This is a genomic window from Streptomyces sp. NPDC046203 (assembly GCF_040646255.1).
In the GTDB taxonomy this organism is placed as follows: Bacteria; Actinomycetota; Actinomycetes; order Streptomycetales; family Streptomycetaceae; genus Streptomyces.
The window spans coordinates 1-44568 of sequence record NZ_JBEYZX010000053.1 but is presented as its reverse complement, the minus strand read 5'-3'; the positions used below and the strand labels follow the sequence as shown (position 1 = coordinate 44568).

Genomic DNA, 44568 nt, shown 5'->3' with positions numbered 1-44568 from the left:
GTCCATGGGCGCGTGGCCGGGGCCGGAACCGGGAGGGGCGTGGCGTGTGCCGTACCCCCGGTGTCCGCCGGCCGCCCATGGGCGGGCGCCGGACCCGCGGGCGCCTGCGGCCAGCCCGGCGGTTCGTGCGGAGGCAACGGAGCCCTCATCGCGTGCTGCATCCGGTGCCCCACTCCGTCCCGTCGCGCCGAAACTTCCGCTGTTGCCGGAACGTTACCGCCCCCGGCTCCCTCTGGGGAAACGGCCGGGGGCGGTCCGACGTGCCCGGATGCGCGGCCGGCGGGGCGGCCGCGCGCCGCCGTCAGCCGTCGAGTTCCTCGGCGAGCGCGCGCAGCGCGAGCCGGTAGGAACCGATGCCGAAGCCCGCGACGGTCCCGGTGGCCACCCCGGCGACGACCGAGGTGTGGCGGAACTCCTCGCGGGTGTACGGGTTGGAGATGTGCACCTCGATCAGCGGCGCGGTGCGCTGGGCGGCCGCGTCGCGCATCCCGTACGAGTAGTGGGTGAAGGCGCCCGGGTTGAGGACGACCGGGAGCCTGCCGTCGGCGGCCTCGTGCAGCCAGCGGATCAGTTCGCCCTCGTCGTTGGTCTCGCGGACCTCGACGTCGAAGCCCAGCTTCCCGCCGAGGTCCCGGCAGGCGGCGACGAGGCCCTCGTAGGAGGTGGCGCCGTAGACGTCGGGCTCGCGCGAGCCGAGCCGGCCCAGGTTCGGGCCGTTCAGTACGAGCACCCGGCGGGGCCCGCTCACGCGGACACCTCGCCGTACGCCGCGAAGAGGACGGCCGGGTCGGGGCCCTCCAGGACGGTCGGCTTGCCGAGCCCGTCGAGGACGATGAAGCGCAGGAGGTCGCCGCGCGACTTCTTGTCGACCTTCATGGTCTCCAGGAGCTTCGGCCACTGGTCGCCGCGGTAGGTGAGCGGCAGGCCGACGGACTCCAGGACGGTGCGGTGCCGGTCGGCGGTGGCGTCGTCGAGACGGCCGGCGAGCCGGCCGAGTTCGGCGGCGAAGACCATGCCGACGGAGACGGCGGCGCCGTGCCGCCACTTGTACCGCTCGTTCTTCTCGATGGCGTGCGCGAGGGTGTGGCCGTAGTTGAGGATCTCGCGCCGGCCGGCCTCCTTGAGGTCGCCGGAGACGACATCGGCCTTGACCCGGATCGACCGCTCCAGGAGTTCGGCGGTGTGCGGGCCGTCCGGGGTGCGGGCGGCGGCCGGGTCGGCCTCGATCAGGTCGAGGATGGCCGGGTCGGCGATGAAACCGGCCTTGATGATCTCGGCGAGACCGCTGACGTAGTCGTGCACCGGCAGCGAGTCCAGCGCGGCCAGGTCGCACAGCACCCCGGCGGGCGGGTGGAAGGCGCCGACGAGGTTCTTGCCCTCGGCGGTGTTGATGCCGGTCTTGCCGCCGACGGCGGCGTCGACCATGCCGAGCACGGTGGTCGGCACGGCGATCCAGCGCACCCCGCGCAGCCAGGTCGCGGCGACGAAGCCGGCCAGGTCGGTGGTGGCCCCGCCGCCGACGCCGACGATCACGTCGCTGCGGGTGAAGCCGGTCTGGCCGAGCGCCTTCCAGCAGTACGCGGCGACCTCGACGGTCTTCGCCTCCTCGGCGTTCGGCACCTGGATGGCGACCGCCTCGTAGCCCTGGTCGGCGAGGTCGGCGCGCAGCGCCTCGCCGGTCTCGGCCAGCGCCTCGGGGTGGATCACGGCCACCCGCTTGGCGCCGGAGCCGATGAGGCCGCCGAGTTCGCCGAGCAGCTGCCGGCCGACCAGCACCTCGTACGGGTCGGTGCCCGCGGAACCCGCGATGGTGATCCGGGTGATGTCCTGGTCCGTCATACGTCCTTCAGCTCCAGTGCGTCGAGGACCGCCTGGGCGACCTCTTCGGGCGTGCGGTCGTCGGTGGCGACGACGGCGCTCGCGACTTCTTCGTACAGATGGCGGCGCGCGTCCATCAGCTCGCGCCACTGGCGGCGCGGGTTGACGGCGAGCAGGGGCCGGGCGGCGCCGAGGCCGGAGCGGCGGACCGCGGCCTCGACGTCCATGGAGAGATAGGCGACCGGCAGCGACGCGAGCAGGGCACGGGTGCCCGCGTCGAGCACGGCGCCACCGCCGAGCGCGAGCACACCCCGGTGCCCGGCGACGGCAGCGCGCACGGCGGCGCGCTCCAGGTCGCGGAAGTGGTCCTCGCCGTCCTCGACGAAGATGTCCGCGATCTCGCGTCCCTCGGCGGCGACGATGTCCGCGTCGGTGTCCCGGAAGGGAGCGCCGAGCCGTTCGGCGAGCAGGGCGCCCACCGTCGACTTGCCGGAGCCCATGGGCCCGACCAGGACGACGACCGGCCGGCCCGGGCCGCCGCTGTCCGGAGCCGTCACCGGATGCGGAGGTTGTCGAGGTAGGAACGCACGTTGCGGCGGGTCTCGGGGACGCTGTCGCCGCCGAACTTCTCCACGACGGCGTCCGCGAGGACGAGCGCGACCATGGCCTCGGCCACGATGCCGGCGGCCGGGACGGCGCAGACGTCGGAGCGCTGGTGGTGGGCGGCGGCGACCTCGCCGGTGGCGACGTCGACGGTGGCCAGGGCGCGCGGGACGGTCGCGATCGGCTTCATCGCGGCGCGGACGCGCAGCAGTTCGCCAGTGGAAAGACCGCCCTCGGTGCCGCCGGCGCGGCCGGTGGACCGGGTGATGCCGTCGGGGCCCTGGACGATCTCGTCGTGGGCCTGGGAACCCGGCACCCGGGCGAGGTCGAAGCCGTCGCCGACCTCGACGCCCTTGATGGCCTGGATGCCCATGAGCGCGGCGGCGAGCCGGGCGTCGAGCCGGCGGTCCCAGTGCACATGCGAACCGAGGCCGACGGGCACGCCGTACGCGAGGACCTCGACGACACCGCCGAGGGTGTCGCCGTCCTTGTGGGCCTGGTCGATCTCGGCGACCATCGCCTTCGACGCCTCGGCGTCGAGGCAGCGCACCGGGTCGGCGTCGAGCTTCTCGACGTCGGCGGGGGTCGGGAGGACTCCGTAGGGGGCCTTCGCGGCGGCCAGCTCGACCACGTGCGACACGATCTCGATGCCGGCCGCCTCCTTCAGGAAGGAGCGGGCCACGGCGCCGAGGGCGACGCGGGCCGCGGTCTCCCGGGCGCTGGCGCGCTCCAGGATCGGCCGGGCCTCGTCGAAGCCGTACTTCTGCATGCCCGCCAGGTCGGCGTGGCCGGGGCGCGGGCGGGTCAGCGGCGCGTTGCGCGCGGACCCGGCCAGCTCGTCGGGGTCGACCGGGTCGGCCGACATGACCTTCTCCCACTTGGGCCACTCGGTGTTGCCGACCATGACCGCGATCGGGGAGCCGAGCGAGAGACCGTGGCGGACACCGCCGAGGAAGGTGACCTCGTCCCGCTCGAACTTCATCCGCGCGCCGCGCCCGTAGCCGAGCCGGCGCCGGGCGAGATGGTCCGCCACCAGTTCGGTGGTGACCGGAACGCCTGCCGGAAGTCCTTCAAGAGTCGCGACCAGCGCGGGGCCGTGCGACTCCCCCGCCGTCAGCCAACGCAACCTGCTCAACGATGCTCCTCATGCTCGCGCCTGGCACTGGGGCGCGACCTGGGTGCGCGGTCCCGGTCCGCCGGGAACGATCCTCCCATGCCCGGCCGACCGGTCGATCTCCGGTCCACAGGACGGGACGGTCGTCTCACGTGTCGAGTGAGCTCTTGACTTCCCCGCGAACGGTCTCCGGCGGCTTCCGTTCCTCGCCCCGGTCGCGCCGTTCCCGCCGCTCGCGCAGCTTGTCCCGGCAGGTGGTCACGCCGATCCAGGCGGCCCCGGCGGCGATCAGCACGAGCAGCGGATAGCGGGCCCAGTCCGGCAGATGCCCGAACGCGACCCGCAGCCCGCTCACCAGCAGGCGCAGCAGGTCCACTGCCGGCTCCCACCGGGACGCGAGCAGCACGTCTCCCCCCATGTCTCCCCCTTGTTCCCCGGTTTCCCGGTTCCCCGGTTTCCCGAGGCCCCCGGCTTCCCCGCCGGTCCCGCCGTCCGTCTCGCCCCGGCCCTCGCGTCAGCGCTGAGCGAGCGCGCCCTCCCCCGCCGCCCGCATCGCCGCGAGCGGCCCGGGCGCCCGCCCGGTCATCTGCTCGACCTGGAGGACGGCCTGGTGGACGAGCAGGTCGAGCCCGCCCACCACCTTGCCGCCGCGCGCCGACCAGGCGGCGGCGATCCGGGTGGGCCAGGGGTCGTACAGGACATCGAAGAGTGTGCCGGGAGCGTCGGGGACCGCCGCCGCGAGCGCGTCCGTGGTCCCGGCCGGCGTGGTGGCCACGACCAGCGGTGCGGCGAACGCCTCCGCCGCGTCGTCCCAGGCCGAGGTGCGGACGTCGACGCCGAGGCGCTCGCCCCAGCCGCGCATCTCCGCGGCGCGCGCCTCGCTGCGGACGTACGCGGTGACGGGACCCGAACAGATCCGGGCGAGGGCGGCCAGCGCCGAGGACGCGGTGGCACCCGCGCCGAGCACCGCCGCCGCCTCCACCTTCTCGACGCCCCGCTCGCGCAGGGCGGCGACCATGCCGGGGATGTCGGTGTTGTCGCCGGTCAGACGGCCGTCCTCGGTGCGAACGACCGTGTTGACCGCCTCGACGGCGGCGGCGGTGTCCGTGATCTCGTCGAGCAGCGGGATGACCGCCCGCTTGAGCGGCATCGTGAGCGAGAGCCCCGCCCACGACGCGTCGAGCCCGTCCACGAAACCGGGCAGCGCGAGCTCGTCGACGTCGAAGCGGTCGTACGACCAGGTGTCGAGCCCGAGCTCCCGGTACGCGGCCCGGTGCAGGACCGGGGAGAGCGAGTGGGCGATGGGCGAGCCGAGGACGGCCGCCCGCCGCCGCTCAGTTGCCGGCATTGAACTTGTCCTTCAGTGTCAGGAACTCGTCGTGCGTCTTGGCGAACTCGGTCTTGTTCTTGCCGTCCGTCGCGACGAAGTACTTCCAGCCGTCGTGGGTCGGGTCGAGCATGGCGGCCAGGGCCTTGTCGCCCGGGTTGCCGATCGGTCCCGGCGGCAGCCCCGGGTGCTTGTACGTGTTGTACGGGTCCTGCTCGTTCTTGACCTCCTGCTCGGAGATCTTGATCTCGCTCTGCCCCTTCAGATAGTTGTACGTCGAGTCGAACTGGAGGAAGTAGTACGTCTCCTTGGGGTCGGAGAGACGGTTGTAGAGGACCTCCGCCATCTTGCGGAAGTCGTCGTCCGTCTTGCCCTCCGCCTGGACCATGCTCGCGATCGTCAGGAGCTCCCAGGGACCCTTGACGCCCAGCGCGGTCGCCTTGTGGTCGAGGTCGAGCTTGGTGTACTCGCCGTTCGCGTGCCCGACCATCCGGCGCAGCACGTCCTCCGGCTTGGCGCCCTTGGCCACCGGATAGCTCGACGGGAAGAGGAAGCCCTCCAGCGGGTCCTTGGTCTTGGGACGGTTCTTGGCCCAGTCGGGCAGACCGAGCTTGTTCGCGTCCTTGAAGGCGATGTTCTTGGTGGTGCCGGGTTCGAGGTCGAGGCGCTTGTCGATCTGGGCGTACACCCAGGAGTTGCGCTTGCCCTCGGGGATGATGAAGTTGCTCTGGCTCGCCGGGTCGAGCATGAGCGCGACCGCGCTCTGCGCCGACATCTCCTTCTTCATCGTGTAGACGCCGGCCTGGATCGAGATGCCCCGGGGGTTCTTCGTCTGGGCGGCGACGAAGGCGTCGACGCTCTTGACGACACCGGCCTTCTTGAGGATGTTGCCGATCTGGGAGCCGCTCGCCTGGCCCGGGATCTCGACCTGGACGCTGCCGCTGCCCTCGCCCACGTAGTCGGGCGCCGCCGCGAACCGGCCCTGGTAGAACTTGTAGCCGAAGTAGCCGATGCCTCCGACGCCGCCGAGGATCACCACGGCGACGACCATGCAGGCCATTCCGTTTTTGGCCTTGCGGTTCTTGCCGCCCTTGCCGCCGCGCCCCGAACGGGAGCCCCGGCCTCGGCCCGGCTCCTCGTCGAGGTCCTCGTCCTCGTCGTACTCGCCCTCGGATCCGCCCTGGTCGTCCCGGCCGTCCCGGTCGTCCCCGCGGCCCCGGCGGCCTCCGCGCCGTGCGCGGCCGGCCCGGCCGTCCTCGCCGTCGCCGTCCTCGCCGCCGGTGAAGAAAGGATGCTTCTCGTCCTGCGGGTCGGATTCCGCTTCCCACTCGGCGGCGGCCGGCTCCTGGGGAGCCTGGCGCCGGCCGGGGGGCTCGGGCGGGGGGTACGCCTCGGGCGTCCCGTAGAGGTCGGGCTGCCCGCCGCCGTACGGATCGGCGGGAGCGGCGTTGTACGGCATCGCCGCCTGGCCCGTCTCCCAGTGGCCGTCGTACTGCGGTGCGGGATACCCGTTCGCGTCGTAGCCGCTCTGGTCCCCGTAGCCCTGCTGCCCGCCGTAGGTCTGCTCCTGCGGATACTGCGGCTGGGGCTGCTGCGGGTGCTGTCCCTGCTGGGGATGCCCAGGCTGCTGCGGGTGCTGGGGCTGCTGTCCCTGCTGCCCGTGCTGCGCCTGCTGAGGGTGCTGCGGGTACTGCTGCTCCGGCTGATGCTGCGGATACTGCTGCTGTTGCGCGTACTGCTGGTGCTGCTGGTCCTGCTGCTGTTGCGGGTACTGCTGATGCTGCTGGTCCTGCTGCGGGTACTGCGGATGCTGTGGGTGCTGATACGCGCCGCCCGCGTACGGATCCGTCTGGCCGTACGTCGCCTGCTGCGGGTACTGCTGCTGTTGCTGGCCCTCCCACCCCTGGTCCCCGTACAGGGGATCCTCGGGGTGCCACGGTTCGGAGCCGGGGCTCCGGCCATACTCAGTCATCGTTCCCCAAACAGCCGCGAGGCTTCCGGACGTTCAGCCTCTACGTCGTGCGGCGGTGTTCGAACACCGCCGCAACGCGCGGAACGTTACCGTATCGCGATCAGAGCACCGCCTCGACGCCCTCGCCGGGAGGATTACCTGATACCCGTTCGGACTCAAGAGCGTTCTGAAGGATGATCACAGCGGCGGCCTGATCGATGACGGAGCGGCCCTTCTTGGCCTTGACGCCCGAGGCCCGCAACCCGTGGGTGGCCGACACCGTCGTCATCCGTTCGTCGACGAGCCGCACCGGAATCGGGGCGATGCCCTTGGCCAGCTCCCGGGCGAAGGCCCGGACCTTGGTCGCGGCCGGGCCCTCCCGCCCGCTGAGCGAGCGGGGCAGACCCACGACGACCTCGATGGGCTCGTATTCCTCGACGATCAGGCGCAGCCGCCGGTGGGCGGCCGGGACGTCACGTCCCGGCACGGTCTCCACCGGCGTGGCCAGGACCCCGTCGGGGTCGCACGAGGCGACCCCGATCCGGGCGTCCCCGACGTCGACGGCGATCCGACGTCCTCGGCGCATCGTCACGCCGTCTCCGTCACCAGGTGCTCGACGGCGGCCATGGCCTCGCCGATCGCCTGCGGGTTCTGGCCACCGCCCTGGGCGACGTCCGGCTTGCCACCGCCACCGCCACCGAGGGTCTTGGCGGCGGTACGGACCAGCTCGCCGGCCTTGAAGCCGCGCTCACGGGCGGCCTCGTTGGTGGCGATGACCGTCAGCGGCTTGCCGCCGACGGTGGTGAACAGGGCGACGACGGCCGGACGGTCCGAGGGAATGCGACCGCGGACGTCGAGGACCAGGCGGCGCAGGTCGTCGGCGCCGGTGCCGTCCGGCACCTGGCCGGTGACCAGGGCGACGCCCCGGATGTCCCGGGCGGAGTCGACCAGACCGGCGGCGGCCTGGAGGACCTTCTCCGCACGGAACTTCTCGATCTCCTTCTCGGCGTCCTTCAGCTTGCCGAGCATCGAGGAGATCTTCTCCGGCAGCTCCTCCGGACGGCCCTTGACCAGCTCCTGGAGCTGGGCGACGACCGTGTGCTCACGGGCCAGGAAGTTGTACGCGTCGACGCCGACGAGGGCCTCGATACGGCGCACGCCCGAGCCGATGGAGGACTCGCCGAGCAGCTTCACCAGACCCAGCTGGGCGGTGTTGTGCACGTGCGTACCGCCGCACAGCTCCTTGGAGAAGTCGCCGATGGTGACGACCCGGACCTGCTCGCCGTACTTCTCGCCGAACTCGGCGATGGCGCCCTGACGCTTGGCCTCGTCGATCGGCATGACCTCGGCGTGCACCTCCAGCTCGCGCGAGAGCACCTCGTTGATCTTCTGCTCGACGTCCGTGAGGACGGTGCCGGGGACGGCGTTCGGCGAGCCGAAGTCGAAGCGGAAGCGGCCCGGGGAGTTCTCCGAACCGGCCTGGGCGGCGGTCGGGCCGAGGGCGTCGCGCAGCGCCTGGTGGGTCAGGTGGGTGGCGCTGTGGGCGCGGGCGATGGCCCGGCGGCGGCGCACGTCGATGGCGGCGTAGGCGGAGGCGCCCACGGTCACCTCGCCGACCTGCACCGATCCCTTGTGCACATAGACGCCGGGGACCGGCTGCTGGACGTCGCGGATCTCGATGACCGCGCCGGAGTGCAGCTTGATCCGGCCCTGGTCGGCGAGCTGGCCGCCGCCCTCGGCGTAGAACGGGGTGCGGTCGAGGACGACCTCGACCTCGTCGCCCTCGGAGGCGGCCGGGGACGGGGCGCCGTTGGCGATGAGGCCGACGACCGTGGTCTCGCCCTCGGTGTTGGTGTAGCCGGTGAACTTCGTGGCGCCGGAGGAGTCGGCGATCTCGCGGTACGAGCTGAGGTCGGCGTGGCCGGTCTTCTTGGCCATGGCGTCGGCCTTGGCCCGGTCCCGCTGCTCCTTCATCAGGCGGCGGAAGCCGGTCTCGTCCACGGACAGGCCCTGCTCGGCGGCCATCTCCAGGGTGAGGTCGATCGGGAAGCCCCAGGTGTCGTGGAGCAGGAACGCCTTCTCGCCGGCGAGGACCGTGCCGCCGGCGGCCTTGGTCTCGGTGACGGCGGTGTCGAGGATGTTGGTGCCGCCCTTGATGGCCTTGAGGAACGCGGCCTCCTCGGCGAGGGCGACCGTCTCGATGCGCTTGCGGTCGGTCTCCAGCTCCGGGTACTGCTCGCCCATGGTCTTGATGACCGTGTCGACGAGCTCGCCGACGACCGGGCCGGTGGCGCCGAGCAGGCGCATGTTGCGGACGGCGCGGCGCATGATGCGGCGCAGCACGTAGCCGCGGCCCTCGTTGCCGGGGGTGACGCCGTCGCCGATGAGCATGACGGAGGTGCGCATGTGGTCGGCGACCACGCGCAGCGAGACGTCGCTGTCGTGGGTCTTGCCGTAGGCGACGCCGGTGAGCTCGGTGGCCTTGTCGATGACGACCTTGAGGGTGTCCGTCTCGTACATGTTCTGGACGCCCTGGAGGATCATCGCCAGGCGCTCCAGGCCGAGGCCCGTGTCGATGTTCTTCGACGGCAGGTCGCCGAGGATCTCGAAGTCGTCCTTGCCGGTGCCCTCGCCCCGCTCGTACTGCATGAAGACGAGGTTCCAGATCTCGACGTACCGCTCGTCGTTGACGGCGGGGCCGCCCTCGACGCCGAACTCGGGGCCGCGGTCGTAGTTGATCTCGGAGCAGGGGCCGCAGGGGCCGGGGACGCCCATCGACCAGAAGTTGTCCTTCTTGCCGAGGCGCTGGATGCGCTCGGCGGGGACGCCGACGACGTCGCGCCAGATCTGCTCGGCCTCGTCGTCGTCCTGGTAGACGGTGATCCAGAGCTTCTCCGGCTCCAGCCCGTAGCCGCCGTGCTCCACCGGGGTGGTCAGCAGCTCCCAGGCGAGCTTGATGGCGCCTTCCTTGAAGTAGTCGCCGAAGGAGAAGTTGCCGCACATCTGGAAGAACGTGCCGTGGCGGGTGGTCTTGCCGACCTCTTCGATGTCGGGCGTGCGCACGCACTTCTGCACGCTGGAAGCGCGCGAGAACGGCGGCTTGACCTCACCCAGGAAGTAGGGCTTGAACGGCACCATGCCGGCCGGGACGAGCAGCAGAGTCGGGTCGTCCGCGATGAGCGACGCCGAAGGGACGACGGTGTGCCCGCGCTCCTCGAAGAAGCTCAGCCAGCGGCGGCGGATTTCAGCCGACTCCATCAGTGGTCCTCATTCCGGTTGTACGAGATCGAATACGGGGTGGTACGGGGGGTGGCGGGGCGCGGTCCGAGCTCCGCCGGGGGGTGCACGGCCGGCAGCTCGCGGGCGGAGTCCGGGGGCGCCGGCGCGTCCAGGCCGAGCGCCTCGCCGAGTTCGGCCTCCCGCTGCTGCATGTTCGCCCGCACGTCGAGGGCGAAGTCCTTCAGCCGGTGGCCCGCCTCGACGGCCTTGTCGGCCGCCTGCGCGGCCAGGCTCTCCGGGGCCAGCTGCTTGAGCTTCCGGTTGACCTTGGTGGTGGCCCAGACGCCGGCGGCCGCGCCGGCGGTGAACCAGAACGTACGGCGGAACATCTGTTCAGCCCTTCTGCTTCCGGCGCCGTGCGGTCGGCACGGTGCGGCCGACGAGTACGGTGCGCCGCGCGGGCCCGGGCGCCGGCTCGGACCGGTCGCGGCCCAGCGCCCGGCGCACTCCGTAACCGAAGGCGGCGACCTTGACGAGCGGGCCGCCGAAGGTGGAGGCGACGGTGGAGGACAGCGCGGAGGCGTTGGAGGTGACTTCCTGGACGTCCGTGGCGATGGCGTCGACCCGGTCGAGCTGGGTCTGCGCCGAGCGCACGGCCGTGGAGGCGTCCGCGAGCAGCGGGACGGCCTGCTCGGTCACGTCCGCCACGAGCCGGGTGGTCGCCTTGAGCGTCTGCGCCAGCCTCACCAGCACCACGGCGAGGAAGGAGACGAGAATCGCCCAGAACACGGCCACCAGGATCCCGGCAACCTCACCACCGGTCACTGTGCACCGCTCTCTGCTGTCGTCGGGCGGGTGGACTGGCGTCCTCGCCCGGGTGGATAAGCGTGTTCCGACCCTATCGCGCCGGAGCTCCCCGCCCGTACCGGATTCCGGCCCGTCGCGGGGTGCACGGACGGCCGGTGCCGGGAGCGGGCGGACGGGATCGGCCGGGCGGACCGGCGGAGCGATCGCGCCGGCCGGGCCGGGCGGGCCCGGAGGTGCCGCAGACGCGGAAGCCCGCCGCTCCCCCGCCACGATGGGCGGGGAAGCGGCGGGCTGTGCACCGCGGAGGTGAGTACGGCGGCCGGCTGGATCAGCGGGCGTAGTACTCGACGACCAGCTGCTCGTCGCAGATGACCGGGATCTCCTTGCGGTTCGGGTCGCGGTCCAGGCGGAAGGCCAGGGCCTTCAGGTTCACCTGGAGGTAGCGCGGGGTCTCGCCGTCGGGGGCGAAGCCACCCTCGCGGGAGACCTGGAAGAGGGTCTTGTTGCGCGACTTCTCGCGGACCATCACGACGTCGTCGGGACGGACGCGGAAGGACGGCTTGTCGACCTTCTGACCGTTGACCTGGATGTGGCCGTGGACGACCATCTGGCGGGCCTGGTAGATGGTGCGGGCGATGCCCGAACGCAGGACCAGGGCGTCGAGGCGACGCTCGAGCTCGACGACCAGCGCCTCGCCCGTCTTGCCCTCGGCCTTCTTCGCGCGGTCGTAGGCGCGGGCCATCTGGCGCTCGCTGATGTCGTACTGGGCGCGCAGACGCTGCTTCTCGAGCAGACGGACCTTGTAGTCCGAGTTCTGCTTGCGGCCACGACCGTGCTCACCCGGCGGGTACGGGCGGGCCTCGAAGTACTTGACGGCCTTCGGGGTCAGCGCGATGCCGAGGGCACGCGACTTCTTGACCTTGGGACGGGACTGGTTCGGCATGAACCAACCTCTCTATCTCTTTCGAATACGGCTTCACCAGGGTTTAGGGAGGTCGCAATCCGCAGCCGGGAAGACCCGTCGGGTCCGGTCGAGGACCCGTTGGGCAGCCGCTCCCTGGTCTGGGCACATACGTGCAGCACGCGAACGACCCACCGCCGCTCCGGGGAATCCCGGTGGTGGTGGGTTGCCCGCGACACCTTCGAAGGTGCGCGACGCTCCTGGAGACCCGGCCCGAGGGCCGGTGCTCCGGCTGCCTGTCCCGTTCTGGTGATGCCGGCCGAAGCCGGACACGGGACGCAGCACTGTCGGTCAGTGTACCGGGTCCGCGGGACGCTCCGTACACCGAGGCTCCGGGGACCGCCCGCGTACGCCTCGGGGTACGTCGTCCGAGGTCAGGACTCGCCCCGCAGCCGCTCGCGCACCATGTCGGCCACGTCCGCGTACCGCGCCTCGGCGCCGTAGCGGGTCGGCTCGTAGTACCGCCGGCCGTGCACCGCGTCCGGGGCGTACTGCTGGGCGGCGATGGCGCCCGGCACGTCGTGCGGGTAGACGTACCCCTTGGCGTGGCCCAGCTTGGCGGCGCCCTTGTAGTGGCCGTCGCGCAGATGGGCCGGGACCGGGCCGGCGAGGCCGTTCCGTACGTCCGCGCGGGCCGCGAAGATCGCGTTCGTCGCCGCGTTCGACTTCGGGGCGAGCGCCAGGGCGATGGTGGCGTGGCTCAGGGTGAGCGCCGCCTCCGGGAAGCCGATCAGGGCGACCGCCTGGGCGGCGGCCACGGCCAGCGGCAGCGCGTTCGGGTCGGCGAGACCGATGTCCTCGCTCGCGGAGATCATCAGCCGCCGGGCGATGAACCGAGGGTCCTCCCCCGCCTCGATCATCCGCGCCAGATAGTGCAGCGCCGCGTCGACGTCCGAGCCCCGGATGGACTTGATGAGGGCGCTGGCCACGTCGTAGTGCTGGTCGCCGTCGCGGTCGTACTTCACGGCGGCCCGGTCGACGGTCTCCTCGACCGTCTCCAGGGTGATCTCCGGCTCCTTCTTGGCGAGGGCCGCGCCGGCCGCCGCCTCCAGGGCCGTCAGGGCGCGCCGGGCGTCGCCGCCGGCGATCCGCAGCAGATGCGTCTCGGCGTCCTCGGCGAGGGTCACCGCGCCGCCGAGCCCGCGCTCCTCCTCCAGCGCCCGGCGCAGCAGCCCGCGCAGGTCGTCGTCGGTGAGCGGCTCCAGGGTGAGCAGCAGCGAGCGGGACAGCAGCGGGGAGATCACCGAGAAGTACGGGTTCTCGGTGGTGGCGGCGATCAGCGTGACCCAGCGGTTCTCCACGGCGGGCAGCAGCGAGTCCTGCTGGGCCTTGGAGAAGCGGTGGATCTCGTCGAGGAAGAGGACGGTCTCCTTGCCGTAGCCGCCGACGGCCCGGCGGGCCCCGTCGATGACGGCGCGGACCTCCTTGACGCCCGCGGTGATCGCGGACAGCTCCACGAAGCGCTTGTTGGTGGCCTTGGAGACCACGTACGCGAGGGTCGTCTTGCCGATGCCGGGCGGGCCCCAGAGGATCACCGAGGAGGCGCCGGCCGGGCCGCCCGCGCCGTCGCCGACCAGCCGGCGCAGCGGCGAGCCCGGCTTGAGGAGATGGCGCTGGCCCACGACCTCGTCGAGGGTGCGCGGACGCATCCGGACGGCCAGCGGACTACCGGCCGGGTCCTTCTCCTGGCGTTCTTCGGCTGCTGCGGTGAAAAGGTCGGGCTCCACGGTCATGAAGCCTAAGGCAGGGCACCGACAACGCCGACAACGCTGGCAACGCCGCCAAGGCCGACAACGCGGTAAGGCCGGTCCGGGGGCGCGAGACGCCCCCGGACCGGCCTTACCGGTGTTCGTGTGACCGAATACCCCCGGTCAGCTGGTCCAGAAGTCCCACCAGCGGGTCAGGATCAGCATGCCGATGACCCCGATGTGCAGGGCCGGCAGCAGCCAGGTGAACTCGTCGAAGAAGGTACGCAGGGCGCCGGGTGCCGGGATCGTGCCGTTGCGGACGTTGAACGAGGTCGTGTACCAGAACATGATGATCGTGGCGATCCAGGCCAGGACGCACCACAGGCACAGGGCGTTGATCTCGTACAGCGCCTGGATCATGAGCCAGGTGCAGAAGGCGACGCCGAGGAACATGCCGGCGTTGAGGCCGAGCCAGTACCAGCGGCGGTAGCGGGCGCCCGCGAGGACGCCGACGCCGATGGCGATCACCACGGCGTACGCGGCGAGGCCCGCCATCGGGTTCGGGAAGCCGAACACGGAGGCCTGCGCGCTCTTCATCACGCTGCCGCAGGACACCACCGGGTTGAGGCTGCACCCGGGGACGAAGTTCGGGTCTTCCAGCAGCTTGAACTTGTCGATCGTGATCACCCAGGACGCCAGCAGTCCCGCGGCTCCGGTGATCACCAGAAGCCAGGCGAAGCCCCGGCCGGCCCCGAGCGTGCGGGAGTCCCCCCGCTCCGTGCTGTCGTGCGCGGCCGCTGTGTTCGTCATGTCGCCACCAGCTCTTCCTCGGTCTGCTGACCGAGCCCGGCGGTACCGGACCGGTCGTCTCTCCCCCCGCACAGGGTGACACGGGCCACGTCCGGAGATGCGGGCAGGGGCCCGGTCGCGCTCTTCGCGGACCGGGCCCCTGTCTTTCGTGCGTACGGCGGCTCGGCTCAGCCGAGCTTGGCGCGCACCGCGTCGACCAGCTCGTCCAGGGCGACGGCCTGCTGCTCGCCGGACTCCATGTCCTTGAGCTGGACCAGGCCCTCGGCGAGGTCGCGCTCGCCGGCGACCAGCGCGAGGCGGGCGCCGGAGCGGTTGGCGTCCTTCATGGCGCCCTTCAGGCCCTTGCCGCCGAAGGAGAAGTCCGCGGCGACGCCGGCCTTGCGCAGCTCGGTGATCTTGCCGAACAGCACCCGGCGGGCCTCCTCGCCGAGCGCGACGGCGAAGACGCTGGTGGCCGCCGGGAGGTCGAGGGTGATGCCCTCGGCCTCCAGGGCCAGGACCGTGCGGTCCACGCCGAGCGCCCAGCCGACGGACGGCAGCGCGGGGCCGCCGATCATCTCGGACAGACCGTCGTACCGGCCGCCGCCGCCGACCGCGGACTGCGAGCCCAGACCGTCGTGGACGAACTCGAAGGTGGTCCGGGTGTAGTAGTCCAGGCCGCGCACCAGCTTCAGGTCGTCCTCGAAGACCACGCCCGCCGCGGTGATCAGCGCGCGCACCTCCTCGTGGTACGCCTTGCACGCGTCGCACAGGTAGTCGCGCAGCAGCGGGGCGCCGGTGAGCTGCTGCTGCACCGACTCGCGCTTGTCGTCGAGGACGCGCAGCGGGTTGATCTCGGCGCGGCGCAGGGTGTCCTCGTCCAGGTCGAGACCGCGCAGGAAGGTCTGCAGGGCCTCGCGGTAGACGGGGCGGCACTCCTTGTCGCCGAGCGAGTTCAGCAGGATGCGGAAGTTCCGCAGGCCGAGCGAGCGGTATGCCTGGTCGGCCAGGATGATCAGCTCGGCGTCGAGCGCCGGGTCCTCGGAGCCGATGGCCTCGGCGCCGACCTGCGAGAAGTGGCGGTAGCGGCCCTTCTGCGGGCGCTCGTAGCGGTAGTACGAGCCCGAGTACCAGAGCTTGACCGGGAGGTTGCCCTGCTTGTGCAGGTTGGCCTCCAGGGCCGCGCGCAGCACGGAGGCGGTGCCCTCGGGGCGCAGGGCGAGCTGGTCGCCGCCCTTCGTGGTGAGGGTGTACATCTCCTTGGTGACGATGTCGGTGGACTCTCCGACACCGCGGGCGAACAGGTTGACGTCCTCGAAGCCGGGGGTCTCGACGTAGCCGTAGCCGGACGTACGCAGCGGCGCGGCGATGGCCTCGCGCACGGCCAGGTAGGTCGCGGAGTTCGACGGCAGCAGGTCGTACGTGCCCTTGGGGGCCTTGAAGGTGCTCACGTGGATTTCTCGTCACATTCCTCGTCGGGGAGCCCGGGTGGCGCTCCCGAGGCCGGAGGCCACCTGCCGTACGTACGGGTTGGTGGCGCGCTCCTGGCCGATGGTCGTCTGGGGACCGTGCCCCGACAGCACCACGGTCGAGTCGTCGAGCGGCAGGACCACGCGGGTCAGCGATTCGAGCATCTCGTCCATGTCACCGCCGGGCAGGTCGGTGCGTCCGATGGAGCCGGCGAAGAGCAGGTCTCCGGAGAAGAAGACGGAAGGGATCTCCGTGGTCTCCGGGGTCCTGAAGGTCACCGACCCCTTGGTATGCCCGGGCGCGTGCGCGACGGAGAAGTCGAGGCCCGCCAGCTTCACGGTGGCGCCGTCGGTGAGCTCGCGCACGTCGTCGGGCTCGCCCACGGTCAGCTCGCCCATGAGGGGCATCCCGATGGAGCGGCCGAGGGCCTTCTCCGGGTCGCTCATCATGTACCGGTCGGCGGGGTGGATCCACGCGGGTACGTCATGGGCGCCGCAGACCGGGACGACGGAGGCGACGTGGTCGATGTGTCCATGAGTGAGGATCACCGCGACGGGCTTGAGCCGATGCTTCCTCAGCGTCTCCTCGACTCCCTGGGCGGCCTGGTGGCCCGGGTCGATGACGACGCACTCCTCGCCTGCGGCGGGGGCGACCACGTAACAGTTGGTGCCCCAGGCCCCGGCGGGGAACCCGGCAATCAGCACGATCGTCCTTCTCGTCTCGTCCGGTGATGGCTGCGGCCGTGTGACATGCAGCGGATCAGAGTTTACTGGCGGTGTCTGTTCCACAGCCAACCCGTATACGGTACGGGCACACCCGGCCAGGACTGGACTGGCGATCGACGAAGGAGCGGAACCGGTGGTCAGCAGCGATCAGCGGCGGCGGCAGCTCGCCAGGGAGAAGTACCTGCGGCAGCAGCAGCGGCGCGTGGAGGCACGGCAGAAGGCACGGCGGAACACCGTCATCGCCTCCGCGCTCGCGGTGGTGCTCGCCGCCGGCGGAGCGGTCTGGGCCTCGGTGGCCCTGTCCGGGGACGACTCCCCGGCCTCCGACGCCGCACCGGCCGGCGGGTCGGCCACGCCGGCCCCGGAGAAGAGCGAGTCCGCCGAGCCCAAGCAGCCCGAGCCGGCGATGACGATCGACAAGAAGGCCGCGTACACCATGGCGCTGAAGACCAGCGCCGGTGACATCACGGTCACGATGGACGCGGCGAAGGCCCCGCACACCGTGAACTCCTTCAAACACCTCGCCGACAAGAAGTACTTCGACGGGACGAAGTGCCACCGGCTGACGACGGCGGGCATCTACGTCCTGCAGTGCGGCGACCCGGAGGGCACCGGCCGAGGCGGTCCCGGCTACGCGATCCCGGACGAGAACCTGACCGGCCTCGGCAAGGCCGGGGAAGACGGCTCGGTCACCTTCCCGAAGGGCACCGTGGCGATGGCCAACGCGGGCCCGGGCACCGGTGGCAGCCAGTTCTTCCTGGTCTACAAGGACACCCATCTGCCGCCGAACTACACGCCGTTCGGCACCTTCGACGCCGAGGGCGTCAAGGCCGTCGAGGACGTGGCGAAGGCCGGTGTGCAGGGCGGGGCGGACGACGGGGCTCCGAAGAAGGCGGTCACGATCGAGAAGGCCACCGTCACGAAGAAGTGAGCCCGCGTGTCGCGGCCGGAAGAGGCCCGGGGACCGTACGCGCGCGAGGCCGTGGAATTCGGTCGCGCTGAGTGCGGACAGCCGGGCCGCCGGTCGCCTAGATTGGCGTTGTGCAGCGCCGGCCGTCGGCCGGGCTGTGGAGGGCGGGCGAGACCCGCCGGGAATCCGTGGACGATGCCAGGGGGCGGGTCCCCCGTGACGGCATCATGGTGAGGAGGCGCTGTGAGCAGCGACCCGTGGGGCCGCGTCGACGAGACGGGCACCGTGTACGTGCGGACGGCCGAGGGCGAGAAGGTCGTCGGATCGTGGCAGGCCGGCAGCCCTGAGGAGGCGCTGGCCTACTTCGAGCGCAAGTACGAGGGCCTGGTGGTCGAGATCGGCCTCCTCGAGAAGCGGGTGAGGACCACCGACCTCTCGGCGAAGGACGCCACGACGGCGATCGAGCACATCCGCACCCAGGTCGACGAGCACCACGCGGTGGGCGACCTGGCGGCGCTGGCGGCCCGGCTCGACAAGCTGGTCGAGACGGTCGATTCGCGCCGCGAGGAGCGCAAGGCCGAGAAGGCGAAGCAGGCCGACGAGGCGCGGGTCGCCAAGGAGGGCCTGGTCGCCGAGGCCGAGGAGCTGGCGCAGAGCGAGCAGTGGCGCGCGGCCGGCGAGCGGCTGCGGGCGCTCGTGGACACCTGGAAGGGCCTGCCGCGGCTCGACCGGAAGTCCGACGACGAGCTGTGGCACCGCTTCTCGCACGCCCGCTCGGCCTTCAGCAAGCGCCGCAAGGCCCACTTCGCCGCGCTGGACGCCCAGCGCGAGGACGCCCGCAAGGTCAAGGAGCGGCTGGTCGCCGAGGCCGAGTCGCTGGCGAACTCGACGGACTGGGGTGGCACGGCCGCCCGCTACCGCGAGCTGATGTCGGAGTGGAAGGCGGCGGGCCGGGCCCAGCGCGAGCACGAGGACGACCTGTGGAACCGCTTCCGCGGCGCCCAGGACGTGTTCTTCGCGGCGCGTGGCGAGGTGTTCGCCGAGCGCGACGCCGAGTTCGGCGAGAACCTCAAGCTGAAGGAGGAGCTGGTCACCGAGGCGGAGAAGCTGGTGCCGGTGACGGATCTGAAGGCGGCCCGTGCCGCGTTCCGTGCCGTCAACGAGCGCTGGGAGGCCATCGGCCACGTCCCGCGTGACGCCCGTCCCCGTATCGAGGGCCGGATGCACGCGGTGGAGCGCGCGATCCAGGAGGCCGAGGAGGCCGAGTGGCGTCGCACCAACCCGGAGGCGCGGGCGCGTGCCGCGGGTCTGACGGGTCAGCTCCAGGACGCGGTCGACAAGCTGCGCGGCCAGATCGACACGGCTCGCGCGGCGGGCAACGACGCCCGGGCCGACAAGCTCTCCAAGGAGCTCGAGGGCCGTCAGGCGCTGCTCGACCAGGCGCTGAAGGGTCTGCAGGAGTTCGGCGGCTGACCCGCTGACCTCACGGACACGAGGGAAGGGCCCCCGGCACGTGCCGGGGGCCCTTCCTCGATGAACGGCGTGCCGGGGTTTTACGGCCTGCGGGCGCTGGTCACCCGGTAGACGTCGTACACGCCCTCCACGCTGCGGACCGCCTTCAGGACGTGCCCCAGGTGCTTGGGATCGCCCATCTCGAAGGTGAAGCGCGAGGTGGCCACCCGGTCGCGGGAGGTCTGGACGGCCGCCGACAGGATGTTGACGTGCTGGTCGGACAGGACGCGGGTGACGTCCGACAGGAGCCGCGACCGGTCCAGCGCCTCGACCTGGATGGCGACGAGGAAGACCGAGGACTGGGTGGGCGCCCACTCGACCTCCAGGATCCGCTCGGGCTCCCGGGACAGCGAGTCCACGTTGACGCAGTCGTTGCGGTGCACGGAGACGCCGCTGCCCCGGGTGACGAAGCCGATGATCGGGTCGCCGGGCACCGGGGTGCAGCAGCGGGCCAGCTTCACCCACACGTCGTCGACGCCCTTGACCACGACACCCGGGTCGGAGCTGGAGCGCCGCTTGGAGCGGCCGCGGGTGGGCGGGGCGGTCTCGGCGATGTCCTCGGTCGCGGCCTCCTCGCCGCCGAGGGCCTGGACCAGCTTCTGGACGATGGACTGGGCGGTGACATGGCCCTCGCCGATCGCCGCGTACAGCGAGGAGATGTCGCTGTAGCGCAGCTCGTGGGCGAGGGTGACCAGCGAGTCGCCGGTGAGGATGCGCTGGATCGGCAGGTTCTGCTTGCGCATGGCCCGCGCGATGGCGTCCTTGCCCTGCTCGATGGCCTCGTCGCGGCGCTCCTTGGAGAACCAGGCGCGGATCTTGTTGCGGGCGCGCGGCGATTTGACGAAGCCGAGCCAGTCGCGGGAGGGCCCGGCGCCGGCCGCCTTGGAGGTGAAGACCTCGACCAGGTCGCCGTTGTCGAGGGTGGACTCCAACGGTACGAGGCGGCCGTTGACGCGGGCGCCTATCGTGCGGTGGCCGACCTCGGTGTGCACGGCGTACGCGAAGTCGACCGGGGTGGCGCCGGCGGGCAGCGCTATGACGTCGCCCTTCGGGGTGAAGACGAAGACCTCGTTGCGGGACAGGTCGAAGCGCAGCGACTCCAGGAACTCCGAGGGGTCCTCGGTCTCCTTCTGCCAGTCGAGCAGCTGGCGCAGCCACGCCATGTCGTTGACGTGGTCGTCCTTGCCGGCCTTCTTCGGCACGTCGGTGCGCACCTTGGAGGCGCCGGCGACGGCCTCCTGCTTGTACTTCCAGTGCGCGGCGATGCCGTACTCGGCGCGGCGGTGCATGTCGAACGTACGGATCTGGAGTTCGACCGGCTTGCCGCTGGGCCCGATGACCGTCGTGTGCAGCGACTGGTACATGTTGAACTTCGGCATCGCGATGTAGTCCTTGAACCGGCCGGGGACCGGGTTCCAGCGCGCGTGGACGGTGCCGAGGGCCGCGTAGCAGTCCCGGACGGTGTCCACGAGGACACGGATGCCGACCAGGTCGTAGATCTCCGCGAAGTCCCGGCCGCGGACGATCATCTTCTGGTAGACGCTGTAGTAGTGCTTGGGCCGGCCGGTGACGGTGGCCTTGATCCGGGCGGCCCGCAGGTCGGCCTGGACCTCGTCGGTCACGACGGCCAGGTACTCGTCGCGCTTGGGGGCGCGCTCGGCGACGAGGCGGACGATCTCGTCGTACATCTTGGGGTAGAGGATCGCGAAGGCGAGGTCCTCCAGCTCCCACTTGATGGTGTTCATGCCCAGCCGGTGCGCCAGCGGGGCGTAGATCTCCAGGGTCTCGCGGGCCTTCTTCTCCTGCTTCTCCCGCTTGAGGTAGCGCATGGTGCGCATGTTGTGCAGGCGGTCGGCGAGCTTGATGACCAGGACCCGGGGGTCCTTGGCCATGGCGACGACCATCTTGCGGACGGTCTCGGCCTGCGCGGCCTCGCCGAACTTGACCTTGTCGAGCTTGGTGACGCCGTCGACGAGCAGGGCGACCTGGTCGCCGAAGTCGCGGCGCAGGTCGTCGAGGCCGTACTCGGTGTCCTCGACGGTGTCGTGCAGCAGCCCGGCCATCAGCGTCGCCGGGTCCATGCCCAGCTCGGCGAGGATGGTGGTGACGGCGAGCGGGTGCGTGATGTACGGATCGCCGCTCTTGCGCTTCTGGCCCCGGTGCCAGCGCTCGGCGACCTGGTAGGCGCGCTCGATCTGGCGCAGCGTGGCCGTCTCGATCTTCGGGTCGTTGGAGCGGACGATCCGCAGCAGCGGTTCGAGGACCGGGTTGTACGGGGAGGAGCGCTGGACGCCCAGGCGCGCGAGGCGGGCCCGGACGCGGCTGGAGGAGCCGCCCGAGCGGGCCGGCGACGCCGCGGCGGGCGCGGGCCGCGCGGGCTCGGTGCGGCCCTGTTCGGTCCTCGCGGGGGCGGGCCGGGCGGCGGAGGCGGGCGCGGGGCCTGCGGATCGGGGCCGGTTCTCCGCGGGCTCGTTACGGTGCGCGGCGGCCTCGGACGCGGGCTGCTGGGCCTGCTTGTCGGGCTGCGCGGCGGAGAGTGACTGGGCCTCGTCTGGCAAGAGCGCTCCTCGGGAGTCCCCCCGGACGGAGTCTGGGGGTGGTTCCGGGTCCCCGGTCAAGGCCCGGAAAGGCCATCGTATCGACCCGCAAGCGGCGGTGCTCGCGCGCCCGGGGCGGGAGGACGGCGACCGCTGCGCGCGGTGCGTGGGGGCCGCTCCTCGCGGTGCGCGAGGGCCTCGCCCGGAACGTTCCGGAATGTTCCCGGGTCTGTGGGAACAACGACGGGGGCGGTCCGGGGAATTCCCCGGACCGCCCCCGTGCCGTGCGGGACGACCGTCAGACGGTGATCAGCGCCGTGAGCGGAGCGTCGCCGAGGGCGGGCTCCAGACGGGCGCGGCCGGGCAGGAAGCCCAGCTCCATGAGGACCGCGACGCCGGCGACCTCGGCCCCGGCGCGCCGGATCAGTTCGAGGGACGCCTCGGCGGTGCCGCCGGTGGCGAGGACGTCGTCGATGACCATGACGCGGTCGCCCGCCGCCAGGTCCTCGGCGTGCACCTCGATCTCGGCGGTGCCGTACTCCAGCTCGTACGCCTGGCTCAGGGTGGCCCCGGGCAGCTTCCCGGCCTTGCGGACCGGGATGAAGCCGAGACCGGCGCGGACGGCGACCGGCGCGGCCAGGATGAAGCCGCGGGCCTCCAGGCCGACGATCTTCGTGGCCCCGGCCTCGGCGCACAGCCGGGCGAGGGTGTCGGTGAGCGCGGTGAACGCCTCCGGGTCCGCGAGCAGCGGGGTGATGTCCTTGAACATCACCCCGGGCTTCGGGTAGTCGGGGACGTCCCGGATCCGGCTGAGCAGCAGTTCGCGGGTGGTGTCCGCGTCGCTCAGGACGTCGCTCTGGGTGTCGATGCTCATCCGTGACGCTCCGTGGACCGGCCGCGACGGGAGCGCTGGCCGACGACGGCGGGCTCCGCCATGTCGTCGGCGAACGCGTCGCCCGTGTCCTGTTCGTCGCCCTTGGCGGCAGCGGCGGACCGCTTGGCCAGGACGCGCTTCTTGAGGGCCTTCATGGCCGGCTCGCGCTCCTTGAGGTCGGCGACGAGCGGGGTGGCGATGAAGATCGAGGAGTACGCACCGGCGGCGAGGCCGACGAAGAGCGACAGCGAGATGTCGTTCAGCATGCCGGCGCCGAGGACGCCACCGCCGATGAAGAGCAGACCGGCGACCGGGAGCAGGGCCACCACCGTGGTGTTGATCGAACGGACCAGGGTGCCGTTGATCGAGCGGTTGGCGACGTCGCTGTAGGTCCAGCGGGTCTGCTTGGTGATGCCCTTCGTCTGCTCCTTGAGGGAGTCGAAGACGACGACGGTGTCGTAGAGCGAGTAACCGAGGATCGTCAGCAGACCGATGACCGTACCGACCGTGACCTCGAACCCGACCAGCGAGTAGATGCCGACGGTGATCGTGAGGTCGTGGATGAGCGCGACGAGCGCGGCCACCGCCATCCGCCATTCGAAGGCGATGGCGAGGTAGATCACCACGAGGATCATAAAGACCCCGAGGCCGGTCCATGCCTTGTTGGCGATCTGCTCACCCCAGCTGGGGCCGACCAGCTCGGCCGCGATCTTCGGCTCCTCGACCTGGAGGTCCTTGGCGAGCTGGGCGCGCACCTGGTCGGACTTGCCGGTGTCGAGGCCGCCGACCTGGATGCGCAGCGAGCCGTTGCCGAGCTTCTGGACGATGGCGTCGTGACCGGACGCCTCCTCCGCGTACTCGGTGGCCTTCTCGACCGAGACGGTGGTCTTCGGGGTGGTGAAGACGGCACCGCCCTGGAACTCGATGCCCATGTTCAGTCCGCGGACCGCGAGGGCGACGATCGCCGTGATGGTGATCAGGATCGACAGGCCGTACCAGATCCTGCGGTTGCCGATGAAGTCGTAGCCGACCTCACCTCGGTGGAGCCGGGCGCCGAGATCTCCGAGCTTCGACATCTCACGCCTCCTTCGGTTCGGCGGGGGCGGACGTGCGGCGGGAGCGGCGCAGCGGCGGCGTGGCGCCGAGACGCTTGGGGTCCAGGCCGGACCACGGGTGGCCGTTGCCGAAGAACTTCGTGCGGGCCAGCAGGGTCATCACCGGCTTGGTGAAGAGGAAGACCACGACGATGTCGAGCAGGGTGGTCAGGCCGAGCGTGAACGCGAAGCCCTGGACCTTGCCGACGGTGACGATGAAGAGCACCGCGGCGGCGAGGAACGACACGAAGTCGGAGACCAGGATGGTACGCCGGGCCCTCGGCCAGGCACGCTCGACGGCCGGACGCAGAGTGCGGCCCTCACGGATCTCGTCGCGGATGCGTTCGAAGTAGACGATGAACGAGTCGGCGGTGATACCGATGGCGACGATGGCGCCACAGACGGCCGGCAGGTTCAGCGCGAAGCCGATGGCCGGGCCGAGCAGGGCCATGAGCACATAGGTCAGCAGGGCCGAGACGCCGAGGCTGAGGAGCGCGATGAACGACAGGCCGCGGTAGTAGACCACCAGGTAGAGGATGACCAGGCCGAGACCGATGGCACCGGCGATGAGACCGGCCTGCAGCTGGTCGCTGCCGAGGGCGGCGGTGACGGTGTCGACGCTCTGGGTCACGAAGGAGAGCGGCAGGGCACCGTACGACAGGATGTTGCCGAGGTCCTGGGCGGACTGCTGGGTGAAGCTGCCGGAGATCTGCGCGTTGGCGCTCAGCGTGGTCTGGACGCGGGGCGCCGAGACGACCTCGCCGTCGAGGACGATCGCGAACTGGTTCTGCGGCTCGGCCTGCTGCGAGAGCTTGCCGGTGATCTTCTGGAACTTCTTGGAGCCGGCGTTCGTGAACTGCATGTCCACGATCCACTGGCCGTTCTGCGGGTCGAACGAGGCGCGGGCCTTGCCGACGTCCTTGCCGTCGACCTCGGCGGGGCCGAGGAGGTACTTCTCCCACATGCCGCCGTTCTCGCCACAGGCGACGGCCGGCTCCTCGGGCTTGACGCCCTGGCCGGCGGCGCTGCGCTGCTTGGGGTCGAGGCAGTCGAGCGCCGCGAACTTCTGCTGGAGCGCGGCGATGGCCGGGTCGACGGGCTGGGCCGGCGGAGTGGTCTCCTTCGCCGCGCCGGACGCGGAGGCGGAGGCGCTCGCCGTCGGGCTCGGGGCCTTCAGGCCCTCGGTGACGGCGCGGCCCTGCGGAGCGGTGGTCGCGGTCGGGGAAGCGGACTTCCCGTCCTTGCCGCCCTTGTCGTCCGTGGCGGTCTCGTCACCCTTGTCGCCCTTGTCGGCGGGGGTGCCGGAGGCGGCCGGCGCCTTCGGCGTGGCGGATCCGTTCGGCTTGGCGCTCGGGTCCGCGGGCGGCTGGGCGGCGGCGACGGTCAGGACCGGCCGGAAGTACAGCTGGGCGGTGGTACCGACCTGCTCGCGAGCCTGCTTCTCGTTCGTCCCCTTGGGGATGTTGACGATGATGTTCTCGCGGCCCTGGGTCTGGACCTCGGCCTCGGAGACGCCGAGCCCGTTGACACGGCGCTCGATGATGCCGACCGCCGTGTTCATGTTGGACTCGTTGACGGCGGACTCCTGGCCGGGCTCCGCCTTGGCCTTGAGCGTGATCGACGTGCCGCCGGCGAGGTCGATGCCCAGACGCGGGGTGGTGTGCCCCGACCAGAACATGCCGCCGGTGAGCGCGACCATGGCGATCAGAATGAACGCCAGGGCGCGGCCCGGCCGGCTCTGGCCCCCCGCCGGCCTTCGGCCCTTCTTCGGTGCTGCCACCTGTCGTTTCTCCCTGTCCGAACCGCCCCGCGCCACACGGCCGGGGACGGCCACGAAGTGTGTATGGGGACTCGCCCCCGCAGACGTGAGACCACCGCGGGAGCCGCGCGCCCCCCGGGAGGGGGACCGCGCGGCTCCCGCGCGTTGACTTACTTGGCTTCGGTCTCGCCGTCCGTCTTGGCGTCCTTGTCGCCCTCGGCAGCGCCGGTCTTCTTGGTGAGGTCGGCCTTGGGCTCGCCCGCGGCCTCCTCGGAGGTCTCGGCGTCCTGGCCGGCGGCCTCGGTCAGCGAGGACACGTCGTCCGGGACGACGGTGTCGGGCTCGTCACCGTGCACGATGCGGTTGTACTCCGCGTCGTCGAGGACGGCGCCGATCGAGTTCTTCGCGTAGACGGCGTGGACGCCGGGCGCGACCTCCAGGAGGACGGTCTCGTCGCCGATCTCCTTGACCGTGGCGTACATCCCCCCGATCGTGCGTACGCCGGTGCCGGGCTGCATCTGGTTGCGCATCTCCACCGCCTGCGCCTGCTTCTTCTTGGCAGAGCGGGTCATGAGGAACATGGCCCCGATGAGCACGATGAACGGGAGGAGCATGCCGATGTTAGTCACGGGACGGAATTCCTTCGCAAGGCCGTGGAGAACTCCGCGGCCTGATTCGGGGGTGGGTGCGCCGACCATAAGGGCGGCATCGGCGGAGTCTAGGCGAGTCCGCAGCATTGGAACAACGTCCAGCATCGCATTCCGGTTCCCTAACGGGCGAGTCTCCGCGCCGTCGCGCCCCGAAGAGCCCCGGTTGTCCGGCCAGCCGATTCCCGGTGGTGAGGCGGCCTCCCGCGGCCTCGGCCGGGTCCGGAAAAATCTTGTCCGGCCGCCGGGCGGGAGCGGCGCTATTTTCCGGACACGGCCTCCGGCGGGAGCATGCCGAGGTGGTCCCAGGCCGCCGGAGTGGCGACCCGGCCACGGGGCGTACGGGCGAGCAGTCCCTCCCGTACGAGGAAGGGCTCGGCGACCTCCTCGACGGTCTCGCGCTCCTCACCTACCGCGACGGCGAGGGTCGACAGTCCGACCGGGCCGCCGCCGAAGAGCTTCAGCAGGGCCGTGAGGACGGCGCGGTCGAGCCGGTCGAGGCCGCGGCTGTCGACCTCGTACACCCCGAGCGCGGCGGCGGCGATCTCGCGGGTGATCTCTCCGTCGGCCCTGACCTGGGCGTAGTCGCGCACCCGGCGCAGCAGCCGGTTGGCGATCCGGGGGGTGCCGCGCGAACGGCCGGCGATCTCGGCCGCGCCCGCCGCGTCCATGACGACGTCGAGGAGTCCGGCGGAGCGGCACACCACGCGCTCCAGCTCGTGCGGCTCGTAGAACTCCATGTGGGCGGTGAAGCCGAAGCGGTCGCGCAGCGGCGGCGGCAGCAGGCCGGCCCGGGTGGTGGCGCCGACCAGGGTGAAGGGCGGCAGGTCCAGCGGGATGGCGGTGGCGCCGGGGCCCTTGCCGACGATGACGTCGACGCGGAAGTCCTCCATCGCCATGTAGAGCATCTCCTCGGCGGGCCGGGACATCCGGTGGATCTCGTCGAGGAAGAGGATCTCGCCCTCCTGGAGGGAGGACAGGATCGCGGCGAGATCGCCGGCGTGCTGGATGGCGGGGCCGCTGGTGATCCTGATCGGGGCGTTCATCTCGGCCGCGATGATCATGGAGAGCGTGGTCTTGCCCAGGCCGGGGGCGCCGGAGAGCAGCACATGGTCGGCGGTGGCGCCGCGCTGGCGGGCCGCTCTGAGGACGAGATCGAGCTGCTGGCGGACCTTCTCCTGGCCGACGAACTCGGCGAGGTCCTTGGGGCGCAGCGCCGCCTCGACGGCCTGGTCGTCGCTCTCCGCGGAGGCCGCGACGATCCGCTCCTCGGCGGCGGCCGTCTCGTCGTCCCAGTTCACGGTGGTGGTTGCCTTTTCGCTCGTACGGGGAGGGGGCGGCCGGGTCAGCGGGCGCGGTTGAGGGTCTGGAGGGCGGCGCGCAGCAGCTGCGGGACGGGCGCGGAGCCGGTCTCGGCGAGCGCCGCCTCGGCCTGCGGGGTGACGGCGGCGACGGCCTCCTCGGCCTCCCGGCTCGCGTAGCCGAGGCCGACGAGCGCGGCGGAGAGCTGTTCGGTCCAGGGGGCGGGGCCCGTCGCGACCGGCGGCCGCTGTCCGACCAGGCCACTGGCGCCGAGCGGCGCGCCGAGCTTGTCCTTCAGTTCGAGCAGCAGCTTCTGGGCGCCCTTCTTGCCGATGCCGGGGACCGCGGTGAGCGCCTTCTCGTCGCCGGTGGAGACGGCGAGCCGCAGGGCGTCGGGGCTGTGCACGCCGAGCATGGCCTGGGCGAGCCGGGGGCCGACGCCGCTGGCGGTCTGGAGCAGTTCGAAGACCTGGCGCTCGTCGTCGTCGGCGAAGCCGTACAGGGTCAGCGAGTCCTCGCGGACGACCAGGGAGGTGGCGAGGCGGGCGGGCTCGCCGACGCGGAGGGCCGCGAGGGTGTTCGGGGTGCACTGGACGGCCATGCCCACACCGCCGACCTCGACGACGGCGGTCGTGGGGGCGAGGGCGGCCACCGGGCCGCTGACGAAGGCGATCATGACGTGCGGCCTTTCGGGGTGTGCGGGGCGACGGCCCGCTGGAGACGGTTCTGCGCCGCCACGGCCTGCTGGAGGCGGCTTTGCGCTGCCACGGCCTGTTGCAGGCGGTTGGTGGCCGGGGCGCGCCAGATGTGGCAGATGGCGAGGGCGAGGGCGTCGGCGGCGTCGGCCGGCTTGGGCGGGGCGGAGAGCCGGAGCAGCCGGGTGACCATGGCACCGACCTGGGCCTTGTCGGCCCGGCCGCTGCCGGTGACCGCAGCCTTGACCTCGCTCGGTGTGTGCAGGGCGACGGGCAGTCCGCGGCGGCTCGCGCACAGCATGGCGACGGCGCTGGCCTGGGCGGTGCCCATCACCGTCCGTACGTTGTGCTGGCTGAACACCCGCTCCACGGCGACCAGTTCGGGATCGAAGCGGTCGATCCACTCCTCGATGCCGCGCTCGATCTCGACGAGCCGTGGACCGACATCGGCGTCCGCGGGGGTGCGGACGACACCGACGCCGAGCATGGTCAGCGGGCGTCCGGCGACGCCTTCGACGACACCGACACCGCACCGGGTCAGACCCGGGTCCACCCCGAGGACGCGCACGCCCGCCCCTCCCTGATCTCCAGCCGATCGCAAGTCTGTTTGTGCAGGCTATCCGCTGCCACTGACAACGCCGGACAAAGCAGTGGGCCGACGGGTGTGTCCCGTCGGCCCGCTGCCGGAAATGCCGTGATCAGCGCCCGATCAGGCGTCGACCTTCGCCATGACCTCGTCGCTGACGTCGAAGTTGGCGTAGACGTTCTGCACGTCGTCGCTGTCCTCGAGGGCGTCGATCAGCTTGAACATCTTGCGCGCGCCCTCTTCGTCGAGCTCGACCTGCATGGTCGGGACGAAGCTGGACTCGGCCGAGTCGTAGTCGATGCCCGCCGCCTGGAGCGCGCTGCGGACCGCGACCAGGTCGGTGGACTCGCTGAGGACCTCGAACTGCTCGCCGAGGTCGTTGACCTCCTCGGCGCCCGCGTCCAGGACGGTCTCGAGGACGTCGTCCTCGCTCAGCTCGCCCTTGGGGAGCACGACGACGCCCTTGCGGTTGAACAGGTACGAGACCGAGCCCGGGTCGGCCATGGAGCCGCCGTTGCGGGTCATGGCGACGCGCACGTCGGAGGCGGCACGGTTGCGGTTGTCGGTGAGGCACTCGATGAGCACCGCGACACCGTTCGGGCCGTAACCCTCGTACATGATCGTGTCGTAGTCGACGCCGCCGGCCTCGAGACCGCCGCCGCGCTTGATCGCGGAGTCGATGTTCTTGTTCGGGACCGACGACTTCTTCGCCTTCTGGACGGCGTCGAACAGCGTCGGGTTGCCCTCCAGGTCGGCGCCGCCGGTGCGGGCCGCGACCTCGATGTTCTTGATCAGCTTCGCGAAGAGCTTGCCGCGCTTGGCGTCGATCACGGCCTTCTTGTGCTTCGTCGTAGCCCATTTAGAGTGGCCGGACATCTGCCTGTCTCCTTCGCGTAACCAATTTTCTGCACGAACCCGAGAGATCCTACCGGGATCGCGTCACCGTTCCGCGCGCACCATGTCCACGAACAGCGCGTGAATCCGGTGATCGCCGGTGAGTTCGGGGTGGAAGGAGGTCGCGAGGGCCCTGCCCTGGCGTACGGCCACGATGTGACCGCCGTGCTCGGCGAGCACCTCCGCCTCCGCGCCGACGGACTCCACCCAGGGCGCACGGATGAAGACGCCCTCCACGGGGCTTTCTATTCCGCGCACCGCGACGGCCGCCTCGAAGGACTCGTTCTGCCGCCCGAAGGCGTTGCGGCGCACGATCATGTCGATGCCGCCGAAGGTCTCCTGGCCCGAGCGCGGGTCGAGGATCTTGTCGGCGAGCATGATCAGCCCGGCACAGGTGCCGTACACCGGCATGCCGGCGGCGATCCGCTCGCGGACCGGCTCCAGCAGGCCGAACAGCGCGGCCAGCTTGGAGATGGTGGTGGACTCGCCGCCCGGGATCACCAGGCCGTCGACCTCGGCCAGCTCTTCGGGGCGCCTGACGGGCCTGGCCACGGCGTCCGCCGCGGCCAGGGCGATCAGGTGCTCCCGTACGTCGCCCTGGAGAGCGAGCACTCCGATGACGGGGGTCGCGGAGTCGGAACCGACGGGAGTGGTCATGGGTGCTTACCAGCCCCGGTTCGCGTAGCGCTCGGACTCGGGCAGGGTGTCGCAGTTGATGCCGACCATGGCCTCGCCCAGGTTGCGGGAGGCGTCCGCGACGATCTTCGGGTCGTCGTAGAAGGTGGTGGCCTTCACGATGGCGGCGGCGCGCTTGGCCGGGTCGCCGGACTTGAAGATGCCGGAGCCGACGAAGACGCCCTCGGCGCCGAGCTGGCGCATCAGCGCGGCGTCGGCCGGGGTGGCCACACCGCCGGCGGAGAACAGCACGACCGGCAGCTTGCCGAGCTCGGCGACCTCCTTGACCAGCTCGTAGGGGGCGCGCAGGTCCTTGGCGGCGGCGAACAGCTCGTTGTTGTCGAAGCCGCGCAGCCGGGCGATCTCGTTCTTGATCTGGCGCAGGTGGCGGACGGCCTCGACGACGTTGCCGGTGCCGGCCTCGCCCTTGGAGCGGATCATGGCCGCGCCCTCGGCGATCCGGCGCAGGGCCTCGCCCAGGTTGGTGGCGCCGCAGACGAAGGGGGTGGTGAAGGCCCACTTGTCGGAGTGGTTGACCTCGTCGGCCGGGGTGAGGACCTCGGACTCGTCGATGTAGTCGACGCCGAGCGACTGCAGCACCTGGGCCTCGACGAAGTGGCCGATGCGGGACTTGGCCATGACCGGGATGGAGACGGCGTCGATGATGCCCTCGATCATGTCCGGGTCGGACATCCGGGCCACGCCGCCGTCCTTGCGGATGTCGGCCGGGACCCGCTCCAGGGCCATGACGGCCACGGCGCCCGCGTCCTCGGCGATCTTCGCCTGCTCGGGCGTGACGACGTCCATGATCACGCCGCCCTTGAGCTGCTCGGCCATGCCGCGCTTGACGCGGGCGGTGCCGGTCTCGGGGGACTGGGTGGTGGCGGAAGGCGTGGTGGACACGGGGTACCTCACTCGTTCACAGCGGGTTAAGACAAGAGTGAGGAAACAGGCCACGAGCAGTCCACATCAAGGGCCAATGTGGACCCAGTGGATCATTTTCCGTGGGATGGGGCAGGCCACCTGGTCCGGGGCGGATTCGGGACGGGGCGGGACCTCGTTCGGGATGGGGCCGGGACCGCGCTCGGGACGGGATCGGGACGGGTCGGGACCGCGCTCGGGGCGGGATCGGACCTGGCTGAGCCCGCGCTCGGAACGGCTCGGGACCGGGCTCAGGCCGGGCGGTCGGCGAGCGCGACGGGCGGTTCGTCGTCCATCTCGAAGGCCATCGGGAACGGGGCGTGGCCGGCCAGCCGGAACCAGCGGACCTTGCGGTGGCGGCGCAGGGCGCGGGCGGCCCGTACCGCGTCGTTGTGGAACCGCCGGGCCATCGGCACCCGCCGTACGGCCGCCGCGAGCTCCCCCGCCGCCTCCTCGCCGCCGGGCGCCCCGCGGACCACCTCGACCTGCTCGGGCTCCCCGAAGACCGCCCGCAGCGCCTGGCTCAGCTCGCTCTCGGCGACCTCGCGCTGCTCCTCCTCGGCCTGCCGGGCGGCGTGCGCCGCCTCGTAGAGCACGATCGACGCGGCCGGGTCGAGCACCCCGGAGGTGGCCAGCTCCTGGGCGACCGAGGCGCGGCGCAGCAATTGCGCGTCGAGCGCGGCGCGGGCGGCGTCGATACGGGTGTGGAGCCGGTCGAGCCGTCCGGCGGTCCAGCTCAGGTAGACGCCGACGAGGATCAGTGCGGCTACGGTCCAGATCAGGGTTGCGGTCACGGGCGCACAGGCTACCGGGGTGCCGGCAGCACCCCTTCCCAAAGGTCGCGGTCATGGGCGAACAGGACACGCGCGGGCCGCCCGGCGGCGAGTGCGCCGAGCCGCGCGAACCAGGCGCGGTACGGGTCACGGAGCACGTGCGCCGGGTCGCACGCGGCCCGGAACTCGTGCGCGAAGTCGTACGCCTGCCCGGCGAGCACGGTCACCCTCTCCCCGTGGTCGAGCACGAGCGACTGGTGCCCCGCGGTGTGCCCCGGGGTGGGGACGACGAGGACGCCGGGCGCGATCGCGTGCTCGCCGTCGATCTCCTGCCAGCGGACGTCGGGGAGCAGGCTGTCGAGGGTGTGGCCGCCGGCGCGGGCGAGGGCGAGTTCGGTGCGCTGGACGAGGGCGGGGACACCGGGGAAGCGCTGGTTCGCGCCGATGTGGTCGAAGTGGAGATGGCAGTTGACGACGAGATCGACCTCGGCCGGGCCCACGGTCAGGGGCCGGCGCACGGGCCGGTAGTGCGCGTCGGTCCCGGGCGATCCCTCGCCCATGCCGGTGTCGAAGAGCACGGTGCCGCCGGGGTGGCGGACGAGGTACGCGAGAACGGGTTCCCGGCGGTCGTACGGGCCGCCCCACTCGGCGGCGGGCCGGGTGAAGTGGCCGAGGTCGAGGCAGGTGGTCGAGATCATGCGGGCAGCCTGCCCGGCGCGCGGCCGGGCACACCGCCGATCGGCGCGATCACCGCGATCCGTGCGACGAGGGCGCCCGCGCGGCTCCGCCTCGCCCGGTGGCGCGGCTTCCCCGGCCGGTCTCCCCCGGCCCGGTCGCGTACGCCCCGGGCGCGGACCGTCCCACGATCCGCGCGCCCCGAAAGCCCCGGGAGCCGCCCCGGAAGCCCCGGAAGCCCCGGTTGCGCCTACAGCCCCAGCCGGGCCCGCAGACCGCCGCCCGCGCGTTCGTCCGTGGCCACGGAGGCCGCGCCGTCGGTGACGGTCTCGTAGACGGCGAGGATGTCCGCGCCGACCGTCGACCAGTCGAAGCGCCGGACGTGCGCCGATCCGCGTGCGCGCAGTTCGGCGCGGCGCCGCTCGTCGCCGAGCAGGCGCACGGCGTGCTTGGCGAGGTCGTCGGCGTCCTCGTTGGCGAAGAGTTCGCCGGCCGCGCCCTGGTCGAGGACCTGGGCGAAGGCGTCGATGTCGGCGGCGAGGACGGGCGCGCCGGCGGACAGGGCCTCGACCAGGATGATGCCGAAGCTCTCGCCGCCCGTGTTGGGCGCGACGTACACGTCGACGCTGCGCAGCAGCCGGGCCTTGTCCTCGTCGCTGACCATGCCGAGGAACTCCACCCGCGCCCGCATCTCGGGCGGGAGCGAGGCGACCGCCTCCTCCTCGTCACCGCGGCCGGCCACCAGGAGCCGGGTGTCGGGCCGCTCGGCGAGGATCTTCGGCAGCGCCCGCATCAGCACCGGCAGGCCCTTGCGGGGCTCGTCGATGCGGCCGATGAAACCGAGCGTGCCGCCCTGCCACTCCTTGCGGGGCTCGGCCCGCGCGAAGAAGTCGACGTCGACGCCGTTGGGGATGACGACGGCGTCGCCGCCCAGGTGCTCGACGAGGGTGCGGCGCGCGTACTCGCTGACGGCGATCCGCGCGCTGATCTTCTCCAGGGCGGGCTGGAGGATCGGATACGCGGCGATCATGGCCCGCGAGCGCGGGTTGGAGGTGTGGAAGGTGGCCACGATCGGCCCCTGCGCCGCCCAGCAGGTCAGAAGCCCGAGCGAGGGCGAGGTCGGCTCGTGGATGTGGACGACGTCGAAGGCGTTGTCGTGCAGCCAGCGCCGGACCCGGGCGGCGGACAGGAAGCCGAAGTTGAGGCGGGCGACGGAGCCGTTGTACGGCACGGGCACGGCGCGGCCCGCGGAGACGGCGTACGGCGGCAGCGGTGTGTCCTCGTCGGCGGGGGCGAGGACGGAGACCTCGTGACCGAGCCGGATCAGGTGCTCGGCGAGGTCGCGGATGTGGAACTGGACGCCGCCCGGCACGTCCCACGAGTACGGGCAGACGATCCCGATCTTCACGCGGTCCGCTCCTCCAGGTCGGCCAGCCACAGCCGCTGGAGCATATGCCAGTCCTCCGGGTGGTCGGCGATGCCCTCGGCGAAGACGTCGGCGAGGGCCTGGGTCATGAGGGACGTCTTCTCGGTGCGGTTGCCCGACTCGGGCACCTCGATCGGCGCGTGCACCCGGCCGCGCATGACGTCGGTGTCGTCGTACCAGAGCGTCACGGGCAGCAGCAGGGCGCCGGTCTGCTGGGCGAGTATCGCGGGCCCGGCGGGCATCCGCGCGCGCTCGCCGAAGAACGACACCTCGACGCCCGAGGCCGACAGGTCGCGGTCGGCGACGAGGCAGACCAGGCCGCCGGCCCGCAGCCGGCGGGCCAGGGTGCCGAAGGCGGAGCCGCCGGTGTGCGGCAGCACCTCCATGCCCAGGGACTCGCGGTAGGCGACGAACCGGTCGAACAGGGTCTCGGGCTTGAGCCGCTCGGCGACGGTGGTGAACGGGACGCCGAGCGCCCGGGTGACCCAGACGCCCGCGAGGTCCCAGTTGGCCATGTGCGGCAGCGCCAGGACGACGCCGCGCCCGGTGGCGAGCCCCTCCGTCAGGTGGTGGACGTCCTTGGGGTCGAAGCTGTTCGCCGCCCGTTCCTTGCTCCAGGTGGGCAGCCGGAAGGACTCCATCCAGTAGCGCATGTACGAGCGCATGCCCGCCCGCGACAGCTCCTGGAGGCGTTCGGGGGTCGGATCCGGCACCACGCGCGCGAGGTTCGACTCCAGACGCAGCACGCTCTTGCCGCGCCGTTTCCAGACGGAGTCGGCTATCCGCCGGCCGAGGCCGCGGGCCACCGGCTCGGGCAGTTTCTTGACGGTCGCCCAGCCGAGGCCGTACAGCCCGTCGCTCAGCCGGTCCTTGAAACCGCTCATGTCGCCGTCCCGCTCCCCCCGGAGGCGGCGGCCTTCGCCTGCGCCTCCGCCGATTCCCTGCGCACCGTCACGACACGCTGCCCCAGGGTCACCGCCGAGCCGGCGGCGACGATCCACAGCGCGATCGGCAGCAGCACCTGCACGCCCGGCACGCCGAACGCGTGCAGTCCGGCGAGACCGGCCGCGACCAGTGAGATCACCAGGCGCTCGGCGCGCTCGACGAGGCCGTTGACGGCGACCGGCAGGCCGATCGACTCGCCGCGCGCCTTGGTGTACGACACCACCTGGCCGCTGGCCAGGCAGAAGATCGCCACGGCGCACAGGACGTTGTCGTCTCCCTTGCCCGCGTACCAGAGCGCGAAACCGCCGAAGATCGCCCCGTCGGCGACCCGGTCCAGGGTCGAGTCGAGGAAGGCGCCCCAGGGGCTGGAGGTCCCGGCCTGCCGGGCCATGTTGCCGTCGACGAGGTCGGAGAAGACGAACAGCGTGATGACGATCGTTCCCCAGAAGAATTCTCCGCGGGGGAAGAAGACCAGCGCGCCGGCCACCACTCCGGCGGTGCCGATCAGCGTGACCGTGTCGGGGCTGACGCCCCGGCGGAGCAGAAACGCGGCGAACGGTGTGAGGACACGCGTAAAAAACGCACGCGCGTACTTGTTCAGCATGGCCTTCCCGAGGTTCGGTGGGCCGCGCGGCCCCAATGACCACCGGCTCACCCATCGTAGCCACGCGGGTCCGCGCGGGAGCGGCGGCACCCGTGGTCCGCGTCGCGGGAGGCCGCCGGAGCGTGTCGCGCCCCGCTCCGGTGGCCTCGACAGACGGGTCCCCGCGCACGACGTATGGACGCACCGTGACGGCGGTGCGAAGCTCGAAGGACGACCGCGGGCGCCTTCGGAGCCGCACGCGACGACGGGCGGCCCCATGCCGCCGCTGCCCCGCCGCTCCCCCGCGCCCGCGCCGCCACCTCACCGTGCGGGACGCGCGAGCAGTCGGGAGGAACATCATGGGCGACAAGGCGAACACTCGCTCCGGAGCCGCCGGCAGGGCACCGACGGCCGACCGGCCCTCGGATGTACGGAACGTGGTGCTGGTCGGCCACAGCGGATCGGGCAAGACGACCCTCGTGGAGGCCCTGGCGCAGACCGCGGGCGCGGTGGGCCGGGCCGGGCGGGTCGAGGACGGCGGGACGGTCTCCGACTACGACGAGATCGAGCGGCGCGGCGGGCGGTCGGTCCAGCTCTCGCTCGTCCCGGTCGAGTGGGGCGGCTGCAAGATCAATCTGCTGGACACCCCGGGATACGCCGACTTCGTCGGGGAGCTCCGGGCCGGTCTGCGCGCGGCGGACGCGGCCCTCTTCGTCGTCTCGGCCGCGCAGGAGGCCGACGCGGTCGCGGGCTCCACGCGCGCGGTGTGGGAGGAGTGCGCGGCGGTCGGGATGCCCCGCGCGATCGTCGTCACCCATCTGGACACGGCCCGTACGGACTACGCCGGGCTCACCGGGGTACTGGCGACGCTCTTCGGCGGCGACGACCCCGACGCCGTACTGCCGCTGTATCTGCCCGTGCTCGGCCCCGAGGGCGCCGACGGGCACGCCCCGGCCACCGGGCTCGTGGGGCTGCTCACGGAGCGGATCTTCGACTACGCGGCGGGGGCGCGGCGGGAGGACCCGCCCGACGAGGCGCAGCGGCCGGTGATCGCCGAGGCCCGGGCCCGGCTCATCGAGGGGATCATCGCCGAGAGCGAGGACGAGACCCTGATGGACCGCTATCTGGGCGGCGAGGAGATCGACGTCGGGACGCTGGTGGACGATCTGGAGAAGGCCGTCGCGCGGGGCACCTTCCATCCGGTGCTCGCGGCGGCTCCGGCGGCGGACGGCGGCAGCCAGGGGCTCGGCACGGTGGAGCTGCTCGATCTGATCACCCGCGGCTTTCCCACGCCCCTGGAGCGGACCGCGCCGGCCGTCGCCGCGCCCGGGGGCCCGGCGGGTCCGACGGTGGTGTGCGATCCGGACGGGCCGCTGGTGGCCGAGGTCGTGAAGACCTCCTCGGACCCGTATGTGGGACGGCTTTCACTCGTCCGGGTGTTCTCCGGCACGCTGCGGCCCGACGAGACGGTGCACGTGTCGGGGCACGGTCTGACCGATCCGGGGCACGGGAACGGGCACGGTCGCGGGAACGGGAACGGAAACGGAAACGGGGAACTCCACGACGCGGAGGAGCGGATCGGCGCGCTGACCTCGCCGTTCGGCAAGCAGCAGCGGCCCCTGACGCAGTGCGTGGCCGGCGATCTGGCCTGTGTGGCCAAACTGGGCCGGGCGGAGACCGGCGACACCCTCTCGGCGAAGGACGCGCCCTTGCTGATGGAGCCTTGGCATATGCCGGAACCTCTGCTGCCCGTGGCCATAGAGGCGCACGGGAAGGCCGACGAGGACCGGCTGTCACAGGGTCTCGCGCGGCTCGTCGCGGAGGATCCGACGATGCGGCTCGAACAGAACCAGGACACCCGTCAGGTGGTGCTCTGGTGCCTGGGCGAGGCGCACGCCGACGTGGCCCTGGAGCGGCTGCGCGGGCGGTACGGGGTGCGGGTCGACACCGTGCCGCACAAGGTGGCGCTGCGCGAGACCTTCGGGGCCGCCGCGGCCGGGCGGGGCCGGCTGGTGAAGCAGTCGGGCGGGCACGGGCAGTACGCGATCTGCGAGATCGACGTGGAGCCGCTGCCGGCGGGCAGCGGGATCGAGTTCGTCGACAAGGTGGTCGGCGGCGCCGTTCCACGCTCGTTCATCCCGTCCGTGGAGAAGGGCGTACGGGCACAGGCGGCGCGCGGGGTGGCGGCCGGTCATCCGCTGGTGGACGTCCGGGTCACCCTGCGCGACGGCAAGGCCCACTCGGTGGACTCCTCCGACGCGGCGTTCCAGGCGGCGGGCGCGCTCGCCCTGCGGGAGGCGGCGGCGGAGGTCCCGGTCCGCCTCCTGGAGCCGGTGGCGGAGCTGTCGGTGCTGATCCCGGACGAGTACGTGGGCGCGGTGATGAGCGATCTGTCCGGGCGGCGCGGGCGGGTGGTCGGCACCGAGCAGTCGGGGCAGGGCCGGACCGTGGTGCGCGCGGAGGTGCCGGAGATCGAGATCGGACGGTACGCGATCGATCTGCGGTCGGTCTCGCACGGCACCGGGAGCTTCGACCGGGTGTACGTACGGCACGAGCCGATGCCCCCTCAGGTCGCCGACCGGGTCCGCGAGAAGGCCGGGAACACCGCCTGACCGGCGGGCCTTTCACTCCCGCCGGTCACCGTCGCCGTCCGCCCGGCTCCGCTCCGGCGGACGGCATCCGGCCGTCCCGTACCAGTCCGCGGCACATGCGGTGACGCATCACGTGTCGCCCGGTTACGCTGTGGTGCCCAGCTCAGAAGGTGTGCGGGGCGCGGCAGTTGGGAAACAGCCCGCACAGGAACCGCGGCGATGGGGGCGGCAGTGACGATCGGCAGTTTCGGACCCGGGGCGCAGATCCCTCTCCAGGGCTCGGACGCGGGAACGGCGGCGACCTATGCTCTCGCCACCGCCGCGTACCGCGACAGCCCGGTCGAGGCGATCCTGGACGCCAACAACGACTGGCACAAGTCGACGGTCAAGACCGGCAAGTGGCCCAAGCTCTTCCGGCCGGACCTCGGCGAGGCGTTCTCGCGCGCCGTCCAGGTCCGGATGCTCGGCGGCGCGCGCAACGCGCTCATCCAGTCCTTCGGCGCCGACCCCCGGCCGGTCGTCGAGCACTGTCTGGCGGCCTCCGGCATCCGCAAGCAGCGCGACATCAAACTCACCCTGGTCACGGTGGTGTGCGGGGTGCTGTTCCTGCCCGGGCTGCTGCTCTGGCTCGGGGTGATCTATCTCCGCCGACTGGCCGCGGGCTCCGAGAACAAGCGCAACAGCGCCGTCGGCACCGCCCTGTTGGTGATCGCCGGGCTGTTCGCCGCGATCGTCCTCGTCAAGCTGCCCTGGGACGGGCTGCTGACGAACTATCTGCGCGCCATGATCGTGGCCCCGGTCGTCGGCTGGTTCCTGGCCCGGCGGATCTGCGAGAACACCGCCGTCGTGCTGCGCGAGCGCTGGACGGCCCTGCTGAGCGGCGGCATCGGGGCGTCCGTCCCCGAGGCCGTGGCGAAGGACCCGACCGACAAGGCCGCCCAGGAGCTCCAGGCCAACCTGAACAAGGTGTCCGCCGAGCAGCAGTCCAACGTCGCCTTCTACGCGGGCCCCAAGGGCATCCTGGGCATGGGCACCCGCTGGGGCAGCTGGGTCATGGCCGAGGAGCTGGTACCCGTCGCCGGCAAGGAGATCCACGACTTCCGGGCCTGGGACATCATCCGCCGGATCCACACCGAGCTGACCCTGCTCGAACGCGGCGCGCTGAAGACCGGCTTCCCCAAGCCGACCGTCAAGCACTGGATCGTGTCACCGGTCGGCGAGGGCGCCGGCGAGGTCTCGCGACCCTCGGGCGACAACATCGTCAACTACGAGGTGAAGCCGCACGAGATCCAGCGCATCTGCAACGACCAGCAGTTCGGCGCCGGGAACCGGCACTACCTGGGCGTGCAGTTCACCCTGTGGGACGGCCAGCTGGTGCTCACGATGATGGTGACCGTGACCTCGCTCCACCACACGCTGCGCGTCGAGGTCACCGGCCACGCCCTCGGCCCGGTCCACGGGTTCTTCGGCTCGAAGCCGTCGGGGAAGAGCAAGACGGTCTCCAAGACCGTCCGGTTCTGGGAGACCCGCGAGATCAAGCTGCCGCTGACCGACACCGACGAGGTGGTGCGCCAGGCGGTGCGCGCCCCGCTCACCTGGTTCCCGCCGATCCTGGAGTTCGCCGGCGGCAAGCTCGTGCTGCCCGAGCCGTTCGGGCTGCGGCACGCCTGGGCGGGCCAGCCCTGGCGGAACCGCTTCATGGCCGACGACGCCCTGCGGATGGCCACCCCGGTGCTGCGCGCGGTGCACGCCGCGACGATCAAGGCGCTCGACGAGCACAACGTGGACACCTCCCGCTTCACCTCGCGCTCGCTCGGCCTCGGCGGCGGCGTCCAGGAGGCGAGCCCGAAGAAGGCCGACCTGTACGACGCGTAGGGGCGCGCCGGAGCCCTCCGGGACGCCCCGGGGAGCGGCCGCCATACCCCGCCGGACGCGCCAGTGCCCCCGTACCGCGGAATCATCGCGGTACGGGGGCACTGGCATATGCCCGAATGCCGAGTGCGGGCTCAGGCTCCCGCGGTGGGCCAGGCGTCGGCGAGCATCTTCCGGGTGTCGGCGAGCAGCTGCGGCAGCACCTTGGTGTGGCCGACCACCGGCATGAAGTTGGTGTCCCCGCCCCAGCGCGGCACCACGTGCTGGTGCAGGTGCGCGGCGATCCCGGCGCCCGCGACGGAGCCCTGGTTCATACCGATGTTGAACCCGTGCGCGCCGGACGCGGTCCGCAGCGCCGTCATCGCCCGCTGGGTGAACGCGGCCAGCTCGGCCGTCTCGGCCGCGTCCAGCTCGGTGTAGTCGGCGACGTGGCGGTACGGGACCACCATCAGGTGCCCGCCGTTGTACGGGTACAGGTTCAGCACCGCGTACACGCTGGTGCCACGCGCGATCACCAGCCCGTCCTCGTCCGACTTCGACGGGATCACGCAGAACGGACAGCCGTCGCCGGCGTCCGGTCCGCTGGGCTTGTTCTCGCCCTGGATGTACGCCATCCGGTGGGGCGTCCACAGGCGCTGGAAAGCGTCCGGCGTCCCCACTCCGATCTGCTGTTCCGGCTCAGTCGTCATGCCGTGCAGCATATTGCGTCGCCCGTTCGGAACGTGTCGCCGGGGCGAAGGAGAACAGGCCGGGCCATCCTGATCCGGTGAGCGACAGGCCGCCGGAGCCGCCCCGGCAGGAACGCTGGGAACGCCGGATGACGATCCCCCTGGCGGTGGCCTCCGTCGTCTTCCTCGCCGGATACTCGGTGCGCGTCCTCGCCCACGACCGCATCGGCCGGGGCTGGCTGAACCTCTGCCTGGGGATCGTCCTCGGCGCCTGGGCCTTCTTCGTCGCCGACTACGCGGTCCGCGTCCGGCTGAGCGGCCTCGGCCCGCTCCGCTTCGTCCGCCGCCATCTGCTCGACACCGTCATCGTGGTGCTGCCGCTGCTGCGCCCGCTGAGCGTGGTCAGCGTGTACGACCGGGTGCAGCGCCGCTACGACAAGCCGCGGCTCACCCTCTACGCGCGCGTGATGGCGTACGCGAGCCTCACGGCCACCCTGCTGGGCTACACCAGCGCACTCACCGTCTACTTCCTGGAGCACGACGCGCCCGGCGCGACCATCCGCACCTTCGGCGACGCGGTGTGGTGGGCCGCCGCGACCCTGGCGACGGTCGGCTACGGCGACGTGACCCCGGTGACCCCGCTGGGCCGGACCACCGCGGTGGGCCTGATGGCCTGCGGGCTCGCGCTGCTCGGGGCGGTGACGGGCTCGTTCTCGTCGTGGCTGATCCAGGTCTTCCGGCGGGAGGACGAGCGCTGAGCGCTCCGGGGCCGGGCCGAAGCGAAACGGGCAGGAAGGAAGCGGGCGGGAAGGAAGCGGGCGAGGCCCCGGGAAGCGGGTGCTTCCCAGGGCCTCGCGAACCGCCTCGGCCGGTGCCGGGGAGGGTCAGACCTGGACGCGGTCCTCGACGATCTTGGCGATCTTGGCGATGGCCTCGTCGCGCGGAACGCCGTTCTCCTGCGAACCGTCTCGGTAGCGGAAGGAGACCGTGCCCGCGTTCATGTCGTCGTCACCGACGATGATCATGAACGGCACCTTCTGCTTCTGGTGCGTACGGATCTTCTTCTGCATACGGTCCGAGGAGGCGTCCACCTCGACCCGCAGGCCCTTCTTCTTCGCGTCGGCGGCGAACTCCCGCAGGTAGTCCACGTGCGCGTCGCCGATCGGGATGCCGACCGCCTGCACGGGGGCCAGCCACGGCGGCATCGCGCCCGCGTAGTGCTCCAGGAGCACCGCGAAGAAGCGCTCGATCGAGCCGAACAGGGCACGGTGGATCATGACCGGCCGCTGGCGCGAGCCGTCCGCCGCCGTGTACTCGAGGTCGAAGCGCTCCGGCAGGTTGAAGTCCAGCTGCACGGTCGACATCTGCCAGGTACGGCCGATGGCGTCGCGCGCCTGCACCGAGATCTTCGGGCCGTAGAAGGCGGCGCCGCCCGGGTCGGGGGTGAGCGGCAGGCCCTGCTTCTCGGCGACCTGCTGGAGGACCGCGGTGGCCTCCTCCCACACCTCGTCGGAGCCGACGTACTTCTCCGGGTCCTTGGTGGACAGCTCCAGGTAGAAGTCGTCCAGACCGTAGTCGCGCAGCAGGTTCAGGACGAAGGTGAGCGTCTTGTCGAGCTCGTCCGCCATCTGCTCGCGGGTGCAGTAGATGTGCGCGTCGTCCTGCGTGAAGCCGCGGGCACGGGTCAGGCCGTGCACGACGCCCGACTTCTCGTACCGGTACACGGTGCCGAACTCGAACAGACGCAGCGGCAGCTCACGGTACGAACGCCCGCGCGCGTCGAAGATCAGGTTGTGCATCGGGCAGTTCATGGGCTTGAGGTAGTAGTCCACGCCCTCGTCGAGCTGCATGGGGGGGTACATGCCCTCGGCGTACCAGTCCAGGTGGCCCGACTTCTCGAACAGCTTGCCCTTGGTGGCGTGCGGCGAGTAGACGAACTCGTAGCCCTCCTCCTCGTGCCGGCGGCGCGAGTAGTCCTCCATCGCCCGGCGGATGACGCCGCCCTTGGGGTGGAAGACCGCCAGACCCGAACCGATCTCGTCCGGGATGGAGAACAGGTCGAGCTCGTTGCCGAGCTTGCGGTGGTCGCGCTTCTCGGCCTCGGCGAGGAAGTCGAGGTGGGCCTTCAGCTCGTCCTTCGACGGCCACGCGGTGCCGTAGATGCGCTGGAGCATCGGGTTCTTCTCGCTGCCGCGCCAGTAGGCGGCCGCGTTGCGCATCAGCTTGAACGCCGGGATGTTGCGGGTCGTGGGCAGGTGCGGACCGCGGCAGAGGTCCTTCCAGCACAGCTCGCCGGTCTTGGCGTCCAGGTTGTCGTAGATCGTCAGCTCGCCGCCGCCGACCTCGACGTTCGCACCGTCGTCGGTCGACGCGGCGCCCTTGATGCCGATGAGCTCCAGCTTGTACGGCTCGTCGGCCAGCTCCTCGCGGGCGGCCTCGTCCGTCACGACACGGCGGGCGAACCGCTGGCCGCGCTTCTGGATCTCCTGCATCTTCTTCTCGATGGCCTTGAGATCCTCGGGCGTGAAGGGCTTCTCCACGTCGAAGTCGTAGTAGAAGCCGTCCCGGACCGGCGGGCCGATGCCCAGCTTGGCCTCCGGGTACAGCTCCTGCACGGCCTGCGCCATGACGTGCGCGGTGGAGTGGCGCAGGATGTTCAGGCCGTCCTCGGACGAGATCTCCACGCCCTCGACGACGTCGCCGTCGGCGAGCTCGTACGACAGGTCCTTCAGCTCGCCCGCGACACGGGCGGCGATCACGGTGCGGTCGTCGGCGAACAGGGCGCCGGCCGTGGTGCCCGCGCTCACCGTCCTCTCCTCGGGCCCGGAGGCGGACGGGACGGTCACACGGACTTCAGACACAGATGCTCCATACATTAGGGCGCGGGCAGACACGAGGTGCCGGCGCCGGTGGCGCGCGGCAGAGACGAGGTGCCGCGCGGGTACGAGTCTATCGGGGCCGGGGGTACGGGGTCGCGCCGTGGGGCGGGGCGGGCCGCGCGGGCACGGCCCGGGCCCCCGAAACCTCAGCCCCCTCGCACCCCTCCCCCTCAGTACCTCGGCTCTCTCCCTCAGTCCCCTTCCGTGAAAAAGTCCGGGGCGTCCTGGAAGGACTGCAGCGATTTCATCAGGCGGTCGCGTTCCGCCTCGTCGACGTGGACCGGGGCGACCGCGCTCGCGTCCGTGAGGCGGCGGAAGCCGCCGCGGCTTTCGAGGCGGCCGACGACCCGGATCGGGAGGCCGGTGAGGTGGGCGTGGCCGGCGGTGCGGTAGCCGTCCTCGTCGAGGGTGACGCGGACATGGCCGACCTCGGCGCCGGACAGGACGCGCAGCCGGACGGTGCCTTCGCCGTGCGGGCCGGAGCGGCGCATGCGGACGACGGTGCCGGTGATCCGTACGGGTACGGAGGGTTCGCCGGCCAGGTAGCGGGCGCCGGCGGCGCGCAGGGCGGGCAGGTCGCCCGGGGAGAACTCGACGGGTTCGGGGCGGGCGGCACAGCCTTCGGGGGTGCCGGCGGCCGGGGACCAGGCGAGGGCGATGCCGGCGCCTTCGGTGCCGCGGACCAGGGCGACCAGCGCGTCGGTGAGTTCGCGGCTCACGCCGGCCTCGACGGCGGTGTCGAAGGCGTCCATGTTCCCGGTGGCCCGCTGGTAGTCGATGGCCTCGCGGGTGGCGGACAGGGCGTGGTGGAGCCGTACGGAGACGGCCCGGCCGGTGTCGACGGGCAGGAAGGCGGTGAGGCCCCGGCCGCCGGGCGCGGCGCCGACGACGACGGACGCGAGGGCCGTCTGGGCCTGCCGCCGGTGCCGGGAGCCGTGGTAGCCGGTGCGGGCGCGGACGGCGAGGGCGCCGGCGAGCAGTACGGCGCGGGCGGCGGACCTGAGCTGTTCCTGGACCGGCCAGGGCACGGCTCCGGCCGGTCCCGGGGGGACGTCGCGCCACCAGCGGATCTCGTCGCTGGGGACGGTGAGGCCGGTGAGGACGTCGCGGGCGGAGGGCACGGCGCTGCGGGCGAGCGCGGTGAGGGCTTCGCCGAGCAGGTCGTCGGCGTCGGGGAAGGCGCGGCTCAGGGTTCGGTCCTCACCAACAAGTACGCCGAGGGCTACCCGGGCCGCCGCTACTACGGCGGCTGCGAGTACGTCGACGTCGCCGAGCAGA

39 protein-coding genes and 2 pseudogenes are annotated in these 44568 nt (G+C 71.7%); 6 read left to right on the top strand and 35 right to left on the bottom strand.

Annotated elements, in window-relative coordinates:
- Positions 1-301: 301 nt before the first annotated feature.
- The 16 genes from aroQ to ABZ990_RS27210 all read right to left on the bottom strand — a co-directional run bounded on the left by aroQ (position 302) and on the right by ABZ990_RS27210 (position 16451).
- A complete protein-coding gene (aroQ, locus tag ABZ990_RS27285) occupies positions 302-748 on the bottom strand; it encodes a type II 3-dehydroquinate dehydratase (RefSeq protein ID WP_361236891.1) in 447 nt (148 codons plus the stop codon).
- Positions 745-1839, bottom strand: a complete 1095-nt coding sequence (gene aroB / locus ABZ990_RS27280; RefSeq protein WP_361236888.1) for a 3-dehydroquinate synthase — start codon at positions 1837-1839, stop codon at positions 745-747. Before aroB ends, aroQ begins: the two co-directional genes overlap by 4 nt.
- A complete protein-coding gene (locus ABZ990_RS27275) occupies positions 1836-2318 on the bottom strand; it encodes a shikimate kinase (RefSeq protein ID WP_361236897.1) in 483 nt (160 codons plus the stop codon). Before ABZ990_RS27275 ends, aroB begins: the two co-directional genes overlap by 4 nt.
- Before the next feature lie 53 nt (positions 2319-2371).
- Positions 2372-3556 carry a chorismate synthase gene (aroC, locus tag ABZ990_RS27270; RefSeq protein ID WP_361236885.1) on the bottom strand — a complete coding sequence of 395 codons (1185 nt, stop codon included), beginning with the start codon at positions 3554-3556 and terminating at the stop codon, positions 2372-2374.
- A 127-nt stretch (positions 3557-3683) separates the two neighbouring features.
- Complete coding sequence (locus ABZ990_RS27265; RefSeq protein WP_361236882.1) at positions 3684-3953, bottom strand: hypothetical protein; 270 nt, start codon at positions 3951-3953, stop codon at positions 3684-3686.
- A gap of 96 nt (positions 3954-4049) precedes the next feature.
- A complete protein-coding gene (locus ABZ990_RS27260; protein WP_361236880.1) occupies positions 4050-4883 on the bottom strand; it encodes a shikimate dehydrogenase in 834 nt (277 codons plus the stop codon).
- The gene (gene mltG / locus ABZ990_RS27255) at positions 4870-6834 is read right to left on the bottom strand and encodes an endolytic transglycosylase MltG (RefSeq protein WP_361236877.1); all 1965 of its coding nucleotides are present in this window, start codon (positions 6832-6834) and stop codon (positions 4870-4872) included. The genes ABZ990_RS27260 and mltG overlap by 14 nt, the downstream gene beginning before the upstream one ends.
- A 100-nt stretch (positions 6835-6934) precedes the next feature.
- Complete coding sequence (gene ruvX, locus ABZ990_RS27250; RefSeq protein WP_361236874.1) at positions 6935-7399, bottom strand: Holliday junction resolvase RuvX; 465 nt, start codon at positions 7397-7399, stop codon at positions 6935-6937.
- A gap of 2 nt (positions 7400-7401) precedes the next feature.
- Positions 7402-10071 (bottom strand): alanine--tRNA ligase, encoded by a 2670-nt coding sequence (alaS, locus tag ABZ990_RS27245; protein WP_361236871.1) that lies wholly within the window; start codon positions 10069-10071, stop codon positions 7402-7404.
- Complete coding sequence (locus tag ABZ990_RS27240; protein ID WP_361236869.1) at positions 10071-10421, bottom strand: hypothetical protein; 351 nt, start codon at positions 10419-10421, stop codon at positions 10071-10073. The genes alaS and ABZ990_RS27240 overlap by 1 nt, the downstream gene beginning before the upstream one ends.
- 4 nt (positions 10422-10425) lie before the next feature.
- On the bottom strand, positions 10426-10857 hold the full coding sequence (locus ABZ990_RS27235; RefSeq protein WP_361236866.1) for a DUF948 domain-containing protein: 432 nt from the start codon (positions 10855-10857) through the stop codon (positions 10426-10428).
- A 310-nt stretch (positions 10858-11167) separates the two neighbouring features.
- A complete protein-coding gene (rpsD, locus tag ABZ990_RS27230; protein WP_359875353.1) occupies positions 11168-11782 on the bottom strand; it encodes a 30S ribosomal protein S4 in 615 nt (204 codons plus the stop codon).
- A 392-nt stretch (positions 11783-12174) separates the two neighbouring features.
- Positions 12175-13527, bottom strand: coding sequence for a replication-associated recombination protein A (locus tag ABZ990_RS27225; protein ID WP_361236862.1), 1353 nt, complete (start codon positions 13525-13527; stop codon positions 12175-12177).
- Positions 13528-13671: 144 nt separating this feature from the next.
- Positions 13672-14298, bottom strand: a complete 627-nt coding sequence (locus ABZ990_RS27220) for a vitamin K epoxide reductase family protein (RefSeq protein WP_361236859.1) — start codon at positions 14296-14298, stop codon at positions 13672-13674.
- Positions 14299-14465: 167 nt separating this feature from the next.
- Positions 14466-15728 carry a histidine--tRNA ligase gene (gene hisS, locus ABZ990_RS27215; RefSeq protein WP_361236856.1) on the bottom strand — a complete coding sequence of 421 codons (1263 nt, stop codon included), beginning with the start codon at positions 15726-15728 and terminating at the stop codon, positions 14466-14468.
- A 12-nt stretch (positions 15729-15740) separates the two neighbouring features.
- Positions 15741-16451, bottom strand: coding sequence for an MBL fold metallo-hydrolase (locus ABZ990_RS27210; RefSeq protein ID WP_361236854.1), 711 nt, complete (start codon positions 16449-16451; stop codon positions 15741-15743).
- Between the two features lie 154 nt (positions 16452-16605).
- Here ABZ990_RS27210 and ABZ990_RS27205 point away from each other — a divergent pair, with 154 nt between their 5' ends.
- Together ABZ990_RS27205 and ABZ990_RS27200 are read left to right on the top strand one after the other, a co-directional pair.
- On the top strand, positions 16606-17403 hold the full coding sequence (locus ABZ990_RS27205; protein WP_361236851.1) for a peptidylprolyl isomerase: 798 nt from the start codon (positions 16606-16608) through the stop codon (positions 17401-17403).
- 222 nt (positions 17404-17625) lie between these two features.
- Entirely contained in the window at positions 17626-18855 is a 1230-nt protein-coding gene (locus ABZ990_RS27200) for a DUF349 domain-containing protein (protein ID WP_361236848.1), read from the top strand.
- Between the two features lie 80 nt (positions 18856-18935).
- Here ABZ990_RS27200 and ABZ990_RS27195 read toward each other — a convergent pair whose 3' ends face one another.
- From ABZ990_RS27195 to pgsA, 16 genes are all read right to left on the bottom strand, one after another.
- Positions 18936-21452 (bottom strand): bifunctional (p)ppGpp synthetase/guanosine-3',5'-bis(diphosphate) 3'-pyrophosphohydrolase, encoded by a 2517-nt coding sequence (locus ABZ990_RS27195; protein ID WP_361236846.1) that lies wholly within the window; start codon positions 21450-21452, stop codon positions 18936-18938.
- Positions 21453-21729: 277 nt separating this feature from the next.
- Positions 21730-22305: an adenine phosphoribosyltransferase gene (locus tag ABZ990_RS27190; protein ID WP_361236843.1), complete on the bottom strand. Its 576-nt coding sequence runs from the start codon at positions 22303-22305 to the stop codon at positions 21730-21732.
- Positions 22302-23381 carry a protein translocase subunit SecF gene (secF, locus tag ABZ990_RS27185; RefSeq protein WP_361236840.1) on the bottom strand — a complete coding sequence of 360 codons (1080 nt, stop codon included), beginning with the start codon at positions 23379-23381 and terminating at the stop codon, positions 22302-22304. Before secF ends, ABZ990_RS27190 begins: the two co-directional genes overlap by 4 nt.
- Position 23382: 1 nt before the next feature.
- Positions 23383-25179: a protein translocase subunit SecD gene (secD, locus tag ABZ990_RS27180; protein ID WP_361236837.1), complete on the bottom strand. Its 1797-nt coding sequence runs from the start codon at positions 25177-25179 to the stop codon at positions 23383-23385.
- A gap of 149 nt (positions 25180-25328) precedes the next feature.
- Positions 25329-25772: a preprotein translocase subunit YajC gene (yajC, locus tag ABZ990_RS27175; protein ID WP_361236894.1), complete on the bottom strand. Its 444-nt coding sequence runs from the start codon at positions 25770-25772 to the stop codon at positions 25329-25331.
- Positions 25773-26065: 293 nt separating this feature from the next.
- The gene (gene ruvB / locus ABZ990_RS27170) at positions 26066-27106 is read right to left on the bottom strand and encodes a Holliday junction branch migration DNA helicase RuvB (RefSeq protein ID WP_361236834.1); all 1041 of its coding nucleotides are present in this window, start codon (positions 27104-27106) and stop codon (positions 26066-26068) included.
- A gap of 44 nt (positions 27107-27150) precedes the next feature.
- The gene (gene ruvA, locus ABZ990_RS27165; RefSeq protein WP_361236831.1) at positions 27151-27783 is read right to left on the bottom strand and encodes a Holliday junction branch migration protein RuvA; all 633 of its coding nucleotides are present in this window, start codon (positions 27781-27783) and stop codon (positions 27151-27153) included.
- Positions 27780-28370, bottom strand: a complete 591-nt coding sequence (gene ruvC / locus ABZ990_RS27160) for a crossover junction endodeoxyribonuclease RuvC (protein ID WP_361236828.1) — start codon at positions 28368-28370, stop codon at positions 27780-27782. Before ruvC ends, ruvA begins: the two co-directional genes overlap by 4 nt.
- A gap of 141 nt (positions 28371-28511) precedes the next feature.
- The gene (locus ABZ990_RS27155) at positions 28512-29264 is read right to left on the bottom strand and encodes a YebC/PmpR family DNA-binding transcriptional regulator (RefSeq protein ID WP_361236826.1); all 753 of its coding nucleotides are present in this window, start codon (positions 29262-29264) and stop codon (positions 28512-28514) included.
- Positions 29265-29327: 63 nt separating this feature from the next.
- The gene (pdxT, locus tag ABZ990_RS27150; protein WP_361236823.1) at positions 29328-29939 is read right to left on the bottom strand and encodes a pyridoxal 5'-phosphate synthase glutaminase subunit PdxT; all 612 of its coding nucleotides are present in this window, start codon (positions 29937-29939) and stop codon (positions 29328-29330) included.
- Positions 29940-29945: 6 nt separating this feature from the next.
- Complete coding sequence (pdxS, locus tag ABZ990_RS27145) at positions 29946-30860, bottom strand: pyridoxal 5'-phosphate synthase lyase subunit PdxS (protein WP_361236820.1); 915 nt, start codon at positions 30858-30860, stop codon at positions 29946-29948.
- Positions 30861-31129: 269 nt separating this feature from the next.
- Entirely contained in the window at positions 31130-31672 is a 543-nt protein-coding gene (locus ABZ990_RS27140; protein ID WP_361236817.1) for a hypothetical protein, read from the bottom strand.
- A gap of 11 nt (positions 31673-31683) precedes the next feature.
- Positions 31684-32349: an N-acyl homoserine lactonase family protein gene (locus ABZ990_RS27135; protein WP_361236815.1), complete on the bottom strand. Its 666-nt coding sequence runs from the start codon at positions 32347-32349 to the stop codon at positions 31684-31686.
- A 227-nt stretch (positions 32350-32576) separates the two neighbouring features.
- Positions 32577-33734 (bottom strand): glycosyltransferase family 4 protein, encoded by a 1158-nt coding sequence (locus ABZ990_RS27130; RefSeq protein WP_361236812.1) that lies wholly within the window; start codon positions 33732-33734, stop codon positions 32577-32579.
- Positions 33731-34636: a phosphatidylinositol mannoside acyltransferase gene (locus ABZ990_RS27125; protein ID WP_361236809.1), complete on the bottom strand. Its 906-nt coding sequence runs from the start codon at positions 34634-34636 to the stop codon at positions 33731-33733. The genes ABZ990_RS27130 and ABZ990_RS27125 overlap by 4 nt, the downstream gene beginning before the upstream one ends.
- A complete protein-coding gene (gene pgsA, locus ABZ990_RS27120) occupies positions 34633-35301 on the bottom strand; it encodes a phosphatidylinositol phosphate synthase (RefSeq protein WP_361236806.1) in 669 nt (222 codons plus the stop codon). Before pgsA ends, ABZ990_RS27125 begins: the two co-directional genes overlap by 4 nt.
- Positions 35302-35639: 338 nt before the next feature.
- Here pgsA and ABZ990_RS27115 point away from each other — a divergent pair, with 338 nt between their 5' ends.
- Both ABZ990_RS27115 and ABZ990_RS27110 read left to right on the top strand, forming a co-directional pair.
- Positions 35640-37892, top strand: coding sequence for an elongation factor G-like protein EF-G2 (locus ABZ990_RS27115; RefSeq protein ID WP_361236803.1), 2253 nt, complete (start codon positions 35640-35642; stop codon positions 37890-37892).
- Positions 37893-38090: 198 nt separating this feature from the next.
- Positions 38091-39746, top strand: a complete 1656-nt coding sequence (locus ABZ990_RS27110) for a hypothetical protein (protein WP_361236800.1) — start codon at positions 38091-38093, stop codon at positions 39744-39746.
- Between the two features lie 131 nt (positions 39747-39877).
- Here the strand turns inward: ABZ990_RS27110 and ABZ990_RS27105 are convergent, their stop codons facing one another.
- On the bottom strand, positions 39878-40444 hold the full coding sequence (locus tag ABZ990_RS27105) for an HIT domain-containing protein (protein ID WP_361236797.1): 567 nt from the start codon (positions 40442-40444) through the stop codon (positions 39878-39880).
- Between the two features lie 65 nt (positions 40445-40509).
- Between ABZ990_RS27105 and ABZ990_RS27100 the strand changes: the two genes are divergently transcribed.
- On the top strand, positions 40510-41169 hold the full coding sequence (locus tag ABZ990_RS27100; protein ID WP_361236794.1) for a potassium channel family protein: 660 nt from the start codon (positions 40510-40512) through the stop codon (positions 41167-41169).
- Positions 41170-41295: 126 nt separating this feature from the next.
- On the opposite strand, the gene thrS is transcribed toward ABZ990_RS27100, so the two are convergent.
- The gene (gene thrS, locus ABZ990_RS27095) at positions 41296-43272 is read right to left on the bottom strand and encodes a threonine--tRNA ligase (RefSeq protein WP_361236791.1); all 1977 of its coding nucleotides are present in this window, start codon (positions 43270-43272) and stop codon (positions 41296-41298) included.
- Positions 43273-43481: 209 nt separating this feature from the next.
- Positions 43482-44477 (bottom strand): annotated as a pseudogene (locus ABZ990_RS27090) (hypothetical protein); the annotation flags it as partial.
- Between ABZ990_RS27090 and ABZ990_RS27085 the strand changes: the two are divergent.
- Positions 44475-44568 (top strand): annotated as a pseudogene (locus ABZ990_RS27085) (hypothetical protein); the annotation flags it as partial. The pseudogenes ABZ990_RS27090 and ABZ990_RS27085 sit on opposite strands and share 3 nt — an antisense overlap.

What these genes read in the sequence shown, in the direction of transcription:
- ruvA (WP_361236831.1), bottom strand. Translation starts at nt 27,783, where the DNA reads ATGATCGCCTTCGTCAGCGGCCCGGTGGCCGCCCTCGCCCCCACGACC.
- ABZ990_RS27135 (WP_361236815.1), bottom strand. Translation starts at nt 32,349, where the DNA reads ATGATCTCGACCACCTGCCTCGACCTCGGCCACTTCACCCGGCCCGCC.
- ABZ990_RS27220 (WP_361236859.1), bottom strand. Translation starts at nt 14,298, where the DNA reads ATGACGAACACAGCGGCCGCGCACGACAGCACGGAGCGGGGGGACTCC.
- aroB (WP_361236888.1), bottom strand. Translation starts at nt 1,839, where the DNA reads ATGACGGACCAGGACATCACCCGGATCACCATCGCGGGTTCCGCGGGC.
- secF (WP_361236840.1), bottom strand. Translation starts at nt 23,381, where the DNA reads ATGTCGAAGCTCGGAGATCTCGGCGCCCGGCTCCACCGAGGTGAGGTC.
- ABZ990_RS27260 (WP_361236880.1), bottom strand. Translation starts at nt 4,883, where the DNA reads ATGCCGGCAACTGAGCGGCGGCGGGCGGCCGTCCTCGGCTCGCCCATC.
- ABZ990_RS27275 (WP_361236897.1), bottom strand. Translation starts at nt 2,318, where the DNA reads ATGGGCTCCGGCAAGTCGACGGTGGGCGCCCTGCTCGCCGAACGGCTC.
- ABZ990_RS27105 (WP_361236797.1), bottom strand. Translation starts at nt 40,444, where the DNA reads ATGCTGCACGGCATGACGACTGAGCCGGAACAGCAGATCGGAGTGGGG.
- yajC (WP_361236894.1), bottom strand. Translation starts at nt 25,772, where the DNA reads ATGCTCCTCCCGTTCATCGTGCTCATCGGGGCCATGTTCCTCATGACC.
- ABZ990_RS27115 (WP_361236803.1), top strand. Translation starts at nt 35,640, where the DNA reads ATGGGCGACAAGGCGAACACTCGCTCCGGAGCCGCCGGCAGGGCACCG.
- pdxT (WP_361236823.1), bottom strand. Translation starts at nt 29,939, where the DNA reads ATGACCACTCCCGTCGGTTCCGACTCCGCGACCCCCGTCATCGGAGTG.
- mltG (WP_361236877.1), bottom strand. Translation starts at nt 6,834, where the DNA reads ATGACTGAGTATGGCCGGAGCCCCGGCTCCGAACCGTGGCACCCCGAG.
- alaS (WP_361236871.1), bottom strand. Translation starts at nt 10,071, where the DNA reads ATGGAGTCGGCTGAAATCCGCCGCCGCTGGCTGAGCTTCTTCGAGGAG.
- ABZ990_RS27110 (WP_361236800.1), top strand. Translation starts at nt 38,091, where the DNA reads ATGGGGGCGGCAGTGACGATCGGCAGTTTCGGACCCGGGGCGCAGATC.
- ABZ990_RS27240 (WP_361236869.1), bottom strand. Translation starts at nt 10,421, where the DNA reads ATGTTCCGCCGTACGTTCTGGTTCACCGCCGGCGCGGCCGCCGGCGTC.
- pgsA (WP_361236806.1), bottom strand. Translation starts at nt 35,301, where the DNA reads ATGCTGAACAAGTACGCGCGTGCGTTTTTTACGCGTGTCCTCACACCG.
- ruvX (WP_361236874.1), bottom strand. Translation starts at nt 7,399, where the DNA reads ATGCGCCGAGGACGTCGGATCGCCGTCGACGTCGGGGACGCCCGGATC.
- rpsD (WP_359875353.1), bottom strand. Translation starts at nt 11,782, where the DNA reads ATGCCGAACCAGTCCCGTCCCAAGGTCAAGAAGTCGCGTGCCCTCGGC.
- ABZ990_RS27190 (WP_361236843.1), bottom strand. Translation starts at nt 22,305, where the DNA reads ATGAGCATCGACACCCAGAGCGACGTCCTGAGCGACGCGGACACCACC.
- ABZ990_RS27265 (WP_361236882.1), bottom strand. Translation starts at nt 3,953, where the DNA reads ATGGGGGGAGACGTGCTGCTCGCGTCCCGGTGGGAGCCGGCAGTGGAC.
- ABZ990_RS27125 (WP_361236809.1), bottom strand. Translation starts at nt 34,636, where the DNA reads ATGAGCGGTTTCAAGGACCGGCTGAGCGACGGGCTGTACGGCCTCGGC.
- ABZ990_RS27155 (WP_361236826.1), bottom strand. Translation starts at nt 29,264, where the DNA reads ATGTCCGGCCACTCTAAATGGGCTACGACGAAGCACAAGAAGGCCGTG.